This is a genomic window from Ferrovibrio sp., assembly GCF_029255545.1.
In the GTDB taxonomy this organism is placed as follows: Bacteria; Pseudomonadota; Alphaproteobacteria; order Ferrovibrionales; family Ferrovibrionaceae; genus Ferrovibrio.
Genome location: NZ_JANLJJ010000050.1, coordinates 1 through 50,610 on the forward strand (window position 1 = coordinate 1; position 50,610 = coordinate 50,610).

54 protein-coding genes are annotated in these 50,610 nt (G+C 65.4%); 12 read left to right on the top strand and 42 right to left on the bottom strand.

What is annotated here, in order from left to right; genetic code table 11:
* Positions 1 to 407, bottom strand: a 407-nt coding sequence (locus Q1J79_RS10090; RefSeq protein WP_300299814.1) for a helix-turn-helix domain-containing protein, incomplete at its 3' end; no start/stop codon positions are given.
* 191 nt (positions 408 to 598) lie between these two features.
* Between Q1J79_RS10090 and Q1J79_RS10095 the strand changes: the two genes are divergently transcribed.
* A complete protein-coding gene (locus Q1J79_RS10095) occupies positions 599 to 1,180 on the top strand; it encodes a flavodoxin family protein (RefSeq protein WP_300299816.1) in 582 nt (193 codons plus the stop codon).
* A 3-nt stretch (positions 1,181 to 1,183) separates the two neighbouring features.
* Here the strand turns inward: Q1J79_RS10095 and Q1J79_RS10100 are convergent, their stop codons facing one another.
* The 10 genes from Q1J79_RS10100 to purC form a co-directional block, all read right to left on the bottom strand.
* Positions 1,184 to 2,074: a carbon-nitrogen hydrolase family protein gene (locus Q1J79_RS10100; RefSeq protein ID WP_300299818.1), complete on the bottom strand. Its 891-nt coding sequence runs from the start codon at positions 2,072 to 2,074 to the stop codon at positions 1,184 to 1,186.
* A gap of 10 nt (positions 2,075 to 2,084) precedes the next feature.
* On the bottom strand, positions 2,085 to 2,693 hold the full coding sequence (locus Q1J79_RS10105; protein ID WP_300299820.1) for a GNAT family N-acetyltransferase: 609 nt from the start codon (positions 2,691 to 2,693) through the stop codon (positions 2,085 to 2,087).
* Positions 2,690 to 3,100 (bottom strand): ketosteroid isomerase-related protein, encoded by a 411-nt coding sequence (locus Q1J79_RS10110; protein ID WP_300299822.1) that lies wholly within the window; start codon positions 3,098 to 3,100, stop codon positions 2,690 to 2,692. The genes Q1J79_RS10105 and Q1J79_RS10110 overlap by 4 nt, the downstream gene beginning before the upstream one ends.
* A 91-nt stretch (positions 3,101 to 3,191) precedes the next feature.
* A complete protein-coding gene (gene grxD, locus Q1J79_RS10115) occupies positions 3,192 to 3,533 on the bottom strand; it encodes a Grx4 family monothiol glutaredoxin (RefSeq protein ID WP_300299824.1) in 342 nt (113 codons plus the stop codon).
* Positions 3,534 to 3,559: 26 nt separating this feature from the next.
* Positions 3,560 to 3,790 (bottom strand): BolA family protein, encoded by a 231-nt coding sequence (locus tag Q1J79_RS10120; protein WP_300299826.1) that lies wholly within the window; start codon positions 3,788 to 3,790, stop codon positions 3,560 to 3,562.
* Between the two features lie 29 nt (positions 3,791 to 3,819).
* Positions 3,820 to 5,976 carry a phosphoribosylformylglycinamidine synthase subunit PurL gene (gene purL, locus Q1J79_RS10125; RefSeq protein WP_300299917.1) on the bottom strand — a complete coding sequence of 719 codons (2,157 nt, stop codon included), beginning with the start codon at positions 5,974 to 5,976 and terminating at the stop codon, positions 3,820 to 3,822.
* A 38-nt stretch (positions 5,977 to 6,014) separates the two neighbouring features.
* Positions 6,015 to 6,710: a phosphoribosylformylglycinamidine synthase subunit PurQ gene (gene purQ / locus Q1J79_RS10130; protein ID WP_300299828.1), complete on the bottom strand. Its 696-nt coding sequence runs from the start codon at positions 6,708 to 6,710 to the stop codon at positions 6,015 to 6,017.
* Between the two features lie 28 nt (positions 6,711 to 6,738).
* Complete coding sequence (locus Q1J79_RS10135; protein WP_300299830.1) at positions 6,739 to 7,845, bottom strand: hypothetical protein; 1,107 nt, start codon at positions 7,843 to 7,845, stop codon at positions 6,739 to 6,741.
* A 173-nt stretch (positions 7,846 to 8,018) separates the two neighbouring features.
* Positions 8,019 to 8,273, bottom strand: a complete 255-nt coding sequence (gene purS / locus Q1J79_RS10140; protein WP_300299831.1) for a phosphoribosylformylglycinamidine synthase subunit PurS — start codon at positions 8,271 to 8,273, stop codon at positions 8,019 to 8,021.
* Positions 8,274 to 8,356: 83 nt separating this feature from the next.
* The gene (purC, locus tag Q1J79_RS10145; RefSeq protein ID WP_300299832.1) at positions 8,357 to 9,121 is read right to left on the bottom strand and encodes a phosphoribosylaminoimidazolesuccinocarboxamide synthase; all 765 of its coding nucleotides are present in this window, start codon (positions 9,119 to 9,121) and stop codon (positions 8,357 to 8,359) included.
* A gap of 234 nt (positions 9,122 to 9,355) precedes the next feature.
* Here purC and Q1J79_RS10150 point away from each other — a divergent pair, with 234 nt between their 5' ends.
* Positions 9,356 to 9,673: a DUF1476 domain-containing protein gene (locus tag Q1J79_RS10150; protein WP_300299834.1), complete on the top strand. Its 318-nt coding sequence runs from the start codon at positions 9,356 to 9,358 to the stop codon at positions 9,671 to 9,673.
* Between the two features lie 20 nt (positions 9,674 to 9,693).
* On the opposite strand, the gene Q1J79_RS10155 is transcribed toward Q1J79_RS10150, so the two are convergent.
* The 11 genes from Q1J79_RS10155 to Q1J79_RS10205 form a co-directional block, all read right to left on the bottom strand.
* Positions 9,694 to 11,154 carry a multicopper oxidase family protein gene (locus Q1J79_RS10155; RefSeq protein WP_300299836.1) on the bottom strand — a complete coding sequence of 487 codons (1,461 nt, stop codon included), beginning with the start codon at positions 11,152 to 11,154 and terminating at the stop codon, positions 9,694 to 9,696.
* A gap of 52 nt (positions 11,155 to 11,206) precedes the next feature.
* The gene (locus Q1J79_RS10160) at positions 11,207 to 11,761 is read right to left on the bottom strand and encodes an NADPH-dependent FMN reductase (RefSeq protein ID WP_300299838.1); all 555 of its coding nucleotides are present in this window, start codon (positions 11,759 to 11,761) and stop codon (positions 11,207 to 11,209) included.
* Positions 11,758 to 12,657 carry a DMT family transporter gene (locus Q1J79_RS10165; protein WP_300299840.1) on the bottom strand — a complete coding sequence of 300 codons (900 nt, stop codon included), beginning with the start codon at positions 12,655 to 12,657 and terminating at the stop codon, positions 11,758 to 11,760. The genes Q1J79_RS10160 and Q1J79_RS10165 overlap by 4 nt, the downstream gene beginning before the upstream one ends.
* Entirely contained in the window at positions 12,654 to 13,586 is a 933-nt protein-coding gene (locus Q1J79_RS10170; protein ID WP_300299842.1) for a bifunctional helix-turn-helix transcriptional regulator/GNAT family N-acetyltransferase, read from the bottom strand. Before Q1J79_RS10170 ends, Q1J79_RS10165 begins: the two co-directional genes overlap by 4 nt.
* A 52-nt stretch (positions 13,587 to 13,638) precedes the next feature.
* Positions 13,639 to 14,484, bottom strand: a complete 846-nt coding sequence (locus Q1J79_RS10175; protein ID WP_300299844.1) for a serine hydrolase — start codon at positions 14,482 to 14,484, stop codon at positions 13,639 to 13,641.
* Between the two features lie 31 nt (positions 14,485 to 14,515).
* Entirely contained in the window at positions 14,516 to 15,910 is a 1,395-nt protein-coding gene (gene otsA, locus Q1J79_RS10180) for an alpha,alpha-trehalose-phosphate synthase (UDP-forming) (RefSeq protein WP_300299846.1), read from the bottom strand.
* A complete protein-coding gene (locus Q1J79_RS10185) occupies positions 15,895 to 17,703 on the bottom strand; it encodes a glycoside hydrolase family 15 protein (protein ID WP_300299848.1) in 1,809 nt (602 codons plus the stop codon). The genes otsA and Q1J79_RS10185 overlap by 16 nt, the downstream gene beginning before the upstream one ends.
* Positions 17,700 to 18,473: a trehalose-phosphatase gene (gene otsB / locus Q1J79_RS10190; protein WP_300299850.1), complete on the bottom strand. Its 774-nt coding sequence runs from the start codon at positions 18,471 to 18,473 to the stop codon at positions 17,700 to 17,702. Before otsB ends, Q1J79_RS10185 begins: the two co-directional genes overlap by 4 nt.
* A gap of 151 nt (positions 18,474 to 18,624) precedes the next feature.
* Positions 18,625 to 19,473 (bottom strand): alpha/beta fold hydrolase, encoded by an 849-nt coding sequence (locus tag Q1J79_RS10195; RefSeq protein WP_300299852.1) that lies wholly within the window; start codon positions 19,471 to 19,473, stop codon positions 18,625 to 18,627.
* An 11-nt stretch (positions 19,474 to 19,484) separates the two neighbouring features.
* Positions 19,485 to 20,225 (bottom strand): hypothetical protein, encoded by a 741-nt coding sequence (locus tag Q1J79_RS10200; RefSeq protein WP_300299854.1) that lies wholly within the window; start codon positions 20,223 to 20,225, stop codon positions 19,485 to 19,487.
* A gap of 10 nt (positions 20,226 to 20,235) precedes the next feature.
* Positions 20,236 to 21,186: an alpha/beta fold hydrolase gene (locus Q1J79_RS10205; RefSeq protein ID WP_300299856.1), complete on the bottom strand. Its 951-nt coding sequence runs from the start codon at positions 21,184 to 21,186 to the stop codon at positions 20,236 to 20,238.
* A 161-nt stretch (positions 21,187 to 21,347) separates the two neighbouring features.
* On the opposite strand from Q1J79_RS10205, the gene Q1J79_RS10210 reads away from it, so the two are divergent.
* Complete coding sequence (locus tag Q1J79_RS10210) at positions 21,348 to 21,851, top strand: MarR family transcriptional regulator (RefSeq protein WP_300299858.1); 504 nt, start codon at positions 21,348 to 21,350, stop codon at positions 21,849 to 21,851.
* A 36-nt stretch (positions 21,852 to 21,887) separates the two neighbouring features.
* Here Q1J79_RS10210 and Q1J79_RS10215 read toward each other — a convergent pair whose 3' ends face one another.
* A complete protein-coding gene (locus tag Q1J79_RS10215; protein WP_300299860.1) occupies positions 21,888 to 23,219 on the bottom strand; it encodes a tetratricopeptide repeat protein in 1,332 nt (443 codons plus the stop codon).
* Positions 23,220 to 23,440: 221 nt separating this feature from the next.
* Here Q1J79_RS10215 and Q1J79_RS10220 point away from each other — a divergent pair, with 221 nt between their 5' ends.
* From Q1J79_RS10220 to Q1J79_RS10240, 5 genes are all read left to right on the top strand, one after another.
* Positions 23,441 to 24,079, top strand: a complete 639-nt coding sequence (locus Q1J79_RS10220) for a TetR/AcrR family transcriptional regulator (RefSeq protein ID WP_300299862.1) — start codon at positions 23,441 to 23,443, stop codon at positions 24,077 to 24,079.
* Between the two features lie 37 nt (positions 24,080 to 24,116).
* A complete protein-coding gene (locus Q1J79_RS10225; RefSeq protein ID WP_300299864.1) occupies positions 24,117 to 25,823 on the top strand; it encodes an adenylate/guanylate cyclase domain-containing protein in 1,707 nt (568 codons plus the stop codon).
* Positions 25,824 to 25,914: 91 nt separating this feature from the next.
* The gene (locus Q1J79_RS10230) at positions 25,915 to 26,403 is read left to right on the top strand and encodes a DUF1003 domain-containing protein (protein WP_300299866.1); all 489 of its coding nucleotides are present in this window, start codon (positions 25,915 to 25,917) and stop codon (positions 26,401 to 26,403) included.
* Between the two features lie 4 nt (positions 26,404 to 26,407).
* Positions 26,408 to 27,904, top strand: coding sequence for a thymidine phosphorylase family protein (locus tag Q1J79_RS10235; RefSeq protein ID WP_300299868.1), 1,497 nt, complete (start codon positions 26,408 to 26,410; stop codon positions 27,902 to 27,904).
* Positions 27,905 to 27,917: 13 nt separating this feature from the next.
* Positions 27,918 to 29,537: an MBL fold metallo-hydrolase gene (locus Q1J79_RS10240; protein WP_300299870.1), complete on the top strand. Its 1,620-nt coding sequence runs from the start codon at positions 27,918 to 27,920 to the stop codon at positions 29,535 to 29,537.
* Positions 29,538 to 29,559: 22 nt separating this feature from the next.
* Here Q1J79_RS10240 and Q1J79_RS10245 read toward each other — a convergent pair whose 3' ends face one another.
* From Q1J79_RS10245 to Q1J79_RS10290, 10 genes are all read right to left on the bottom strand, one after another.
* The gene (locus tag Q1J79_RS10245) at positions 29,560 to 32,190 is read right to left on the bottom strand and encodes a cation-transporting P-type ATPase (protein WP_300299872.1); all 2,631 of its coding nucleotides are present in this window, start codon (positions 32,188 to 32,190) and stop codon (positions 29,560 to 29,562) included.
* A gap of 84 nt (positions 32,191 to 32,274) precedes the next feature.
* On the bottom strand, positions 32,275 to 32,643 hold the full coding sequence (locus Q1J79_RS10250) for a histidine triad nucleotide-binding protein (RefSeq protein WP_300299874.1): 369 nt from the start codon (positions 32,641 to 32,643) through the stop codon (positions 32,275 to 32,277).
* Positions 32,644 to 32,677: 34 nt separating this feature from the next.
* Positions 32,678 to 33,007, bottom strand: coding sequence for a phosphoribosyl-ATP diphosphatase (locus Q1J79_RS10255; RefSeq protein ID WP_300299876.1), 330 nt, complete (start codon positions 33,005 to 33,007; stop codon positions 32,678 to 32,680).
* A 17-nt stretch (positions 33,008 to 33,024) separates the two neighbouring features.
* Positions 33,025 to 33,786: an imidazole glycerol phosphate synthase subunit HisF gene (gene hisF / locus Q1J79_RS10260; RefSeq protein WP_300299878.1), complete on the bottom strand. Its 762-nt coding sequence runs from the start codon at positions 33,784 to 33,786 to the stop codon at positions 33,025 to 33,027.
* Between the two features lie 89 nt (positions 33,787 to 33,875).
* Positions 33,876 to 35,117, bottom strand: a complete 1,242-nt coding sequence (locus tag Q1J79_RS10265) for a PLP-dependent aminotransferase family protein (protein ID WP_300299880.1) — start codon at positions 35,115 to 35,117, stop codon at positions 33,876 to 33,878.
* Positions 35,118 to 35,228: 111 nt separating this feature from the next.
* A complete protein-coding gene (locus tag Q1J79_RS10270) occupies positions 35,229 to 36,389 on the bottom strand; it encodes an acyl-CoA dehydrogenase family protein (RefSeq protein ID WP_300299882.1) in 1,161 nt (386 codons plus the stop codon).
* A gap of 58 nt (positions 36,390 to 36,447) precedes the next feature.
* Positions 36,448 to 36,993 carry an OsmC family protein gene (locus Q1J79_RS10275; RefSeq protein ID WP_300299884.1) on the bottom strand — a complete coding sequence of 182 codons (546 nt, stop codon included), beginning with the start codon at positions 36,991 to 36,993 and terminating at the stop codon, positions 36,448 to 36,450.
* A gap of 42 nt (positions 36,994 to 37,035) precedes the next feature.
* Positions 37,036 to 37,875 carry an ABC transporter permease gene (locus Q1J79_RS10280; RefSeq protein ID WP_300299886.1) on the bottom strand — a complete coding sequence of 280 codons (840 nt, stop codon included), beginning with the start codon at positions 37,873 to 37,875 and terminating at the stop codon, positions 37,036 to 37,038.
* Complete coding sequence (locus Q1J79_RS10285) at positions 37,872 to 39,113, bottom strand: ABC transporter substrate-binding protein (protein ID WP_300299888.1); 1,242 nt, start codon at positions 39,111 to 39,113, stop codon at positions 37,872 to 37,874. Before Q1J79_RS10285 ends, Q1J79_RS10280 begins: the two co-directional genes overlap by 4 nt.
* A complete protein-coding gene (locus tag Q1J79_RS10290; RefSeq protein WP_300299890.1) occupies positions 39,097 to 39,930 on the bottom strand; it encodes an ABC transporter ATP-binding protein in 834 nt (277 codons plus the stop codon). The genes Q1J79_RS10285 and Q1J79_RS10290 overlap by 17 nt, the downstream gene beginning before the upstream one ends.
* Positions 39,931 to 40,334: 404 nt before the next feature.
* Here Q1J79_RS10290 and Q1J79_RS10295 point away from each other — a divergent pair, with 404 nt between their 5' ends.
* The gene (locus tag Q1J79_RS10295) at positions 40,335 to 40,964 is read left to right on the top strand and encodes a TetR/AcrR family transcriptional regulator (protein WP_300299892.1); all 630 of its coding nucleotides are present in this window, start codon (positions 40,335 to 40,337) and stop codon (positions 40,962 to 40,964) included.
* Here Q1J79_RS10295 and hisA read toward each other — a convergent pair.
* The 9 genes from hisA to Q1J79_RS10340 all read right to left on the bottom strand — a co-directional run bounded on the left by hisA (position 40,961) and on the right by Q1J79_RS10340 (position 48,124).
* Positions 40,961 to 41,698, bottom strand: coding sequence for a 1-(5-phosphoribosyl)-5-[(5-phosphoribosylamino)methylideneamino]imidazole-4-carboxamide isomerase (hisA, locus tag Q1J79_RS10300; protein WP_300299894.1), 738 nt, complete (start codon positions 41,696 to 41,698; stop codon positions 40,961 to 40,963). The two genes, Q1J79_RS10295 and hisA, sit on opposite strands and share 4 nt — an antisense overlap.
* A complete protein-coding gene (locus Q1J79_RS10305) occupies positions 41,695 to 42,273 on the bottom strand; it encodes a GNAT family N-acetyltransferase (RefSeq protein ID WP_300299896.1) in 579 nt (192 codons plus the stop codon). The genes hisA and Q1J79_RS10305 overlap by 4 nt, the downstream gene beginning before the upstream one ends.
* A complete protein-coding gene (gene hisH / locus Q1J79_RS10310) occupies positions 42,270 to 42,926 on the bottom strand; it encodes an imidazole glycerol phosphate synthase subunit HisH (protein WP_300299898.1) in 657 nt (218 codons plus the stop codon). The genes Q1J79_RS10305 and hisH overlap by 4 nt, the downstream gene beginning before the upstream one ends.
* Positions 42,926 to 43,384: a DUF2628 domain-containing protein gene (locus Q1J79_RS10315; RefSeq protein ID WP_300299900.1), complete on the bottom strand. Its 459-nt coding sequence runs from the start codon at positions 43,382 to 43,384 to the stop codon at positions 42,926 to 42,928. Before Q1J79_RS10315 ends, hisH begins: the two co-directional genes overlap by 1 nt.
* Before the next feature lie 12 nt (positions 43,385 to 43,396).
* On the bottom strand, positions 43,397 to 43,990 hold the full coding sequence (gene hisB / locus Q1J79_RS10320) for an imidazoleglycerol-phosphate dehydratase HisB (RefSeq protein ID WP_300299902.1): 594 nt from the start codon (positions 43,988 to 43,990) through the stop codon (positions 43,397 to 43,399).
* A 168-nt stretch (positions 43,991 to 44,158) separates the two neighbouring features.
* A complete protein-coding gene (locus Q1J79_RS10325) occupies positions 44,159 to 44,617 on the bottom strand; it encodes a hypothetical protein (RefSeq protein ID WP_300299903.1) in 459 nt (152 codons plus the stop codon).
* Positions 44,618 to 45,175: 558 nt separating this feature from the next.
* Positions 45,176 to 46,150, bottom strand: a complete 975-nt coding sequence (locus Q1J79_RS10330) for a hypothetical protein (RefSeq protein ID WP_300299905.1) — start codon at positions 46,148 to 46,150, stop codon at positions 45,176 to 45,178.
* Positions 46,151 to 46,154: 4 nt separating this feature from the next.
* The gene (locus Q1J79_RS10335) at positions 46,155 to 47,135 is read right to left on the bottom strand and encodes a zinc-dependent alcohol dehydrogenase family protein (RefSeq protein WP_300299907.1); all 981 of its coding nucleotides are present in this window, start codon (positions 47,133 to 47,135) and stop codon (positions 46,155 to 46,157) included.
* 17 nt (positions 47,136 to 47,152) lie between these two features.
* Entirely contained in the window at positions 47,153 to 48,124 is a 972-nt protein-coding gene (locus Q1J79_RS10340) for a tripartite tricarboxylate transporter substrate binding protein (RefSeq protein WP_300299909.1), read from the bottom strand.
* A gap of 135 nt (positions 48,125 to 48,259) precedes the next feature.
* Between Q1J79_RS10340 and Q1J79_RS10345 the strand changes: the two genes are divergently transcribed.
* Genes Q1J79_RS10345 through Q1J79_RS10355 form a run of 3 tightly spaced genes read left to right on the top strand, consistent with a single transcriptional unit; the run spans position 48,260 to position 50,492 of the window.
* Positions 48,260 to 48,970: a GntR family transcriptional regulator gene (locus tag Q1J79_RS10345; RefSeq protein ID WP_300299911.1), complete on the top strand. Its 711-nt coding sequence runs from the start codon at positions 48,260 to 48,262 to the stop codon at positions 48,968 to 48,970.
* Between the two features lie 60 nt (positions 48,971 to 49,030).
* Positions 49,031 to 49,897 carry a fumarylacetoacetate hydrolase family protein gene (locus Q1J79_RS10350; RefSeq protein ID WP_300299913.1) on the top strand — a complete coding sequence of 289 codons (867 nt, stop codon included), beginning with the start codon at positions 49,031 to 49,033 and terminating at the stop codon, positions 49,895 to 49,897.
* 16 nt (positions 49,898 to 49,913) lie between these two features.
* Positions 49,914 to 50,492 carry an amino acid synthesis family protein gene (locus Q1J79_RS10355; protein WP_300299915.1) on the top strand — a complete coding sequence of 193 codons (579 nt, stop codon included), beginning with the start codon at positions 49,914 to 49,916 and terminating at the stop codon, positions 50,490 to 50,492.
* Positions 50,493 to 50,610: the final 118 nt, after the last annotated feature.

A 50,610-nucleotide genomic window follows, 5' to 3' on the forward strand; every position in this document is an offset into this window, starting at 1 on the left:
GGCGCGTCTTCCCGGCGCCAGCGCAGCGCGACGTCGTGCAGCATGTCGAGCATCGGGTTGAGCTCCTCGCCGCGCGGCGCCAGCGAATAGGTCACCTGCGGCGGAATGGTGGCGCGATAGTCGCGATGCACCAGCCGCGCCTCTTCCAGCATGCGCAGGCGTTCGGTCAGCACCTTGGCCGAGATGCCGCTGATCTCGCGCTTCAGCTCGCCGAAGCGGCGCGGCCCCTGGTTGCGCAGCACATAGAGGATGTAGGTCGTCCACGGCCCCATCAGCAACCGCAGCACGGCATCGACCGGACAGGCGAATTTGGCATCCGGCAGAGTGGCGGCGGGCAACGCGGCGGCAGGGCCGGCTGCCTTCGGCTTGGCGGAGAGGGAGGCGACGGAATCGGGCATGGCAGACATCAGCATAATCCTTGTTGCGGCCAATCCGTGCACCGGAGCGCGTGACGGCGGCTACAGAGTGGTTCAAGAAATGAACTTACTTTTAAGTACCTACTTTACTAAAGAAATCAAGGCCACATATTTGCGATTACCTGAAGTAACTAACTTGCTTTAGGTAATCAATAAATCCTTTGCAGAACAGAGGCTTATCCATGACCAGCATTGCCATCGTCTATCATTCCGGCTACGGCCACACCCAGAAACAGGCAGAAGCCGTGGCAGACGGCGTCGCCCGCGTCGCCGGCGCCAGGGCCCTGCTGATCCCGGTGGCCGAGGCCGAAGCCCGCGTCGCCGAGCTGACTGCCGCCGACGCCATCGTGTTCGGTTCGCCCACCTACATGGGCAGCGTCTCGGGGCCGTTCAAAACCTGGATGGACGGCACCTCGAAAGTCTGGGGCCAGTGGAACGGCAAGCTGGCTGCCGGCTTCACCAACTCGGCCTCGCAGTCGGGCGACAAGCTGAACACGCTGCTGCAGATCTCGGTCTTCGCCGCGCAGCACGGCATGCTCTGGGTCAGCCTCGGCCTGATGCCGGGCAACAACAATTCCAAGGGCAGCGTGAACGACCTCAACCGCCTGGGCAGCTTCCTCGGCGCCATGGCGCAGTCGAATGCCGACCAGGGCCCCGAGCATGGTCCGATCGCCAGCGACCTGGAAACGGCGAAGCATCTGGGCCAGCGCGTGGCCGAAACGGCGAAGGCCTATAAGCCTGCGCGCGAACTGGTGGACGCTTAAGCGTCAGAGCGTTTCCACCGCGACGGCGAGGGACGGCCGCATCTGGCCGTCCCAGTCGCGGCGGGTGAAGACCTGGGCATTGTCGCGCGCGCGGCGCAGCAGGCCGAAATCCAGATCGGCGTAAACCCAGCCGGGTGCGTTCAGCTTGCCTTGCACGATCACGCCATCATCAGGCAGGCCACGGTCGGGCGCGGCGAACACGCCGGCCCAGCCGAGATTCACATCCACCGCCGGCGACCAGGCCGCATTGCCCACGGTTGGCGCCACCGCGACATAGACCTGGTTTTCCAGCGCCCGGGCACGGGCGCCGACCAGCACGCGGTTGGCGCCGGCCAGCGTATCCGTGCAGCTGGGCGCCAGCACCAGATCGGCACCGGCAGCGGCCTGGGCATGGGCGATCAGCGGGAATTCGATGTCGTAGCAGATGTCGATGCCGAAGCGGATCGTTTCGCCGCCGATCCGCGCCTCGAACATCTTCAGGTCCGCGCCGCCGCCGATGATCCAGTCCTCGCGCTCGAAGCGCGTCATCTGGCGTTTATCCTGGAAGCCCATCGCGCCGGCGGGGCTGAAGACATAGGCGCGGTTGACGAAGCCATCGCCCTGTTTCACCGGCAGGCTGGGTCCGACGACGAACACGCCATGCTGCCGCGCCAGAGCCGCATAGGTTTCGACGAAGGCATCGCGATATTGCTGCATCGCCGCGATCTGGCCGGTGAGGTCGCGCTGCACGGCCTCGGGCAGCAGGGAGGCCAGCTCCATGCCGCCATATTCGGGAAACAGCAGCAGCTGCGCGCCGGCCCCGGCTGCCTCGTCCACCCAGCGCGCGGCATTGGCCCGCCAGTCTTCCAGCGAGGCGAATGTCCCGATGGGGTATTGCGCGCAGGAAATCTTCATTCGGCTATCTTCATGCGCGCAGGTCTTTCATCCAGTAGACCATCGGCTTGGCCGTCTGCTGCGTTTCGCCGATGTCGAGCCAGGAAAAGCTGGTCACCAGGTCGGGGCGTTTGACATAACCGCGTTTGCCCCAGAAGGCATCCAGCGGCACGTAATCGGCCGGTTTCATCGGATGATCCCCAGGCCGCTGCACCGCGCAGAAACAGCAGAGCGGATAACCGAAGCTCCGCGCCGCTGCCTCGCGTTCCTCGAAAAACCGCACGCCGATGCCATGGCCGCGATAATCCGACAGCAGCACGGATTCGCCAAAATAAAAAATCTCCGCCGTGTTCATGCCGGCCGCCACGAAGGGTGCGCGCACGGTATCGGTTTCCTCGTCCAGCGCCAGGGCGGTGGAGGCGCCCACGACCGCGTCTCCATCCAGCGCCACGACGATGGTGCCGGTGCGCGCCTGGGCGTAGCGCGCGATATAGCCGCGCTCATAGTCGAGCGAGCCTTCGTAGAGATAAGGCCAGGCGCGGAAGACCACGATACGCAGCCGCGCCAGGTCGTCGAGCCGGGCGCGCATCTGCTCGCCCGTGAACCTGACAACGCGGATCGCGCCGCCGTTGCCATTCATCCGCCGACCTGCCTGAGCCAGTCGTTGAGATTGTAGGTGTTGGAGATGCGCGCCACCTTGCCGTCACGGATCTCGAAGAAGGCGCCGGCCGGCAGGCTGTAGCGCTGGCCTTCGGCCGGCGGCAGCCCCTCGTCGCTTTCCAGGTAAACGCCCAGCACGGTGAACTCGGCCGCCGCGCGCGTACCATCGGCATTCGTCATGACGAACAGGTCGACGATCTTTTCCTCGTAGCAGCGGTTCATGCGCTCGAGGAAGGCGCGGAAGGCCGCCTTGCCAGTCTCGCGCTCACCCTGGTTGATGTCATGCACCACATCGTCGGTGAGCAAGGCGAGGAAACCCTCGACATCCTTGTCGTTGAAGGCGTCGTAATAGCGCTGGATCAGGGTTTCGGCATTGGTGCTGGGCATGGCGCGCTCGGGTCCTGAACAAAGAAAAAAGGCGCGGACAGGTTAACTGTCCACGCCCTTGAATGCCACACCGGAGGGCGGCAGGCGGCGGTTACGCCTCCTGGTAGGCGACGCCCTTCTGCTTCAGGTAATCCTGCAGCTCGCCACTCTGGTACATCTCGCGCACGATGTCGCAGCCGCCGACGAACTCGCCCTTCACGTAAAGCTGCGGGAAGGTCGGCCACTCGGAGAAGTCCTTCAGGTGGGTGCGGATCGCCGGATCGGCCAGGATATCCACGCCCTTGAACTTCAGGCCGAGGCGGGAGAGCACCTGCACGACCGTTGCCGAGAATCCGCACTGAGGGAACACCGGCGTGCCCTTCATGAACAGCACGACATCGTTGCCGGCCAGTTCCTCGCGGATGCGTTCGAAAGTCTGTTCCTTCTCGCTCATGGCGAATGTCCCCTGCGGATTTCGTGTTAAGGCGTTTGCGTGGTGAGGGCCAGCGCATGCAGCTGGCCGCCCATGCGGCCCTTCAGCGCGGCATAGACCATCTGGTGCTGCTGCACCCGGGTCTTGCCGGCGAAAGCGGCCGAAATCACCGTGGCGGCATAATGGTCGCCGTCGCCGCGCAGGTCGTCGATGCGCACCTGGGCGTCGGGCAGGGCCGCCTTGATCATGGTCTCGATTTCGGTGGCATCCATCGCCATCGTCAGCGGTCCTTCTTTTCCGGTCTTTTTTACAGTTCGCCGGCCATGTAGCGCGGCAGCCAGCCCTCATGGGCCGACCGCAGCGCCTGGACCGATATGGCGCCGAGGCCGGCAAAGGTCAATGCATCCCCCCCGGTGAGGCCCAACTTCTGCACCGGCGCCCCGGCGGCCTCCAGGGCGGCGATCACCGCCTCGGCCCTGGCGGCCGGGCAGGTGACCAGATAGCGGGCCTGATCCTCGCCGAAGCCGATCTCGAAGGCATCGCCCGCGGGCAGCGTCACCGCGGCGCCGATCCCGGACGCCATGGCCATTTCGGCCAGGGCGACCGCCAGGCCGCCATCGGCGCAATCGTGCGCCGCCGAGACCATGCCCTCGGTGATCAGCAGGCGCACGGCATCGCCATTGGTCCGTTCAACCTTCAGGTCGACGGGCGGCGGCGGGCCGGCTTCCTGGCCGCAGATGTCGCGCAGGTAAACCGACTGGCCGAGATGGCCGTTGGTCTGGCCGACCAGCAGGATGGCCTCGCCGGGCAGCTTGAAGGCCAGCGTTGCCATCCGGGCCACGTCGTCGAGCACGCCGACGCCGCCGATGGCGGGCGTGGGCAGGATGCCCTTGCCGTTGGTTTCGTTGTAGAGCGACACGTTGCCCGACACGACCGGGTAATCCAGCGCCAGGCAGGCCTCGCGGATGCCATCCACCGCGCCGACGAACTGCCCCATGATCTCGGGCCGCTCGGGGTTGCCGAAATTCATGTTGTCGGTGATGGCCAGCGGACGGGCGCCGACGGCGGTGATGTTGCGCCAGGTTTCGGCCACCGCCTGCTTGCCGCCCTCGACCGGATCGGCGAAGCAGTAGCGCGGCGTGCAGTCCACGCTCATCGCCAGGGCCTTCTTCGGGTGATCCTCGACGCGCACCACGGCCGCGTCGCCACCCGGCACCTGCGCGGTGTCGCCGCGCACGAGATAGTCGTATTGCTCCCAGATCCAGCGGCGCGAGGCCATGTCGGGCGAACCGACCAGCTTGCCAAGCGCCTCGACGAAAGGCAGCGGATGGTTGACGCGGCCCAGCGGTTTCTGCGGCGGCGTCTTGACCCAGGGGCGATCGTATTCCGGCGAAGCCTGGGCCAGCGGATCAATCGGCAGGTCGCCGACCTGCTCGCCGTTGAAGCGCAGCACCATGCGGCCGGTATCGGTGAGATGGCCGATCACGGCGAAATCGAGTTCCCACTTCCTGAAGATCGCCTCGGCCTGCGGCTCCGAGCCCGGCTTGAGGATGATCAGCATGCGCTCCTGGCTTTCGGAGAGCATGAATTCATACGGCGTCATGCCGGTTTCGCGGGCCGGCACCTTGTCGAGGTCGATCTCGATGCCCATGCCGCCTTTTGAGGCCATCTCGAAGGACGACGAGGTCAGCCCTGCCGCGCCCATATCCTGGATCGCGACGATGGTGTCGGTGTCCATCAGCTCGAGGCAGGCTTCGATCAGCAGCTTTTCGGTGAAGGGGTCGCCGACCTGCACGGTGGGGCGCTTTTCTTCACTGTCATCCGTGAATTCGGCCGAGGCCATCGAGGCGCCGTGGATGCCGTCGCGCCCGGTCTTGGAGCCGACATAGACGACGGGATTCCCCAGGCCGGCGGCGGCCGAATAGAAAATCTTGTCGGTTTTCGCCAGACCCACGGTCATGGCGTTGACCAGGATGTTGCCGTTGTAGCTGGGGTGGAAATTCACCTCGCCGCCCACGGTGGGCACGCCGACGCAATTGCCGTAGCCGCCGATGCCATGCACCACGCCCGACACCAGATGGCGGGTCTTGGGATGATCCGGCGCGCCGAAGCGCAGCGCGTTGAGATTGGCGACGGGCCGCGCGCCCATGGTGAAGACGTCGCGCAGGATGCCGCCGACGCCGGTGGCCGCGCCCTGGTAGGGCTCGATGAAGGAGGGATGGTTGTGGCTTTCCATCTTGAAGATGGCGGCCAGGCCGTCGCCGATATCGATCACGCCGGCATTCTCGCCGGGGCCCTGGATCACCCAGGGTGCTTTCGTGGGCAAGGTCTTGAGCCATTTCTTCGATGACTTGTAGGAGCAATGCTCCGACCACATCACCGAGAAGATGCCGAGTTCCACCTGGTTGGGCTCGCGGCCCATGATCTGCAGCACCAGATCGTATTCGTCCCTGGTCAGGCCCATCAGGTCGGCGGGATATTGCACGGCCTTCTTAACGTCACTCACGACAGGCTCTCCGCGATGCTCTCGAACAGGCCCATGCCATCCAGGCCGCCGCAGACGGGATCGGTGGCATCTTCCGGATGCGGCATCAGGCCCAGCACGGTTTTCTTGGCGTTGTAGATGCCGGCGATGTTGCCGACCGATCCATTGAGATTGGTTTCCGGCGAAACCGTGCCGAGCGGATCGGCGTAGCGGAAGGCGATCTGGTCGTTGTCTTCCAGGCGCTTCACGGTATCGGCATCGGCGGTGTAGTTGCCATCGTGATGGGCGACCGGCACGCGGATGGTCTGGCCCTTGCGGTATTTCTTCGTGAACGCGCTGGCCGTGGTCTCGACCCGCAGATTCACGTCCTTGCAGATGAACTTGAGCCCTGCATTGCTGATCAGCACGCCGGGGAGAAGTCCGGCCTCGCAGGCGATCTGGAAGCCATTGCACACCGCCAGAACGCGCACGCCGGCCTCGGCGCGCTTTTTCACCTCGCGCATGATCGGCGAATGCGCCGCCATGGCGCCGCAGCGCAGGTAATCGCCGTAGGAAAAGCCGCCAGGCAGCACGATCAGGTCGATGCCCTCGGGCAAACCGCTGTCGCCATGCCAGACGTCAACCGGCGGCTTGCCGTTGTTGACCTTGGTCAGCGCCATGCGCATGTCGCGCTCGCGATTGGAACCGGGGAAAGTAATCAGCGCAGCTTTCATGGCGATTCCTTACACCTGCCGGCGTTGGTCATTGCGTACCTCTTGCTTGGCTAACCTGATGCACGACGATGGCATCGTCGACCTGCCCCATCTGATAGATCATGTCCCGGCTGGCGGAACTCAGCAGCCGGCGAGCCTGATCCCTGTAGCTGACGCCGACGCTGACCACCAGCAGGTAGCCGTCCGGGGCCGGATGCACTTCGTGGGGGATGAAGCTGAAGGGTTTGAGCGTGCCGGCTTCTGCTACGAAGATAGATTCGTAATAGCTGCCATTCCGTTCGAAATGCCGCCGAAGGGCCTGTTCGGTCGTGGTCCAGTTGGCCTTGACGTCCTGCAGGCTGGGAGCCGGTGCGTATGCGCCCGCGGCAGCCGGGGTGTTTTGCGCCGCCATGACCAAGCCGCGATCCAGGCTGGCCTCGCGAACCACATAGGCCTGTTCGTCACGCGCGATGCCATATCGAATCAGTTTGATCTGCGTGGACAGCCGTCGATTCACATCGAGCGATTCCGCCACGATCTGCACCACGAGATCCAGTCTGCCCGGTTCATCGGTGCGAATGTCGGCCAGCTTCCACTCCAAGACCCGCGTCCGGCCCGGCGTGGCAAACAGAATACTGTCGTAGAAGCCGATCTCGCGCTCGGCGTGGCGCTTCAGCGCCGGCAGGATGCGCTCCCATTCGCCGCGCACCTGCTCCAGCGTCACGGCCGGCGTGCCATCGCCGGCATCCTGCGCGGTGGCGGCCGGGGCGAGGCGAGGCGTCGGGCTGGCAACCCCGTAGACGATCTCGTTGACCGCGGCGCGGCCGACCTCGTCGGAGGTGGGCGTGAGTTCCGGGTTGTAGTATTCGCACTGGCGCCGCTGCGGACCGTCAATCATCTTGCTGGCCATCAGGCCGAGGACGCCGGACATGATCAGGGTTTCGGCATCGCTCACGATTCGGCAGTTCACGCCATGTTCATTGACGCGCAGATACCACGTTTCGCCGGACTGCAGTTCACGCTGCTGCGCCGACTTCGGACTCTTGTCGCCAAACAGGCCGGCGCGGATCATGTCGGCCGTATGGGAGCCAGGCTCCACTTCGCGAATGCTGACCTGGTTGGGGCCGTTCAGGCGGCCGACATCGACCTCGTTCACGCGCACGCCATGGGCAATGATCGGGCGGTAGTCCGGCGCGGTGTAGAAGATGATGCGCGCCTTGCCGGTCGCGACTGGCTGCACGGCGGTCGGCTGCGGCACGGCCGAGCAACCCGCCAGAAGCGGGAGCCCAACGATCGCAACGAGACCCGTGCGCGACATCATCCGTTCGTTCAGCCCACCAGTTCGACCGAGTAATTCTCGATCACCGTGTTGGCCAGCAGCTTCTGCGCCATGTCCTTCACGGCCGCTTCGATCTCGGCCTTCGGCTTTTTCGCGAGCGCGCCAGAAAGCTCCAGCTCGATCAGCTTGCCCTGGCGCACCTCGGCGACGTCGCTGAAACCGAGCGAATGCAGGGCCTGGCCGATGGCCTTGCCCTGGGGATCGAGCACGCCGTTCTTGAGGGAAACATGCACGCGGGCTTTCATGGAGTTCTGTGTCCTTCTCAAAAAGCTGCGGCGGCCTTTAGTAGGGCCGCCGCGGTATTCTCACGGCGCCTGTATCGCGCCTCTTACTGCATGGTGTCCGGACCCTTGATGTCGCGGGGTCCGCCCTCGGGCAGGATGCCGAGCCGCCGCGCCACCTCCTGGTAGGCCTCGGCGACATTGCCGAGATCGCGGCGGAAGCGGTCCTTGTCCATCTTCTCGTTGGTCTTCAGGTCCCACAGGCGCGCCGAATCCGGGCTGATCTCGTCGGCCAGGATGATGCGCATCTCGTCATTCTGCCACCAGCGGCCGAATTCCAGCTTGAAATCGACCAGGCGGATGCCGATGCCGAGGAACAGGCCGGACAGGAAATCGTTGATGCGCAGCGCGAGATGCATGATCTCGTCGATTTCCTGCGGCGTGGCCCAGCCGAAGCAGGTGATATGCTCTTCCGAGACCAGCGGATCGCCCAGCTCGTCGTTCTTGTAATAGAACTCGACGATCGAGCGCGGCAGCGTGGTGCCCTCGGCGACGCCGAGCCGGGTCGCCAGCGAACCGGCGGCGACATTGCGCACCACGGTCTCGAGCGGGATGATCTCGACTTCCTTGATCAGCTGCTCGCGCATGTTGAGGCGGCGCACGAAATGGGTCGGGATGCCGACCTCGCCCAGCCGCGTCATCAGGTATTCGGAAATCCGGTTGTTGAGCACCCCCTTGCCGGTGATGGTGCCCTTTTTCTTGTTGTTGAACGCGGTCGCGTCGTCCTTGAAATACTGTACCAGAGTGCCCGGCTCGGGTCCCTCGAAGAGGACCTTCGCCTTGCCCTCATAGACCTGTCTGCGGCGCGTCATGGCACACCCGTGATCTGTTGGGGGAAGCGGGGGAATTTGCTCGGCCATTGAATAGCGCAAGGGGGAGGCTGCCGCAATCCGCCGGGCGGCAGAATAGCGCGGGAATTTCCCCCGGGCCGGACAGGCGGAAAGGCGGTTTTCCGCGGCAAAATCCCGCAGCCGCCGACACTTGCGGCCCGACCCGCCGCTCTCCTATATAACGGGCACGCCAGACCGCATGATAACGAGGCCCGGATGACCACCTTTGACGACCGCAAGGATGCCTTCGAGAAGAAGCATGCCCATGACGAGGAGCTCGCCTTCAAGGCGACCGCGCGGCGCAACAAGCTGCTTGGCCTCTGGGTCGCCGAACAGCTCGGCCTGAGCGGCGACCAGGCCGAGACCTATGCCAAGGACGTCGTGGCCGCCGATTTCGAGGAAGCCGGCGACGCCGACGTGATCCGCAAGGTGCAGGCCGACCTGAAGGCCAAGAATATCGACATCTCGGACCACCGCCTGCATGCCAAGCTGGCCGAACTGCTGGAAATCGCCAAAAAGCAGATCGCCGGCTAAGCCCCGGTTTTACGGCAGATTCAGCCGATTCTGACGGTCGCCATCATGCCGGCGGCCTGATGCTCCAGGATATGGCAATGGAGCATCCAGTCGCCCGGATTGTCGGCCGTGAAGGCCAACGCGGTCCGGCCTCGCGGTTCCAGCAGCACCGTATCGCGCAGCGGCCGGCCCGGGGCATCCAGCACCCGGAAGGCATGGCCATGCAGATGCATCGGATGCGGCCAGGCGGTCTCGTTGAATACCTCTAAAATATAGCTTTTCCCGAGGCTTAGACTGAAAAGTGGTGCGCCATGCCCGGCATGACCCCCACCCGGGAAGGTGCCGGTATGGGCCTGGCCGTTCAGCGCCCAGGCGACGCGGTGGCGCTGGAAGGCCTCACGCAGGCCAACCTCCCGGCCATCGACCTGCAGGGCGGTCAGGACACCCATGGCGCCGCCTTCCAGCTTCAGGGCCAGACGTTCCGCCCGGGCCAGATCGGGTTCGGCCACCGGATTGGCCGGCAGGGCGGGCGGCGGATCGCCGCGCCACCGGGCGGCGGGTCTGCTCTGAACCGGGCCGTCCTGATAAGCCAGATCGAACAGGCGATAGGCCTCGCCGCGCGGATTGGTATCCGTCACGGCATGGCGCTGCCCGGCTGCGGCCGCGGCATCGAGGATCAGGTCGGCGCGCATGCCGGGACCAAGCGATAGCGCTTCGCCAGTTTCCAGCCGGCGTGGCGCCACAGGATGCCCATCAAGCGCCATCAGCCAGGGCACGTGACCGGCAAAACGCAGATTGAAAATGCGGGCATTGGCGGCATTCAGCAGCCGCAGGCGCAAACGTTCGCCCGGTGTGACGGCGAAGGCCTCGGCCAGCCGGCCATTGAGCAAGGCGGTGTTGCCGAGCCGGCCGGCATGGGAGAGATCCATCGGATGGCGAAAATCCCCGGTGACCTGCGCCTGGTTATCGAGCCGCAGGTCGCTCAGCACCCAGGCGACATCGCGGTCGACCGGCGGTGGCGATGCCTCATCGACGATCAACAGGCCATAGAGGCCGCGCCCGATCTGCTCGGCGCTGGCCCAGTGCGGGTGATACCAGTAGGTGCCGGCATCGCGACAATCGAACTCGTAGACGAAACTTTCGCCGGGTCGCACCGGCGGCTGGGTCAGACCCGGCACGCCATCCATCGCGTTGGGCAGGCGGATGCCATGCCAGTGAAGGCTGCTGTCCTGCGGCAGATCATTGCGCAGCACGGCGCGCAGCCGTTCGCCCTGCTTCACCCGCAGCAGCGGACCGGGAAAACCGCCATTGTATCCCCATAACACGGTATCCGGCTGGCCCGGCACCACCGGCAGGCTGACCGGCGCGGCAGTCAGACCATAAGCCGTCAGACCATAAGCCGTCAGGCCATGGGCCGCGGCCGTTGAACGGCGCGGCAGCAGGATGCTGCCGACCATGGCGGCGGCGGAAGCGGACAGGAAGGTCCGGCGCGTGACATCCATAACATGCAATCTAGCATGGCGGCGGCGCTGGACGATGGCTGCGATGGACGATTCAGGAGACGGCGGCCACCGCTTCCCGGCTGGCGGCAACCGCCGCCGCGAAGGCGACAAGGGCGGCGCGGATATCCGCTTCTGCGACGGGGCCGGCCAGAATGTCGTCCATCTCCGCCGGCGGCCGCCCCAGCAGCGGCACGGTTGCGGTTGCCTCTGGCACCAGACGCGCCGACATCGTCACCAGGATCTCGGCCAGCGCCCCGCGGCTGATCTCGCTGCGTGGCGAGGCATGCAGCAAGGCCGTCGGTTTGTCGACCAGCTCGCTGCTGCCCACCACCCAGTCCAGCGCATTCTTGATGCCGCCCGGCACGCCATGGGCATATTCCGGGCAGGCGATCAGCAGGCCGTCGCAATCCTGCAGCCGGCGGCGGAAATCCCGCACCAGGGCCGGCGCCGGTTCGCCATCGTCGTCGGGATTGAAGATCGGCAGATGGCCAAGCTTGTCATACAGCGTGATGGCCATGCCCGCCGGAGCAAGCCGCTGCGCCGCGCGCAGCAGGGCGGTGTTGGTGGAGGCGGCGCGCAGGCTGCCTGAAATCGCCAGTATCTTCATTGACCGACTTGTCGTCCTGCCGGGGCATCGGGCCGGGTGGCCAGCCAGAGACCTAGCAGCAACACGGCCAGGCCCGCCAGTAAAGGCAGCGTGAGCGGTTCGGCCAGGAACAGCGCGCCGAACAGGCCGGCTGCCACCGGGCTTAAGCCCAGGAAAATCGTCACCCGGGTGGGCGAGGCATGGCGCAGGGCCCAGAGCCAGACGGCGTAGAAAATGCCGCTGGACACGCCGATGAACAGCACGGCGACCCAGCCTTGCGCGCTGTAGCCGGCCCAGCCGGCGAACAGGCCCTCGGGGATGCTGAGCAGCAGCAGGAAAGCCACGCTGGCCAGCATGGCGAAGGCGCCAATGGGCAGGGTCGGATAGCGCTGCAGATAGGGCCGGTACAACACGGAGCAGATGGCGCCGCAGAGCGCGGCCAGCAGCACGGCGGCTTCGCCGAGGAACCCCGTTCCGCCGGCTGGATCAAGCAACCGCTCGCCCAGTGCCAGCGCCACGCCCAGGATGGTGAGCAGCACGCCGATGCTTTTGTTCAAGGTGAGTTTTTCGCGACCGAGCAGAGCGGCGACGATCATGGTGAGCAGCGGAAAGCTGGCGAACAGCAGGGCGGCGCGCGCGGCGGGAATCAGCGACAGGCCGAAATTCAGCAATGCAATGAGCAATCCGAATTGAATGATGCCCAGTCCGGCGATGGGCAGGATGTCACGCCGGGCGAAGCGTATCGGCTGCCTCTGCCACCACAAGACCGGCAGCAGGCAGAGCGCGCCGATGGCATAGCGGAACATCGCCAGGGTGGCCGGGCCGCTTTCCGCCACCACGAAGCGCGTCGCCACCATGGCGGCGCCGACCTGGATGCCGACGCTGGCGGCCGCCAGGATAGGCCAATAAGGCTTCACAACTTGAGGTCCCAGGTCTCGCCGATCAGGTCCACGCCAAAGCTGCGATGCTTTTCGCTGGCCACCAGCTTGAAGCCGGCTTTTTCATAGATGCCGCGGGCGGCCGTCAGGATGCTGTTGGTCCACAGCGTGATCTTTTTATAGCCCGCCTTGCGGGCGAAGCCGATGCATTCCGCCACCAGCGCCTTGCCGACACCCAGGCCACGCGCCTTCGGATCGATGATCAGCAGCCGCAGCTTGGCGACGGTTTTGTTTTTCTTCACCAGGAAGACCGAACCAACCGGTTCGCCATCCATCTCGGCGATCCAGACGCGTTCGCAGGCTGGGTCGAAATCCTTCATGATCCCGGCCGCGATATCGGCCACCAGCACCTCGAAGCTGTTGTCCCAGCCATATTCCTGCGCATAGAGCCGGCCATGGGCCTGCACCACCCAGCCCAGATCGCCCGGCTGCAGATCACGCAGACGATAGGCGGCTTTCGCGGCCGGTCTGTCGCCCAGCAGGGTTTCGATCGTCGTCATGGCGCCGGTGAGGCGCGCGCGCTCGGCCGGCGACAGCCGCGCCAGCAATGGTTCCAGCACGCGATGGGAAGCGGCTTCCAGCGGCGCCATGGTCCGGCGGCCCTTGGCGGTGAGCTGCAGCAGGCTCTGCCGCGCGTCTTCCTTCGTCGGCTTGCGCGTCACCAGCCCCTGTTTGGCAAAGCGGGCGAGCAGGCGGCTGAGATAACCGGCATCGAGACTCAGGTCGCGCACCAGGTCGCTGGCGGTGACGCGGTCGCGATGGGCCAGTTCGTAGAGCACGCGGGTCTCGGCCAGCGAGAAGGGGGCATAGAGCTTGCCGTCTTCCAGAACGCCGATCTTGTGCGTGTAGAAGCGGTTGAACTGCCGCATGCGTTCGACCTGCGGCGCGAGAGCGTATTTTATGGCCATGGCGCTTCCCCGGCGGATACCGGCGCCAGTGTCGGCAGAATGGTTGACTGAGTCAAGTATATCGGAAAACCGCCGCCTCCAGCGCGGCCATGTCGGCGCCGGCCAAAAACCCGGCCGCCGTGACGCCTTCGGCCGGACGGTGATAGACGGCGACCACGCTGCCTGGGCCGCCGCCGCTATGGCCCTCCACATGCAGGCCGGCTGCGGTTTCGCCGCACATCAGGCCCAGACCGTAGCCCGGCGCCAGCCAGGGCCGGTCGGTGACCGGGCCGCCCAGCCAATGCGGCTGTCGCATCGTCTGCAGCAGATCGGATGGCAGCAGGTCGCCGGTCAGCAGGCCATGCAGCAACCGCACGGCAGCCTGCAGCGGCCCGATCAGCAGGCCGTGATAGACCCAGCCTGGATGATAACCCTCGACGCTGCCCGGCAGGCCGGCGAGATCGGCGCGGTCCTGCGCCAGCCGCACGCCATCGATGCCCAATGGCCTGAACGCCAGCCGATCCAGCGCCATGCCCAGCGGCTCGCCCGCGGCATGGGCGACGATCTGCGCCAGATGCCAGTAGCCGATATTGGAATAGGCCCAGCCTTCGCCCGGCGGATAACGCAGGCGCGCGGCCTCGCATCGCAGCAGCAGATCCGCGGCCGGCCATGGGTCGTCACCGCGCTCCACCGCCGCTTGATATTCGGCCAGGCCACCGTAATCGGGCAGGCCGGACCGATGCTGCAACAGATGCCGCAAGGTATAGGGCGTATCGGGCTGGGCATCGTCGAGATGCAGCAGGCCATCGCGTACGAGCGCCAGCGCGGCAACGGCAATTGCGGTCTTGCTGAAACTCCACCACGGGACGACAGGTGATGCCGTCGGGGCGGAAGCGGTACTGACCAGAAGCATGTTCATGCCGTCAGCATAACCGGCGCGACCGGCGCCGTCAGGCCCTGAGCTGGCTGAGGAAACGCTCACGCCAGTGGGTGATGGTGTTGGCGCGCAGCACCGCCATCATCGATTCCCAGCGCGAACGGCGTTCATCCCGCGGCATGGTCAGCGCCCGGTCGAGCGCCTCGGCCAGCGCCTCGCTGTCATAGGGATTGACGATCAGCGCGCCCTGCATCTCGCGCGCCGCGCCGGCAAAGCGCGACAGCACCAGCACGCCGGGATCGTCGGGATCCTGCGAGGCGACATATTCCTTGGCCACCAGGTTCATGCCGTCGCGCAGCGGCGTAACGAAACCGACCCTGGCATGGCGGTAGAATCCGGCCAGGGTTTCGCGCGAGAAGGCCTTGTTGAGATACCGCACCGGCACCCAGTCGAATTCGGCGAATTTGCCGTTGATGCGCCCGGTCAGGCCGTCGAGCTCGTTGCGCAGCTTGCGATATTGTGCCACCTCGCCGCGCGAGATCGGCGCGATCTGCATGAAGGTGACCTTGCCGCGATGCTCGGGCCTGGCGCCAAGCAGGTGGTGGAAAGCCTCGAAGCGCTGCGGGATGCCCTTGGAATAATCCAGCCGGTCGACGCCGATCACCAGGCTGCGCCCGACCAGGCTTTCGGTCAGCCGGCGGGTTTCGGCGCTGCCGGCGCCGGCAACCGCCATCCGGACGAATTCCTCGGTGTCGATGCCGATCGGGAAGGCGCCGATGCGCAGGGAACGGCCATAGGCGGTGATGTGGCCATCGGCGCCGTCCAAGTCGCCGCTCACCGTGCCGCCCGCCTCATGCAGGATGTATTCGCTCAGCGCCCGCACATCGCCGATGGTCTGGAAGCCGATCAGGTCATAGGCGCAGAGGTCGCGCACCAGCCGTTCATGGCCCGGCAGGGCGGCCAGCACTTCCGGCGCGGGGAAGGGGATATGCAGGAAAAAGCCGATGCGGTTCTGCACGCCACGCCGGCGCAACTCAGCCGCCAGCGGGATGAAGTGATAATCGTGGATCCAGATCACGTCGTCGGGCCTGAGCAGCGGCACCAGCTGCTCGGCGAAACGGGCATTGACGGCGAGATAACCTTCCCAGCTGGCGCGGTTGAAATTGATCAGGCCAAGCCGGTAATGGCAAAGCGGCCACAGGGTGGCATTGGCGAATTCGAGATAGAACTGGCGATGCTCCTCGGGCGTCAGGTCCAGCACGGCATATTCAACGCGGCCCTGGCGGGCATGGCGCGGCGCCAGCCGATCGGGGGCCGTGGCCTGCTCGTTGACCTCACCACTCCAGCCGAACCACAGGCCGCCCTGGCTCTGCAGCGCCTCGCGCAGGGCCACGGCCAGGCCACCGGCCCGGCTCAGGCGTTCGCGCGGCATCGCCACGCGGTTGGAGACCACTACGAGCCGCGCCAAAACGCCTCCTCCCATGTCTTTGACAACCGCATGGCGCAGACGATCAAGCCAACCATCGAATAGGTCTGCGGGAAATTTCCCCATAGCTCGCCCGTGGTCGTGTCGATGTCCTCTGACAGCAGGCCAAGATGGTTGCGGGCTGCCAGCAGGCCTTCGAAAATCTCCCGTGCCTCCTCGCGACGGCCCACCGCGGCCAGGGCATCGACATACCAGAAGGTACAGATCGAGAAGGCATTGTGCGGCGCCCCGAAATCGTCGGGCGCCACATAGCGCATCAGATGGTTGCCGCGCCTGAGCCCCCGGCCGATGGCGTCCAGCGTGCCGAGGAAACGCGGATCGTCGGCCGCGACGAAACCGATTTCCTGCAGCAGCAGCAGCGACGCATCGAGGTCGGTGCCATTGAAACTCTCGACGAAGCTGTTCAGTTCCGGATTCCAGGCATGCTCGAGAATGGCCTTGCGGATGGTTTCGGCATGGTCGCGCCAGTAGCCCGCCCGCTCGTCCAGCCCGAGCACGCCGGCGATCCTGGCCAGCCGGCGGCAGGCCGCCCAGCACATCGCCGCCGAATGGGTATGCACCCGGGCGCGGCCACGGAATTCCCACAGCCCGGCATCGGGCGTGAGCGCCAGCGCCGCCGCCTTCTCGCCCAGGCGTTCAAGCTGTTCGAACAGCGCGACATCGCCGCGGCGCGGCAGGCGGCGATCGAAGAACATCTGCGCCACCGCCAGCACGATGGAGCCGTAGGTGTCATTCTGGCGCTGGGCGAAGGCGGCATTGCCGATCCGCACCGGCCCCATACCGCGATATCCCTGCAGGCCCGGTACGCTGCGTTCTTCCAGGCTGCCGGAGGGGTTCAGGCCATAGACCGGTTGCAGCTCGGCATCGGGATTGAGCGCCACCACGGTGGTGATGTAGCGGAGGAAATCCTCCATCGTTTTGGTCGCGCCCAGGCGGTTCAGCGCCTGCACGGTGAAATAGGCATCGCGCAGCCAGCAGAAGCGGTAATCCCAGTTGCGCGGCGTGTTGGCCGCCTCGGGGATCGAAGTGGTCAGCGCGGCGAGGATGCCGCCGGTTTCCTCGGCGGCGCATAACTTGAGCGTGATGGCGGCACGGATCACCGCATCCTGCCATTCGAACGGCACGGAGAGATAACGCACCCATTCGACCCAGTATTCGATGGTGCGTTCCTGGAATTCACGCGCCATGTGGGTGATCGAGGCGGTGAAGCTTTCATCGGGCCCGAAGATCAGCGTGACCGGGCTGGTCAGCACGAACTCGCTTTCCGCGTCGATGAAGGCGATCGGCGCATCGGTGGTGAGCCGCAATGCCGCGCCCGGCGCGGTGAAGCGGATATGGTTGCTGCCCAGGGTGCGGCTGGGCTGGGTGGCGGCATGATCGAATAACGGCCGCACCCGCAGGCGCACCACCGGCGTGCCGCTGATCGGCTCGATGCGGCGGATCAGCATGGCCGGACGGTAGACGCGGTCATGCTGCTTGAAGCGTGGACAGAAATCGGTGATGCGGATGCCGCCGCCATGTTCATCGGTCAGGCTTGTGACCAGCACCGCGGTGTTTTCGATGTAATGCTGCTCGCTCTGCTTCAGGCCGCGCAGCTCGACGGCCAGAACGCCCTCATTGGCGAATTTGGGCTGCAGCAGGTCGCAGAAGACCGGATCGCCATCCAGCCGCGGCGCGCAATGCCATACGATGCGGGCATCGCGGTCGATCAGGGCCGCCACCACGCAATTGCCAATCACGCCGAGATCGAGATTGCGGTTCTGCGTCCTGCTCATCGCGCGCGCTCCGCAAAGGCAGCCAGCCAGCCCCGCACGGCATGAGCATCGGCAAAGCCGTGGCGCGACGGCCAGCTGCGGCTGAGCGGCCCGACCGGCAGGGCAAAACCACCGGCCCGCTCCACGGCGCGGAACCCGTCCTCGTCGGTGCGGTCATCGCCGATGAAAACCGGGCGACGGCCGACGAAAGGCTGCTGCTGCAGGAACAGCTCCACCGCCGTGCCTTTCGACTGGCCGGCATCCTTGATTTCCCAGACCTGCCGGCCCGGCATCAGCATCAGGCCATCGCGGCCTTCCAGAGCAGCCGCCAGCCGCGCGCCCAGGTCAGGCCCCAGTTCCGGCGCATGGCGGTAATGCACCGCGAGGGCATGGCTCTTGCGTTCGACCAGGATACCCGGATGCAGGGCGGCGAGCTGCGCGGCAATGTCATGCAGATCATCGGGCAGCGGCCGGACAGCCACCGGGCGGATCATTGCCTGCGGCGTTGGCCGCCATTCGCTGCCATGCTGGCCCGCGGCCGGCAGCCGCAGCGGATCGAACAGGCGGTCGACGCTGTCCAGCGCACGGCCGGAAACCAGCGCCAGCGCGCCGTCGAGGGCGGCGGCGGCAAGGCGCAGGTGATCGCGCAAAGCGGCCGGCACCACGACAGCCTCGGGCGTTTCCGCGATATCGAGCAGCGTGCCGTCGATATCGAGAAACAGCGCCCAGTCGGATTGCGGCAGCGGCGGCATGGCCGGCGCAGCCCTGCCGGTGGAAACAGGAGTGATCATCAAAACGGCTCGCCCCGCCGGAAAACCGGGTGATGGGAAAAAATATTTCTCGGATTACTGAGAATATTTAAGAGCCGAACGCCGGATTACAACCCCGGTTCCACGCTTTGGCACGCACGGGGCGGATCATCAGGAGAACATCCGCGCATGATCAGGCCATTTGCCGCTCCGTCATCCTCGCGACCGTGTGTAGGAAATCGATCAGATAAGAATTGACCCGGTCCGGCTGCGTGACCGGCGCCATGTGGGCCGCCCCGGCCAGATTTACATGGCGCGCGGCCGGCAGCAGACGGCGCAGTTCGGCAATCACGCCACGCGCCGCCAGCGTGGTTTCGCTGCCGCAAAGCAGCAGCACCGGCATGGCCAGGGATTTCAGATCGTCGCCAGCGGTTTCGCGTGCCCGCAACAGTTCGCGGAACTCGCTCGCCACCGTGCTCATGCAGCCCGTGACATAGACCTGCATATGCTCGGGCATCGCCCGCAGGGCGCCGGGCCCAACCCAGTAATCGAGGAAGGCGATGGCGGCAGCGTGCGTATCGCCGTTTTCCACCAGTTCGATATGGCGTTGCGCCACCAATGCGATTTCACGCCAGGCATCGCGTTGGCTGCTGTCGCGCAGCAGACCGAAAGCCACCGGCTCATACAGGGCCAGCGATGCGACGCGCCGTGGCTGGCGGCGCGCCAGTTCCAGTGCCATGGCGCCCCCATAGGAATGCCCGACCAGATGCACCGGGCCGTCCATCCGCTCAAGCAGAGCGGTCAGCAGGGCGACTTCCTCCTCCAGCGTGGGCCTACCGTGATCGGGCATGGGCGTTTCACCATGGCCGATCAGGTCGGGTGCCACAACATGCCGGCCGGGGCCAAGCGCCACGATCAGCGGTCGCCACTGCCGGTGCGAGGCAGCGCCGGAATGCAGCAGCATCAGACGGGGCGCACCGGCTCCATCACAGCCATTGTCGAACCAGGACAGGCGGCCCACGGCCGTTTCCAGCATCGGCATCGCAGCAGCTCCTAGATCTTCAGGCCGGGGATCAGCGCCGGAACCCGGCGGCGATAATCGCGATAACGGCCACCGAAAGTTGCGATCAGATCGCGTTCTTCATAGATGATGCCGACCACGATATAGGCGCTCATGCCAATGGCGAAGAGCAGATGCCCCACCGACATCTGCGGCGTGGCCCAGAAGATCACCAGCCAGCCGGTATAGATCGGATGTCGCATGTAGCGATAAAGCCAGGACGTACGGAATTCGTCATGCGGCACCGGCAGGCCGCGCCACTGGCGGAAAGGCTGCGACAGGCCGAAGAGCTCGAAATGGTCGATCATGAAGGTGGCGGCGACCAGCAGCAGCCAGCCGAAGCCATAGAGCATCCAGATCAGCGTGGCGGCGAAACTGTCCTGCACCTGCCAGATCATGGCCGGCAGCGGCTGCCAAAACGCGATCAGCACCGTCACCATGATTGACGTTGCCACCAGATAGACGGCGCGCTGCAGATACACCGGCACCGTCGCCGACATCCACCGCTTGAAGCCGGGCCGTGCCATCACGCTGTGCTGCAGGCCGAAGAATACGATCAGGCCGAAATCGATAGCGCCGGCGAACCAGGGCGATGACGCGGGCCAGAGCGAGGCGTCGACATGAATGGGCAGCCCCAGACCGGCACTGAGCGGGGCGGCGATGAATAGCGCCAGGGCCAGCGCAGCGAGACCAAAACCGAGATAGGCGAACAGGGCGAACAACATTCCGGGCATGATCGGACTCCTAGGATGTGAGCAGAGACGAAAGGAAAGCGAGATAGTCGGCAGCGACAGCTTCCGGCATCTCGATCATCGGCAGATGGCCGCAGGGCAGCAGCAGCAGCGAGGCCCGCGCCAAGCGATCGGCAAACAACGTGGCGCCCGAGACATGCCAGATGCGGTCATGTTCGCCCCAGACAATGCGGGTTGGCACCGTCATGCCGCTCACGCTGAGTTCCAACGACGCGGTTTCGCGGGCAAAAGCGTCGAAGACACTGCGATGGAAGTCCGCTTTGCCGAGCGCGCGTTCGGCGAATGCGCGCCTGACCGGCGCGGGGATGGACGGCGGATGCGCCATCAGCCAGCCCAGGTACGCGGGATAGTCCTGCGTGCTGCGGATAAACAGCGGATTGTCGCCACCCGCCTGCAGATGCCGCAGCAGGTCGCTCGGCATGGCCGACAGGACCCCGCTCGGGCCGGGGAGCCAAAGGCTGCGCACACGGTCGGGATGCGCGGCGGCATAAAGCGCCGCGACGCGTGCGCCCATGGAATTGCCGCCAAGATGCAACCTACGCAGCCCGAGCGCGTCGATGATGGCCGCCAGGGCCGCTACCTGTCCCTGCAGCCCAATATCATGGGCAGGCCAGCGCGGACTATCGCCGAAACCTGGCAGATCAATGGCGATCACGCGATGGCGGGGCATGAGGAAGCGCGCGATGCGGTTCCAGTTGTCCTTCTCGCCGCTGCTGCCATGGACCAGCAGGATCGGCGCGGCATCGGTCATCGGGCCGCCATCGAGGTAGGCCACGGCATGGCCCCGGACGAGAATCGTTTTCGCGGCGAGTCCAGCGCGTTTACGTTCGACGGCTACGACAAGGTCGCGCAGCGTGGCCGCCGGCGCCAGGAACCAGGCGGCAGCGCCGGCCAGCGACAGTGAGATCAGACAACAGAGCAGGATGAACATGATGCGGTGCATGGGGTGGATCGCCTTTGAACGGCGGCCAATATATCAATCTTATTGATAATATCAATAGTATTGATATATCAAACGCCCGGCGCCGGATCAGGCTGCTAGCCCTCTGGAATCATTGGTGTATGCTGCGCAGACGCATCCGCCCCGGTTTCTGGACTCCGCCCATGACGGTCGCCAAAAAATCCCCCACTCCGCGCATCCCGGTCCCGCGCAGGGATATCCTCGATTCGCTCCGCGGATCGGTCGACGAGACCATTTCGCTGTTTTATCTGGGCTACCGAGCCGGCGTGGCCGGACCGGGCCGCGTGCTCAACAAGCTGGGCTTCGGGCGGCCGCACCACCGCATTCTCTATGTGGTGGCGCGTCAACCCGGCATTGCCATCGGCAGCCTGATCGAGATGCTGGCCGTATCCCGTCAGGCCCTGCACAGGCCGCTGCGCGATCTGGTCGCACAGGGATATGTCGCGCAGAAAGCGGCGCCGACCAACCGCCGGCTCGCTTTGCTGACGCTGACGCCCAAGGGCGCGGCACTGGAGAGCAAGCTGACAGACCTGCAATATCAGGCCTTCGCCAAGGCGTTTGCCGCGACCGGGCCGGAAGCCGAGCAGCACTGGAAGGCCGTGATGCGTGCACTGGCCGACCAGGTGCGTCCCGCTTTTACGGTATAGGTGGCGCCGGCCCCTGCCGGTATTCACGCATTGCGGTCACGCCGCCGCGCGGCCGGCCGCCGCCAGCATGCGGTAGCGTTGGGCGATCGGACTGGCTGGTTTGGCATGCAGGCGTTCCGCGCTTAAAGCCTGCACCAGGCCCAGATCGCCGTCGCGTTTCGCCGCCTCGATCAGCGTCAGGTCCAGCAGGTCGCGCTGGGCATGGCTGCCGCCGAAACGGCTGGCGATGTAACGCAACGGCCGCAGGCGCAGAACCGTGTCGGCGTAATGCCCGGCCTGGAATGACAGCAGCGCCTGGGCCAGCGGCAGCCCAACCTGCATCGCCATCGCGGCGTTATTGCCACGCTTTTCGCCAGCAGCGCGTTGCAGAGTCGCCATCTGCTGTTCGATCAGATCCTGGCGGCCGGCGCCAATGAAGCCGATCAGCGCATGCACGTCGTTGAAGCTGTAGATGCCGTCCCGCACCATGCCGGACCAGGCCGCGGCCAGTTCGCCCCAGCGCGCCGCGCCCGGATCGATGCCGCGCAGATGCAGGCGCCACAGCATGGCCGAGGCGTCGATCAGGTCGAGCACCACGGTGGATTGGCCGCTGCGCACATGTTGGTCGTAGAGCGCCAGCACCTCGTCATGCTCGTCGCGATCCAGATGAAACAGCGCGAGATGCCACCAGTTATGCACGGCCATCATGTTGTCTTCGGCCCAGTGCGGGATACGCTCACGCGACCAGCGGATGCCATCTTCCACGCGGCCCTGCATTTCCATCACGTGCGCCACGGCATGATGCGCCCAGGCATCACGCGGCTCCAGCGCGCAGGCCTGGCGGCCGGCTGCCTCGGCGCGGACATAGTCGCCGCTTTCCTCCAGCCCGAAGGCCAGCATACCCTGCACCGCATGCCAGCCCGGCCGCCGGGCATCCCAGCCCGGCAGCACGCGCAGCACGCGGTCGCGCAGGTTGCGGGACTGGCCACGGTAGAAGTCGAGCAGATGACCCATCTGCAGCGCCAGCAGGTCGTGCGGATGATCAATCAGGATGTCGTCGAAGCGCTCGGCCGCGTCGTCGAAGCAGCCGGCCGCCAGGGCATCGGCCGCCACCACATGCAGCTTCTCGCGCTCGGTGCGGGCATGCCGGCGGGCCAGCGCGATGCTCTCCCGCGCCGGGGCCAGGCCGGCGGCCTCGGTGCCGCTGAGAAACAGATGCGCCCGCAGGGCATGCGCCATGGCGAAATCGGGCTGGCCGGCGATCACCGTCTCGATCGCCGCCACGGGATTGCCGCGGTAGCAATGGAACTGGGCCAGCGCCTCTTCATAGCCTTCCAGGGCGGCAGACGTGGCGCCGCTGCAGGTCTGGCCGTGAGAATCCTTCATCATCTGTCCGTCTCCGATGAGTCTCTAAAACTGACCAGTCGGTATAAATAAGATTCTTTCTGGCCGTCAAGGTATATATCGCAGATCAATCTGCAACCTAGAGAATGAGGTATTATGTTGATTATCATGGTATTTTTATGATTTCACACTGGTAAGCGGATTACCCTTCACTGTCTTGTGAAACCGACTAGACGGTCTATATTGAGGACTTTAGAGGAGTTCCAATGGCCCGCGACGGCACGGCGACCCGCACAGCGATCATGGATGCCGCCCAGGCGCTGATCCTGGAAACCGGCTTTTCCGCCGCCTCGGTGGATGCGGTGATCGCCCGCGCCGGCATCACCAAGGGCACCTTCTTCTATCACTTCAAGACCAAGGCCGACCTGGCCCTGGCCCTGGTGCAGCGCGACGCCGCCCACGACGCCGCCCTGCTGGAAGCCAATATGGCCCGCGCCGAGGCGTTAAGCCGCGATCCGCTGCAGCAGATCCTGATCTGCATGGGGCTTTATGAGGAAGAGCTGGACAAGCTGACCGCGCCCTATCCCGGCTGCCTCTATGCCACCTTCATCTACGAGGCCCAGCTGTTCGACGACCAGACGCTGGCCGTCGCGCGCGCGGTGTTCAGCAGCTGGACCACGCGCATCCTGGGCAAGCTGGAAGCGGTGATGAAGCTCTACCGCCCGCGCCTGCCGGTCGACCTGAAAACCCTGGCCGAGATGAGCCTGGTGCAGGCCGAGGGCGCCTATATCCTCTCCAAGGTGCAGCGCGACCCCAAGGCGGTGGCGGCTCAGTTCCGGCATTACCGCAATTATCTCGAGCTGCTGTTCGCCCCGCTCGATAGCGGAGCCGTGAAGCCGGCTTAAGCTGGACGGCGGCACGACGCCTGCTTAGGCTGCGGCCATGGCGGGTGGCGGACGTTTCGAGGATATCTACAGCCGGACCAAACTGGCATCCGGCCTGCTGCTGTTCAGCTTCCTGAGCACGCACCTGATCAATCATGCGCTGGGCATCGTGTCGCTGCAGGCGATGGAGGCCGGCGCGGCCGTCTTCGCCTTCATCTGGCGCAGCTGGCCCGGCAGCATCCTGCTATACGGCGCCGCGCTGCTGCATCCGCTGCTGGCGCTCTATAACTGGCTGCGGCGTGGCCATTACCGCGGCATCCCCTGGCAGGGCTGGGTGCAGGTCTCGCTCGGCCTGCTGGTGCCGCCGCTGGTCGTCGATCACGTGATCGGCACCCGCGCCCTGAACGCGGCCTTCGACCTGAACGACTCTTACGCCTATGTGCTGATGGTGCTGTTCGTGCAGGAGCCGCTGATCGGCCTGCGCCAGAACGCCCTGATCCTGGTCGCCTGGGGCCATGGCTGCATCGGCGTCTATTACTGGCTGCGGCTGAAACCCGCCTTCGAGCGCGCCTGGCCGTTTCTCTATGCCATTGCCCTGCTGCTGCCCATGGCGGCGATCCTCGGCTTCCTCTCCGGCGGCCGGTCGGTGATGCTGCTGATGCAGCAGCCCGGCTGGCTCGACGATTTCCGCGCCGCGCTGAACTGGCCCGGCCCCATCGCGCAGGATTTTGGCTACCGCGCCATCGAGGTTGGCTATGGCGTGATGATCCTGCTGCTGGCCAGCGCGCTGATCGGCCGCGGCCTGTCGTTCCTGCTGCAGCGCCGCCGCGGCAGCATCACGATCAGTTATCCCGATGGCCGACGTTTCCGCGGCCAGGCTGGCGCCCTGAGCGTGCTGGAAGCCAGTCGCGCCATCGGCTATCCGCATGCTTCGGTCTGCGGCGGCCAGGGCCGCTGCTCGACCTGCCGGGTGCGGGTCAGCGGCTTGGGCGCCGCCCTGCTGCCGGCGCCGGATACCGCCGAGCAGAAAGTGCTGGACCGCATCGCCGCGCCGCCGGGCGTGCGACTGGCCTGCCAGATCCGGCCCGAAGCCGATATCGCGATCATGCCGCTGCTGCCCGCCGGCGTGCCGGCGAAGGTGGTCTATGGCGCGGCCAGCCATGCCCAGGGCGCCGAGCGCCGCATCGCCATCCTGTTCGCCGACCTGCGTGGCTTCACCAAACTCTCCGAAAGCAAGCTGCCCTACGATGTGGTCTTCGTGCTGAACCAGTATTTCAAGGCGATGGGCGAAGCCGTGGAAGGCGCCGGCGGCCGCCTCGACAAATTCATCGGCGATGGCGTGATGGCCCTGTTCGGCATCGAGGAAGGCCCCGAGGAAGGCTGCCGCCGCGCGCTGGACGCGGCGCAGCGCATGGCGGCGGGCCTGAGCCGGCTGAACGAGGCGCTAAAAATGGATCTCGACCAGATGCTCAGGCTTGGCATCGGCATCCATTGCGGCCCCGCCATCGTCGGCGAGATGGGCCATGGCAGCGCCATGCATCTCACCGCCGTGGGCGATGCGGTCAATACCGCCAGCCGGCTGGAAAGCGCCACGAAAGACTTCGGCGCCGAACTGGTGATCTCGGCCGAGGTGGCCGAGCGCGCCGGCCCGGATGCGCTCGCGGCGCTGGCCTGGCAGCGCGAGACGGTGAGCCTGCGCGGCAAATCCGAGCCGCTGGCCGTGCTGGTGGCGCAGAAGATCGCGGCAGTACAGCCGGCGGAATAAGGCCGGCTTGACCTTCATCAATCGCGACGGCTGACCCGCCGGCTAGATTGCCGTTAAAATGCCGCGTCCGCCGCCTGTATCGGAGTCTGCCATGCCCAGCACCGTCATTCTGACCGACCGCGACCGCGACCTGCTGCGCCAGCTGCGCCGCCACCGCGCCAGCCACCGGCATGCCCCGCCCGGCGAGGAACGCAGCCTTGGCCAGGTCATCGCCGATGCCGTGGCCCGGGCGGTCGGCTCCTGGCGTTTCATCCTGATCCAGAGCGCGCTGCTGGTGGCCTGGATCATCGGCAACGCGTTCAACGGCAGCAATGCCTGGGATCCGTTCCCGTTCATCCTGCTCAATCTGCTACTCTCGTTCCAGGCGGCCTATACCGCGCCGGTCATCATGATGAGCCAGAACCGCCTGTCGGAAATCGACCGCCGCCATGCCGAGGATGACTACAAGGTCAACGTGAAGGCCGAGCTGGAGATCGAATTGCTGCACCAGAAGATCGACCTGCTGCGCGAGCAGGAAATCCTCGCGCTGACCAAGGCGGTCAATGCCCTGGCCGACAAGATCGACGGCAAGGGCGTATGAAGCGATGCTGAAACTCAAGCGCGTGGCGATCGACACCCATCGCGAAAGCATCGCCTATCTCAGCCGCGCCTGCCCGCTGTATCGCGCCGAGGAATTCCAGGCCCTGGGCAAGATCGAGGTGAAGGCCGGCGGACATTGCATCCCCGCCACGCTGAACATCGTCGACGATGCCGGCCTGCTGGCGCCAAACGAACTGGGGCTTTCGGAAGAGGCCTTCCGCCTGTTCGGCCGCGCCGAGGGCACCGGGATCAGCATCGAACATCCGCGCCCGGTGGAAAGCCTGGAATTCGTGCGCACCAAGATCCAGGGCCGCGTGCTGAGCGAGGCCGACTACCATGCGGTGATCCGCGACATCGCCGCGCAACGCTATTCCAAGATGGAAATCGCCGCCTTCCTGGTCGGCTGCGCCAGCTTCATGACGCCGGGCGAGGTGCTGAGCCTGACCCGGGCGATGGCCAATGTGGGCCACCGCCTGGAATGGAACCACAAGATGGTGGTCGACAAGCATTGCATCGGCGGCATTCCCGGCAACCGCACCTCGATGATCGTGGTGCCGATCGTGATGGCGCATGGCCTGACTATCCCGAAAACCTCGTCGCGCGCCATCACCTCACCGGCCGGCACCGCCGATACCATGGAGGTGCTGGCGCGGGTGGATATCGGCACCGACGAAATGCGCGCCATCGTCGAGAAGATCGGCGGCTGCCTGGTCTGGGGCGGGCGGGTCAACCTCTCGCCCGCCGACGACGTGCTGATCACCGTGGAACGCCCGCTGCGCATCGATACCCGCGAGCAGATGGTGGCCTCGATCCTGTCCAAGAAACTCACCGCCGGATCGCGCTACCTGGTGCTCGACATCCCGGTTGGCCCCACGGCCAAGGTCCGCAGCCAGGAAGACGCCGTGCGGCTGCGCAAGCTGTTCCAGTATGTCGCCGGCGAACTGGACCTGCCGATCGAGGTGGTGATCACCGACGGCCGGGAGCCGATCGGCAATGGCATCGGCCCGATGCTGGAAGCGCGCGACGTGATGGCGGTGCTGCGCAACGAGAAGGACGCGCCGCAGGACCTGCGCGAGCGCGCGATCCTGCTGGCCGGCGTGCTGATCGAAGGCGATGCCGGGATCACCGGTGGCCAGGGCCTGCGCCGCGCCCGTGAGCTGCTCGATTCCGGCGCCGCGCTGAAAGCCATGGAACGCATCATCGAAGCCCAGGGACCGAGTGGCCTTGCCGTCACGCCGAGCCCGACCGGCTATGAGGTGCTGGCGCCCAAGGACGGCGTGGTGATGAGCATCGACTGCCTGCGCATCGCGCGTATCGCCCGCATGGCCGGCGCGCCGGCCTTCAAGGGCGCCGGCGTCGACCTGCTGAAGAAAACCGGCGACGCCGCGCGCAAGGGCGAACCGCTGTATCGCATCCATGCCGCCCTGCCGACCGATCTGGGTTTCGCCGCCGACCTCGCCGCGCAGGACAGCGGCTTCCTCGTCAACGGAACGCCGGCCTAGAAAGAAGAGCGTCATGTCTGCCACATTGAGTTTCCATGGCGCCGCCGGCGTCGTCACCGGCTCCTGCTATCGCCTGCAGCTGGGCAACCGCAGCATCCTGGTCGATTGCGGCATGTTCCAGGGCGACAAGACCCTGAAGGAGCTGAATTACGGCGCCTGGCCGTTTGATCCCCGCCATATCGACGCCGTGCTGCTGACCCATGCCCATATCGACCATAGCGGCCTGATCCCCAAGCTGGTGAAGGCGGGCTTCACCGGCCCCGTGCTGACCACCGAGGGCAGCGCCGACCTGCTGCAGTACATGCTGCCCGATTCCGGCGGCATCCAGGAAATGGAGGTCGAGCGGCTGAACCGCCGCAACCAGCGGCGCGGCCGCGGCATCGTGCAGCCGATCTATACCGAGCAGGATGCCGTCGCCAGCCTGAAGTTGATCGCCGCCCGCGATTACGAAACCTGGTTCGAGGTGATCCCCGGCATCGAGGCGCGGCTGTGGAATGCCGGCCATATCCTGGGGGCCGCCTCGATCGAGCTGAAAGTGGCTAATGGCGAGCACGAGCCGTTGCGGCTGCTGTTTTCCGGCGATATCGGGCCGGAACACAAGGCGCTGCAGCAAAGCGCCGAGGCACCGAGCGACCTGGATGTGGTGGTGATGGAATCCACCTATGGCGGCCGGCCCCGGCCGAAGCTGGACCCGCAGCAGCGGCGCGCCGTGCTGGCCGGCGAAGTGAACGAGGCGCTGAAGGCCGGCGGCAACCTGGTGATTCCGGCTTTTGCCGTGGAACGCACCCAGGAATTGCTGGCCGACCTGATCAAGCTGATGGCCGATGGCGATATGCAGCGCGTGCCGATCTTCGTCGACTCGCCGCTGGCGCTCCACATCACCGAGGTGTTCGCCCGGCATTTCCATCACGAGAAGGACATGCAGGCCGCCACGATGGCATCCAATGGCGGCAACCTGCATTTCACCCGCAGCGTGCAGGAAAGCATGCAGATCGAGCAGGTGACCGGCGGCGCCATCATCATCGCGGCCTCCGGCATGTGCGAGGCCGGGCGCATCCGCCATCACCTGAAGAACAACCTGTGGCGGCCAAATGCCACCGTGCTGCTGATCGGCTACATGGCGCCGGGCACGCTGGGCGCGCTGCTGGAGCAGGGCGAGAAGGCCGTGCGCATCCAGGGCGACGAGCTGGAGGTGCGGGCGCGTATTCGCAAGCTGGAAATCTATTCCGGCCATGCCGACCATGACGAATTGCTGGACTGGCTGAAGGACCGCCTGCCGATCCGCCGCGGCCTGATGCTGACCCATGGCGAGCCGGATTCCGTGGGCGCCCTGCGCGCCGCCATCGCATTGTGGGACAAAAGCAAGCTGCCGCTGGGCCAGCTGCCGCAGGTCTACGCGCCGCGGCTGGACGAGCTCTATGCCCTGAACCATCCGCATCCCAAACTGCTGAAGACCCCGCAGGTGCAGAAACGGCTGGATCGCTATGCCGAGGCCGAGGCGCTGTCGGGCCATGACTGGCATAACGACTATGCCCGCCTGATGCTGCAGGTGCAGGCCGAGCTGCGCGGGGCGAAATCGGATGTGGAGCGCCGCCGGCTGCTGAAAAAACTGCAACGCGTGCTGGGGCGCTAGGAGAAAGGCTTGCGCGCGGCGATCAGGCCGCCGCCTCGTCCTTGCGCATCGCCTTGTAGATTTCCATGGCCGCCACCAGCATGAGCGCCGGCAAGGCCAGCAGCGCACCATGCAGCAGCGATACGTCTTCCAGCCGCAGCATCGGGCCGATGCCGGGCAGCGAGGCAGCGGCGAACTGCAGGCCCTGGGCGGCCAGCACGCCGAGAATCAGCAGCCAGTTGGCCGAGAGCGGCACGCGGAACAGCGAGCGCCGCTCCGAGCGGCAATTCAGCACATGGGCGTTCTCGAACCACACGATCAGCCAGAGCGTGAGGCCCTGGGCGGCCACCAGCGACATGTTCATGCCATGCAGCGCCCAGGCATAGAAGACGAAACTGGCGATGCCGATCACCGCGCCGGAGAGCAGCACCTGCTCGATCATGCGACGGTCGAAGATCGGGCTGTGCCTGGGCCGTGGCCGGCGCTGCAGCAGGCCGGGTTCGGGCTTTTCGAAAGCCAGCGCCACATCCTGAATGCCGTTGGTGACAAGGTTGAGCCACAAAAGCTGCACGGCCGAGAGCGGCGGCGGCAGGCCGCTCAGGCTGGCCAGCAGCATGAGCAGGATCTCGGCGGCGCCGGTGGAGATGCAGAGCAGTATCACCTTGCGCAGGTTGTCGTAGGCGGCGCGGCCTTCCTCGATGCCGGCAACGATGGAGGCGAAATTGTCGTCGACCAGGATCAGGTCGGACGCCTCGCGCGCCACGTCGGTGCCGCCGCGACCCATGGCAACGCCGATATCGGCGGCTTTCAGCGCGGCGGCGTCGTTGATGCCGTCGCCGGTCACCGCCACCACATGGCCCTGGCGGCGCAGGCTTTCGACGATGGCGAGTTTCTGCAGCGGCTCGGTGCGGGCGAAAACCAGCGCCTGCGCCACCGCCGCATCGAAGGCGGCGAGGTCATGGTCCAGGGCTTTCAACTGCGCGCCGGTGATCAGCTGCGCTTCGCCGGCGGGGCCCTCGGCGGCGAGGTCGAGCTGGCGCGCGATGGCCAATGCCGTGAGCGGATGGTCGCCGGTGACCATGGCGACGCGGATGCCGGCAGCCCGGGCGGCACGCACCGCATGGCGGGCTTCCTGGCGCAGCGGGTCGATCAGCCCGGCGAAGCCGAGCAGGATCAGGCCGTCGAGCGATTCCGCTTCCGGTTCGGTGACCGGGCCGGCCGCCACGGCGATGACGCGGTAGCCGTCGGCGGCCAGAGCCTGCACGGCGCGCTCGGCGGCGCTGCGACGCTCCGGCTCCCAGTCCGCGGCGCCGCAGAGCTCAAGCAGGGTTTCCGGCGCGCCTTTCACATAGGCGACCAGCATGTCGCCTTCGCCATGGAAATCGGCGGCATAACGCCGGGCCGGCTCATAGGCGATGCGGCCGCGGTGATCCACCGCCTCCATCGCCGCGTTATAGTCGAAGCGCAGCGCCAGCCGCAGGAAAGCCAGGTCGACGGCATCGCCGATCTCGTCGCCAGTATGGTCCACCGCGCCGCCATGGGATTCGGAACAGCGCGCGGCAGACAGCGCCAGCTGGCGCACCCGGGAATCCTGCGGCGCCACGCGGCCATCGTTTTCGCTGACATCGGGCAGCCAGACGGTTTCCACCGTGAGGCGGTTGATGGTGAGCGTGCCGGTCTTGTCGGTGGCGATCATGGTGCAGGCGCCGAGGCCTTCGACGGCGGGCAGGTGGCGCACCACCACGTTCCGCTGCCCCATGCGATGCACGCTGATGGAGAGCGCCACCGTCATCGCCACCGGCAGGCCCTCGGGGATGGCGGAGACCGCCAGCGCCACGGCGAGCAGGAAGATATCGGCCAGACCGGCGCCGCGCAGGATTTCCAGCCCGGCAATCAGCGCGATCAGCCCCAGGGCGGCAAAAGCGATCTGGCGGGTGAACACCTCCATGCGGCGCACCAGCGGCGGCGCCGCCCCGGCCACCTGCATGGCCAAGGCCAGGCGGCCGATCTCGCTGTGTCGCCCGGTGGCGGCAACCACGGCGCGGCCGCGGCCACTCTGCACCATGCTGCCGGCGAACAGCATGCCGGCGCGATCGCCCAAAGGCGCATCGGCGGCGCAGACATGATCGGCCTGCTTGGCCACGGCGAGGGATTCGCCGGTCAGCAGGCTTTCATCGGCCTCCAGCGCTTCTGCCTCCAGCAGGCGCAGGTCGGCTGGAATCTTCAGGCCGCTTTCCAGTTGCACGATATCGCCGGGCACCAGCAGTTCGGTGTCGAGCGAGACCAGCGCGCCGTCGCGCCAGACCGGGATATGGCCACGCACCAGGGATTTCAGCGCGCGGGCCCGCGTCTCGGCCTGCCATTCCTGCCAGAAGCCGATGCTGCCGTTGAGCAGCAGCACGATGGCGATGAAGCCGGCATCCGCCAGATGGCCAAGCGCCAGGCTCAGGGCTGCCGCCGCCAGCAACAGATAGATGAAGGGCGAGCGGAACTGGTGCACGGCCACGCCCAGCATGGAGCGGACATGCGCCTCGGGCAGACGGTTCGGGCCATATTGCCGCAGCCTGGCCGTGGCTTCGACCGCCGACAGGCCCTCGGGCGCCGCCTGCAGCCGGATCAGGGCCTCGGAGACGGGCAGGCTGTGGATCGGCTGGTTATGGGAATGCTCGGCCATGCCTGCATCCTGCCATGCCGGGCGGCCGGATGCATCTGATCGAAATCAAGCGGCCGGGCACGACCAGCCGTTTTGCCGGCCGGCTTATTCGCCGTCTTTCTTCAGCATGCGGCCAAGCCTGCGGCCGCCGAAGATATGGACATGCAGATGCGGCACTTCCTGGTTGGCATTGACGCCGCAATTGCTGAGCAGGCGGTAGCCACCCTCATCGGCGCCAACCAGCCGCGCGGTATCGCCGATCGCCTTCACGTAATCGGCCTGCTCTTCCGCGCTGGCCTTGGCCGCGAAATCGTCGAAGCCGACATAGGCGCCCTTGGGGATCACCAGCACATGGATGGGGGACAGCGGATTGATGTCGTGGAAGGCCAGGCTGTGCGCGCTCTCATGCACCTTCTTGCACGGAATCTCGCCGCGCAGGATTTTCGCGAACACGTTATTCGGATCGTAAGCCATGGTCTGTGCTGTCCTTCCCTGAACCGGCGCTGCCTCAGGTGAGCTGGCGCGCCTTCTTCTCCTCGATGCCCGACTGGCCTTCGCGGCGGCGCAGCTCGGCGCGCACATCCTCGATGGTGATGCCGCATTCGGCCCACAGCACCAGCAGGTGGAACACCAGGTCGGCGCTTTCCGAAACCATTTCCTCGCGGGTTTCCGACACCGCCGCAATCGCCAGCTCAACCGCTTCCTCGCCCATCTTCTGGGCGATCTTGGCGCGGCCCTTGGCGAACAGCTTGGCGGTATGCGACACCGCCGGATCGCCGCCCTTGCGGCTGAGGATCACGTCATAGAGGCGTTCGAGCGTGTCGCGGTTCTCGCCCATCGCGTCGGTTCCCTTCCCTAGAGCCGGACCGGAATCCCGGCGGCGGCCATGCGTTGTTTGGCTTCGGCAATGCTATGCCGGCCGAAATGGAAAATCGAGGCCGCCAGCACGGCCGAGGCATGGCCCTGCACGACGCCATCGACAAAGTGATCCAGGTTGCCTACGCCGCCCGAGGCCACCACCGGGATGCTGACCGCATCGGCCACGGCGCGGGTGAGGTCGAGATCAAAGCCTTTTTCGGTGCCGTCGCGATCCATCGAGGTGAGCAGGATCTCGCCGGCGCCATAGGCCGCCATGCGCTTCGCCCAGTCCACCGCGTCCAGCCCGGTGGCGTTGCGGCCGCCATGGGTGAAGACCTCCCACTTGCCGGGTGCCACATTGCGCGCGTCGATCGCCACCACCACGCACTGGCTGCCGAATTTCTCGGCCGCCTCGCGCACGAATTCGGGGCGGTTGACGGCGGCGGTGTTGATCGAGGTCTTGTCGGCGCCGGCCAGCAGCAGCTTGCGCACGTCTTCCACCACGCGCACGCCGCCACCCACGGTGAGCGGCATGAAGCAGCGCTCCGCCGTGCGCGCCACCACGTCATAGAGCGTGTCGCGGGCGTCCGACGAGGCGGTGATGTCGAGGAAGGTCAGCTCATCGGCGCCGGCGGCGTCATACACGGCCGCCTGCTCGACCGGGTCGCCGGCATCGCGCAGGTTGACGAAATTGACGCCCTTGACGACGCGGCCGTCCTTCACGTCGAGACAGGGTATGACACGGACTTTCAGGGTCATGATCCGGGATCCAGTTTCCGGTCCCGGTCATAGCGGATCGCTGCCGCCGGCGAAAGCGGTTTTACCGGCAAAACGCGCCTTTTGGGCGTTTACGCGGCCCGGTTGGCGCGCAACTTGTTCTGCAGCAGCGCCGCCAGCCGCTCGATGCCTTCGCGGATGCGGGCCGGCTCGCCCAGCGAGAAACTGAGCCGCGCGGTGTTGCGCTTCGGCTCGGTGGCATAAAAGGCCGAACCGGGCACGAAGGCGACCTGGATGTCCTTCACGGCTTCGGCCAGCAGCTCGGTACCGTCGATGCTGTCGGGGAATTCCAGCCAGATGAACATGCCGCCGTCGGGGCGGGTGAAGCGCACCTCCTTGGGCAGGCAGCGCTCCAGCGCCTCGAGCATCACGTCCCGACGTTCCTTGTAGGCCTTGCGCAGCTTCTCGACCTGGCTGGCATGGGAGGAACCGGCGATATCGAAGGCGATCATCTGGTTGATCGTGCTGCAATGCAGGTCGGAAGCCTGCTTGAGCAGCACCAGCGTGTTGATCAGCGCCGGATCGGCGCAGATCCAGCCGATGCGGAGCGCCGGGGTCAGCACCTTCGACAAGCTGCCGACATAGATCACCAGGCGCCTGCCGTCGCCATCCGGGCCGGCGAGATACTGCTGCTCAAGGGCCGCGAAGCTGGGGATGCGCGCATTCTCGTAGCGCAGCTCCTCGTAAGGCGAATCTTCCAGGATCGCCACGTTGTAGCGATGCGCCAGAGCGAGGATCGCCTGGCGGCGCGCCAGCGAGGTGGTGATGCCGGCCGGATTGCAGAAATCCGGCGTGAGATAAAAGAATTTCGGCTTCTGCCTGAAGGCGGCTTCCAGCGCGTCCAGCGTGACGCCTTCATCATCCATCGGCACCGAGATGAATGTCGGGCGATAGGTACCGAACACCTGGATGGCGCCGAGATAGCTGGGCGAGGACATCACCACGCCGTCGCCCGGGTTGATCAGGGCGCGGGCAATGAAATCGAGCGCCTGCTGCGCGCCCGAGGTGATCAGGATCTGCTCCGGGCCGGCTTCGATGCCGTGTTTCCCAAGGTAGCCGGTGATCCAGTCGCGCAAAGGCGGATAGCCTTCGCTGATCGAATACTGGAAGGCCTCGCCCGCCATGGCCGGGTTCTGCAGCACGGCCTGGTAGGCCTTGCCGATGGCATCCAGCGGGAACAGCGCCGGATCGGGGATGCCGCCGGCAAACGAGATGATTTCCGGCCGGCTGATCAGCTTCAGCAATTCGCGGATTTCGGAGGCGCGCAGTTCGCTGACGCCCTGGGACAGGCCGGGGAAGGACGGATCGGACATGGTAACAGCCTTGGGCAATGGGCTCGGGGTTTCCTCAAATCTGCCCTTACCATAGCCGAGGCAGCCGGCGGCGGGAAAGCGCCGGGACAGCCCATCCGAAGACCCGGCGGCCTATTTGGCGTCCAGGTCGGCCAGCATCTTGCGCAGCTGCTTGGTCGCCGGGGTGACAATGGCGACAAAGTAGGATTCCCTTAAGCGCCGCTGGGCCGGGGCGCCGACGATATAGCCCGAGGCGCCGGCATGCAGCATGGCGGCCTGGGCCGCCTTCAGCGACCACTCGCCGGCGGCCAGCCGGGCCTCGATCACCGCCCGCCAGTAGGCCGGATCGGTCTCGAACGGCGTGACGGCCAGGTCATGCACGGTCGCCCGCATGGCGGCCAGGGCATCCTCGAACATGGCCGGCTGCTCGGGCAGGTATCTGTTGATATGGCCCAGGCCCTTTTCGGTGCCGCGCATGAGGTTGATGCAGCCCTGGATCAGGCCAAAGGCCATGCCGGCCTGCAGCAGGATGAAGCCGGCGCGGATGCGCTTGATGAAACCGTCCACCGGCTCGGCCAGCACCATGCTGTCGGGGATGAAGGCCTTGCGGAAATTCACCGCCATGGTGCGGGTGCCTTCCAGCGCCAGGAAATGCGTCGACTGGCGCAGCACGATATCCTCGCGGCTGCAGTCGATCACCGCCATCACGCGATGCTGCGGCGCATCGGCCAGTTCGAACACGGCGCCGAACAGATGGTCGTCGCCCAGGTTGGACACCCAGGGCAGGCCGCCCGAGACCTCGTAGCCGCCCTTCACGCGGCGGCCCCTCAGTTTCAGGTTCTCGATGCCGAAAAAGCTTTTCATCGGGTTCGACAACCCGGTGCCGCCAAGCAGCTGGCCCTGCGCCACCTTGCCCAGCAGGGCCTCGCGCGGCGCGGCATTCTGGCTTTGCGCCAGATACCAGCCCAGCGCATCCTGGCACCAGATGCAGAAGGCGGTGGACAGGCAATGCTCGCCAGCCAGGGTCATCGCCTCGATGGCGGTGACCAGGTCGGGCTTGGCGCCGACATGCGCGGCGAAAGCGCCAGCCTGGCCAAAGCTGCGCATCGCCACTTCGGGATAGATGCCTTCATGGTCGATCTTGTGCACCTGCGGCGCCAGATCGGCGGCGATGATCGGCCGCAGGCGGGCGAACAGATCGTCGCGGCCCATGGGAAGAGCGGCGGGAGCCATGCCCGCCGCCGTGTGGGGCAGCGGTTCCGACAGGGGGGCGGAAGCGAGGGCGGCGGACATGGTGGTCTCCTTAAGCTGCGACGATCATCTCAAACGCGACAGACGAGGCGGCCGGGCCTCAGCCCAGCACGACATCCACGCCGACCGGCTTCATGAAGGTGTTTGCCACCGGCGACCATTTCTTCACATGCTGGACCAGCGCATCGAGTTCGGCCTTGGGCGCGTCGGCGTCGAGATCGACCTTGATGCGCACGGCATCGAAGCCGACCGGCTTGGGCGAGGTGTCGCCGGTGCCCCAGACGGCGGTGATGTTGATATCCGCCTCCAGCTCAAGCTCAAGCTTGCGGATGGTGATGTTGCGCGCCACGGCATTGGCATGGATGCCAACGGCGATGCAGGAGCCGAGCGCCGCCAGCGAGGCTTCGGAGGGATTCGGCGCGGTGTCATCACCGAGCAGGCCCGGCGGCTCGTCGACGATATAGGGCGGCAGGTTGCGGATGTAGTTGAGATGCCGGAAGCGGCCTTCGGCCACGGTCTTGCATTTCAGCGTCTTGATCGCCTTCGGGTTTTCCTTGCCCTTGGCGATCAGGTCGAGCAGACCGTCCTTGTCGATCGGGGCGAGACAACCGGTGATGGCGGTAGCGGGTACGGGATTGGCGCTCATTATCAGACTCCTTTCAGATGTTTTGGTCTCTTGGCGCGTCGTTCATCCTTCCCTGCTCCAGCCGTAACGCTTGATCAGGGTCAGACAGATCCAGTCGAGCAGGAAGCCGACGATGCCGATCACCACCACGATGGCGGCGAGGCGGTCGTATTCCAGGGTGTCGCGGGCATCGTTGATGGCGTAGCCGAGCCCGCTGGTGACACCGAGATATTCCGCCGGCACCAGCACCACCCAGGCGGTGCCAAGCGCCAGCCTGATGCCGGTGAGCACGTCCTGCGCCGCGGCCGGCAGGATGATCTGCAGCAGCATCTGCCAGGAACGCGCGCCGAGATTGCGCGCCACCTTGAACCAGGCGGGATCGATCTTGCGGATGCCGTTGGCGGTGGCAAACGTGATCGGCCAGACGGCGGCGGCGAAGATCAGGAAGACAATGGCGCCTTCCCAGCTTGAAAAGCTAAGCACCGCGATCGGCATCCACGACAGCGGGCTGATCATGCGCAGGAACTGGAAGGGCAGATGGGTCAGGTTGCGCAGCGCCGCAATGCGGCCGATGGCGATGCCGACCGGCACGCCGATGGCAATCGCCCAGGCCAGGCCACCCAGGATGCGCAGCAGGCTGGGCTGCATGATCGACCACAGGCTGCCGCCAGAGATCAGCTTCCACAGGCTTTTAAAGGCTGGCCCCGGCGCGAAGCCGGCGAAATTCGCCGTCGCCGGATTGCTGGCGATCACCCAGCCGCCCAGCCACCACAGGCCAAGCAGCAGGCCGACGCCCAGCGTCGCATTGCCGAGCGGGATCAGCCGGGGCAGCAGATGCGTGTGCAGGGCCGGCCGCAGCCGTGGCCGGCTTTTGGCCGCAGGCATGTCGAGCACCAGGCTCACAGCGCAATCACCTCTTCGCGGCTGAACGGATCGGCGCCGGTTGGCACGGTCGGGTCCTTGCGCCAGTCGGGGAATTTGGCCAGCGCCGTGCGGATGAAGCGGTCGTCGACCAGATCCTTGGCGACGAAATCCGGATCGAGGCCCTTCAGGAAAGTGGTGTCGCCCGAGACCACGGTCTCGTTCATCGCCTTGACGATCAGTTTCGTGGCCGAGGCATAAGGGAAGCCGTTGAAGTCGATGCGGCCGTTCTTCCAGTCGGGATGCTTGATCGCCGGCGGCGTGGCATAGGTGCCGGTGTCATAGAGCGTCATGGCGCGCTCGACCACATCCTGCGGCACCGGCAGGTATTCCATGCCGTCGCGCGACAGCAGCCTGGCGACTTCCTTTTTGTTGGCGCTGGCATAGACCTGCGCCTTCACCACCGCATTGACCACCTTCTGGGTCCACTCGGCGCGTTCCCTGGTGTCGGCCTCGTGCATGCAGACCACGCAGCAGGGATGGTTCTTCCACATGTCGCCGGTGAAGCGCAGCATCCTGGCGCCGGCCTTCAGCTCGCCCAGCGCATTGAACGGCTCGGCCACGATATAGGCGTCGATCTTCTTGGCCGCCAGGGCCGGCGGCATGTCGGGCGGCGCCATGACCTGCAGGTTGCACTCATCGGCGGCAACCGTTTCGCCCTGGCTCTTGATCACGGCCTTCACGCCATTGGCGCGCATCGCCATCTGCAGCACGATGTTGTGCATGGAATACCAGTAGGGCACGGCAATCTGCTTGCCCTTCAGGTCGGCGAAGGTATTGATGCCGGAATCCTTGCCGACCACGATGGCCGAGCCGTTGGTATGCGCCCAGGCCATGATCTTGACCGGAAACTTGTTGTTGTAGCGCATCCAGACCGGGATCGGCTTGAGCAGGTGTACCAGGTTGAATTTCTGCGCCGCGAAGCTTTCCACCAGTGACGACCAGGAGCGGATCAGGGTCGGTTTCTCGGCGACCAGGCCTTCTTCCTTGAAGAAGCCCATGCCATGGGCGACCAGCAAGGCGGTGGCATCGGTGATCGGCAGATAGCCGATGCGCACCACGTCATCCTTCGGCTGCGCAAAGGACAGGCCGGGCTTCAGCGCGCCCATCATGGCGAGGCCGCCGGCAGCCATCAGGTCGAGATAACCACGCCGGGTGAGGCCGCCCGTGGAGACAGCGCCATGGTCGATCAGGTTGCCGTTGTCACACTGCTCGCACATAGCTCACCTCTTTGCGGGTCGTCTGGGGGATATCGGTATCGTTTTCGCCGCGCGGCAGGTGTTCGCCGGTGCAGCCTTCGAAGAGTTTCAGCAGGCGGTCGCGCTCGGCCAGCACGGCCGCATCGCCGCGCTGGCGCTCTTCGGCAAGGTCGATGCGGGTGGCGGTGGCGATGCGGCCCGGATTGGCGTTCATGATCAATGCGCAATCGGCCATCAGCACGGCTTCGTCGATATCGTGGGTCACCAGCACCAGGGTGATCTGGCGTTCGCGGCAGATGCGGCGCACGTCGCGCTGCAGGGAAGCGCGGGTGAAGGCATCGAGCGCCGAGAAGGGTTCATCCAGCAGCAGCACATCGGGCTGCGTGGCCAGGGAGCGCGCCAGCGCGACGCGCTGCTGCTGACCGCCGGACAGCTGCAATGCAGGCGTGTCGTAATGCTCGCCCAGCTGCACCAGATTGAGCAGCTCCTGCACGGCGGCGCGGCGCTCGGCCGGTTTCACGCCGGCGAATTTCAGGCCAAGGGCGGCATTCTCGCCGACGCTCATCCATGGATAGAGCGAGGGCGACTGGAACATCATGTTCCATTTCGGCGACGGCCCGCGCACGATCTCGCCGTCGATCAGAACCTGGCCCTCGGCCGGCTTCAGCAGCCCGGCGATGATATGCAGCAGGGTGGACTTGCCGCAGCCCGAGCGGCCGATCAGCGCCACCGCCTCGCAGGGCTGGATCTCGGCATCGATGCCGCGCAAGGCGGGCTGGCCCCGGCGATACTGGTGGCCGATACCCTGGATCTGGATATGGGCGCCGGGCTTATACATCGGTGCCGGCTCCGCGGGCGGCGGCAGGAAGGACGGACGAGCGAGTACAGCCATGCGACGAGGACCCCCATAAACACGCTTTATAGTGTGAATATGATAAGTATGCGTCATTTGAACTGTTAATCCAATAGAACAACATTCTTGATTGTCCTTTCTGGATCACCCGTCACAAGAATGATCGGTCTATCTAGAGCAAGCTTGATGCCAAGTCATATTTTCCAATGGCTTATGGGATTTTGGAGCAGCCTGGGCGCCGAGTCTGATTGCAAAGCAAGCAGTCGCCCCGGGCAGAGGGCGGAATCTTGGGCAATTCCACAGTGACGACCGCGTGTATACGGTGGAATAAAGTCGCCCTATAAATCCAGCTAGACAGACCGATCCGTTCAGAGTCTTCTCAGGCCATCATGCAGCCCCAGCCGACCACCGCCGCCCCTGCGACCACCCCTGCCGCCGACACCGACGGCAATGCCCAGCCGACCGAGCGGCTGCTGAGCACCGCCAAGCTGCTGTTCTGCCGCGATGGCATCCATGCCACCGGCATCGACCGCATCATCGCGGAATCCGGCGTAGCGCGCATGACGCTGTATAACCGCTTCGGCTCGAAAGAAGGCCTGCTCTATGCCGTGCTGGAGCGCGAGGGCGAGGAATGGCGCGACTGGTTCTTCTCCGCCGTGGAAGCCGCCGGCGGCACGCCGGCGCAAAAACTGAAAGCCGTGTTCCCGGTTTTGCGCAGCTGGTTCGAGCGCGAGGATTATTTCGGCTGCGCCTTCATCAATGCCGTGGCCGAGCATGACAAGAGCGAGACGCGGCTGCGCGGCCTGACGCTGCAGCACAAGGGCGCGGTGCTGGCGTTTTTCGGCCGCCTGGCGCGCGAGGCCGGCATCGCCGCGCCCGAGGCGCTGGCGCACCAGATCGGCCTGCTGATGGATGGCGCCATCGTCGCCGCCATGGTGACGCAGCAGCCGGCGATGGCCGATCACGCCGCCGCAGCCGCCAGCGCGATCCTCGACGCGGCTTTGCCAGCCGCGGCTTAGGCGGCTTCCTTCAGGACGGCGGCCGGATCGATGCGGCCGTCATAAAGCGCGCGGCCCAGAATGGCGCCGTCGATTGCCGCGCCGTTGGCAGCTTCTTTCTTGAGCGCGATCACATCCTCGATGCCGGCCAGGCCACCCGAGGCGATCACCGGGATCGGCACGGCGCGCGCCATCGCCGCGGTGGCGGCGACATTCACGCCTTTCAGCAGGCCGTCGCGGTCGATATCGGTATAGACGATGGCGGCCACGCCGGCATCGACGAATTTCCTCGCCAGGTCGATGGCATCCAGGTCGCTGGCCTCGGCCCAGCCTTCCACCGCGACGCGGCCCGAACGCGCATCGATGCCAACCACGACGCGGCCGGGCCAACGTCGCGCCGCCGCCTTCACCAGATCTGGATTGCGCACGGCAACCGTGCCGAGGATCACGCGGGTGATACCGGCATTAAGCCAGCGTTCGATCGTGGCCTCATCGCGGATGCCGCCGCCGAGCTGGATCGGCAGGGTGACGGCCTTGCGGATCGCCTGCACGGCTTCCGCATTGGCCGGCTTGCCGGCGAAGGCGCCATCGAGATCGACCAGATGCAGATACTGGAACCCGGCATCCTGCCACTGTTTCGCCTGCGCCGCCGGATCATGGTTGAACACGGTGACGCGATCCATGTCGCCCTGCTGCAGGCGCACGCATTCGCCGTTCTTCAGGTCGATGGCGGGATAGAGATTGAGCGCACTCATTCGCTGACCAGGGTTTTGGAATAGAAATAGCCGTCGACATAGGCGCCATCGACATAGGCATACCGCGGCTTGGTGCCCCAGCGTTTATAGCCCGACTGCTCACAGAGCTGGATCGCCGCCGTCTGGCTGGCGCGGAAATCGAGGTCGATCTGCTGGAAGCCGGCTTTGCGCGCGGTATCTTCCACCACTTTCACCAGGCCGCGCGCCAAGCCATGGCCGCGCGCCCAGGGCGCGATGAAGAAGGTGGTGAGCGTGGCCGAATGTGCCTGCGCCTCGTTGTTCGGCGGCGGCCGCAGCAGCTGCGCCGAGCCGACGATGGCGCCATCCAGCCGGGCGACGAACAGATCGCGCTGCGGCATCAGCAGCACGCCACGCCAGTAGCTTTCCAGCACGCGGCGCGGCGGCACCTTGAGCCAGCCAAAGCCGTTGCCATCGATGATCGCCTTCTCGGCCGCCTCGCACAGCTCGTCAATCTCGTCATCGCCCAGCGCGAGGACCTTCTCGACCACCGCATTGGGCCTGATCTGCTGCAGTCTGGTCGCCATGGCGCGCTCCTCCTCCGGCTTACCGCTCATGGCCGCCACCGCAGGAAGTTGGCGAGCAGCCGCAGGCCGGTAGCCTGGCTTTTCTCGGGATGGAACTGCGTGCCCACCATGTTGTCGCGGCCGATCGCGGCGACCACCGGCCCGCCATAATCGGCCTCGGCCAGCACCACGGTCGGGTTATCCGGGCGCAGGTGATAGCTGTGGACGAAATAGGCGTGATCGCCTGACCTGATGCCGGCCAGCACCGGATGCTGCGGCTGCAGCAGGCGCAGCTGGTTCCAGCCCATATGCGGCACTTTCAGCGCGGCATCCCCGGAAACGACAACCGGCTTCAGCAATTCAACGGCGCCGTCGATCCAGCCCAGGCCCTTATGCTCGCCATGCTCGCGGCCGACGGTGGCCATCAGCTGCATGCCGACGCAGATGCCCAGGAAAGGCTTGCCGCCTTTGATCACCTGTTCGTTCAGCGTCTCGATCATGCCGGACAGGCTGTTCAGGCCCCGGTAGCAGTCGGCAAAGGCGCCGACGCCGGGCAGCACGATGGCATCGGCGGCGGCCACCGTTTTGGTGTCTGCCGTGACGGCCAGATCCAGCGCGATGCCGTTTTCATCGGCGGCCCGCTGGATGGCCTTGGCGGCGGAGCGCAGATTGCCCGACCCATAATCGATCAATGCCAGCTTCATCACACGAGCCTCGGAAATGCGTCGGTCTGCTGCGGCAGCAGGATGCGGACCGGCGATGCGGATGCGCCGGCGCCGGCCGGTGGTGCGGCCACGGCATGGCCGCGGATATAGCGTTCCTCGGCTTCCGCCGCATCCCCGGCGCGCAGCACGCCCATAAGGCGCCAGCCACGACGCTCCAGCGTCCAGCGCCGGTAATCCGCCGCCATGGCCCCGATCAGGAAACTTAAGCCCAGGGCCAGCACGCTGGCCGCGGGTTCGGCAATGTCGCCCAGTTCCAGCGCCAGGCCCCAGATGCTGCTGAGCAGCAGATAGCCGATCAGGCCAAGCCAGAGGCGATGGCGCAGCAGCCAGAGCGGCGGAAAGATCGCAGCCCACCAGGAAAATCCGCTGGCCACGGCCACGACCTGCGGATCGCCGCCGGCTTTGCCGGGGCGCTCATGCAAGGTGAAGAAACGCATGATTGCCCCGCTTTACAGCGTGCCTTTGGTCGACGGCACTGCATGCGGACTGCGCGGGTCGACCGTGAATGCGGCGCGCAGGGCGCGGGCGAGGCCCTTGTAGCAGGTCTCGACGATATGGTGGTTGTTATCGCCGTACAGGTTCTCGACATGCAGGGTGATGCCGGCATTCTGCGCGAAGGCCTGGAACCATTCCTTGAACAGCTCGGTATCCATGTCGCCCAACTTGGGCCGGGTGAAATTCACCTTCCAGATCAGATACGGACGGTTCGACACGTCGAGCGCGACGCGGGTCAGCGTTTCGTCCATCGGGATCAGCGCGTCGCCATAGCGCTGGATGCCGGCGCGCTCACCCAGGGCCTTGGCCACGGCCTGGCCGATGGCGATGCCGGTATCCTCGGTGAGGTGGTGGAAATCGATATGGATGTCGCCCCTGGCCTGGACCTCGAGGTCGATCAGGCTGTGGCGCGAGAGCTGCTCCAGCATATGGTCGAGGAAGCCGACCCCGGTGGCAATCTTGTAGACGCCGGTGCCATCAAGATCGAGCTTGACCGCGATCTCGGTTTCCTTGGTTTTCCGGGCAATGCTGGCCTGACGTGCGGCCATGGGGCACTCTCCTTGCACTGATACGGCAACTGCGGCAACGCGGGCCTGCCGGGCGGATCAGGCCCGGAAACGGGCCAGGATGCGCGGACGGGCGCGGTATAGCAGGAACCGGCCGATCAGGCTAGGCGGCTTTGCCCCGGACAGGGCCTGTCCATCCGTCCGATCCGGTCAGACCGGAACCGTCTCGGGCGGGCGCAGGTCCAGGGGCGGTTCCGGCGCGATGTGGCGGGCGGCCATCTCGGCCAGGGCGGACCGGTAATACGACAGCCGCGTGGCCAGGGCGGTCACCTCGTAAAGCGGGGTGCCGCGCAGGCGGCGTTCGGCCCCGTCGAGATCCTGCAGCAGCGGACGCAGCAGGCCGAGCTTGATCACCGGCGACAGTTCAGCCAGGCAGACCATCGGCAACCCGGCGATCATCCGGTTGAACAGCCTGGTCAGGCGCTCGCCGCGGCTTTCCGCCGGCAGGCCGGTGGCGGTACGGCTGTCGCCGCGCAACACGGCCAGCGCCTGCTGCAGGTTCTCCAGCGTCACCAGCCACTGGCCGGTGCGGCCGGGATTATCGATCAGGTCGAGTGGCAGCGGTGTTGCCTGCAGCAGGAGCAGGACGCGTCGGAGACGATCTGCCATGTCTGCGGCCTCAACCGTCATGCCGACTCTCGCCAGACTGCTGCGGAGCAGGAGCGGGGCGCGAGACAGGGCGGACGATTGTGTCGGAAAAATTTCCTTGATTCACCGTCTTCATTAACCGTTTGGCTCGGTTGCAGGTCGGCACCAGGCGATGCCGGTTGCTACTCCAAATACGAGCAAAAAATCCTTTGTTTACAGACCGTCGGACTCGCTTAACGAGTCCAGACTAACGGCATTACTCTTTTTTGGCGAGTGCAAATCCAAAAAAATACCGCTTTTCTGATAGGTCGTCGAGTACATTTGTATGCAGTGGAAAGAATTAAACTAGAACTCGATAAAAATCAATTCTCGCCGTATTTACCATGTTTTAGATGCCGCGACGGGGGAATGCGCCATATCCCCGCAATGACCGGGAAACAGGGCCGGTGTGGCCGGCCACAGACTCACGCCCCGAGCCCCGGCCAGCGGCCATCGGGGCTCGGTCAGACCCGGGCTTTAGACGCGGAATCGCTGCAGCAGGCCGGCCAGGGCATCGGACTGGTTGGCCCGAGCCCCGGTCTAACGGCTGGCGGCGTCACGGAAAGCCTGTGGCGCCTGCGGTCCCCATTGTGAGTGCAGCCCGGTGCTTTTGGGATGTCGGCGGAACTCGTGGCTGTCGTTCAGCACGTCGGTATCGGTCCAGTGTTCATGGACACGGCCCCAGGGGTCTCTCCAGTAATCGAAAATCTGGCTGCCTAGGGTGTGGCGACCCAGGCCCCAGAGATGCAGGTCGCCATATTTGCGCATCATCGCGTCATGGCCTACGGCCAGATCATCGATATCCTGTACCTCGAACGACACATGATTGAGGCCGGAATTCGCGTGGCGGCCGAACATCATGACATGATGATCGACATAGTCTTCTCCGGCATCAACACGGTTGAAGCTGGCCAGCAGAAGATTTGGATCATCCTCGGCATGCACATCGTCGGATGGCACGATGCCCAGATGCCGCCGCGCCCAGGCCACCGATTTCTCGATCTCCGGCGTGCTGATCACGGCGTGGCCGATGCGCTTCACACGGCATGGGCGATGCTCGACGCGCAGCAGATGCCCGGTTCTGGCCTGCTTGTTGTAGCCGAAATTCAGCGTTACCGGCTCGACGGCAAGAGCCGCAACAGCCTCGACGCCCCAGACCACTTCGATGCCCATGCCGTTATGCTCGGTGAGCCGCACGCGCTTGCCGCCACCCGGCTCGTCTATGTCTTCCACTGCCGAGGCGCCATCGCCATCGCGGGACAGCTTGTGTAAATCCTCCAGCGAACGAGCCCAGAAGGCGATGCGCAGAACCGCCGGATCGCCTTTCTCGGTGATGTGAATATGATGTGCCGGGTCAGTCCCGCGCATATAAAGCGCATTGGCGGTGCGTTCAGCGCGCTCAAGGCCAAATGTGGTCAGATAGTCTTCCTGCAGGTCCAGATCGGGCGAACGCAGCCTGATCCAGGCGATGTCCCTGATGCGGATGATCGGCTCGACCATTGATGCCCTCGTCATGTCGTCACGGTTTCAGCAGGATCTTGCCCAGCACGACGCTTTGCTCGATGCGACGATGCGCCTCGGCGACTTCCGTCAGCGGTAGGGTCAGGCCAATGGCGGGCCGGATCGCGCCGCCAGCCAGCAACCCGATGACATCGGTCATGAATCGGCGCCGCCGTGGCGGATCGCCGTCATAGCTGTGCATCGAGAAGCAGCGCAGCGTCAGGCTTTTCGCCAGCAGGGCCCGCATCTCGGCAAACACATTCGCCTCCGGCACGCCAGCCATGGCATTGTAGGATACCACGCAGCCCCAGGACGCCAGCATTTTCAGGCAATCGATCAGCCCGGGGCCGCCGACATGATCGAGCACGAGATCGACGCCGCGGCCCTCGGTGATGTCCAGCACGCGCTGCAATGGAGATTCGGTCCTGTAGTTGATGACGTGATGAGCGCCCTGCTGGCGGGCGAAGTCTGCCTTGGCCGGGGAGCTGACGCTGCCGATCACAACCATGCCGGCATGGCGGGCCAGTTGAACGGCGGCATTGCCGACTCCGCCGGCGGCGCCGGCAATGAAGATGCTGGCCGGTTTGCGTGGGCCCGCGCTTTCCTGCAGCATGGCCCAGGCAACCTGGTAATTGGGCAGACACGCGGCGGCATCGAGATCAGTTTCGGCCGGTAGCCGATAAGGCACCGCGGCCGGCACGACGAGATATTCCGTGTAGCAGCCGCCACGCTGCTTGAGATCACGGGCGGTGACCAGCACCTTGTCGCCGACTGCAAAGCCCTCAACGCCCGCGCCAATCTTAGCGATCACACCGCTCATGTCGCTACCCGGACTGGCCGGCAGAGATGGCATCCATTTATAGACGCCGGTGCGGATCAGCACGTCGGGCCAGCCGACGCCGATGGCCGCTGCCCGCACCAGCACTTCGCCCGGGCCAGGGACTGGAACCGGTACCTCGACCGTTTCCAGCACCTCCGGCCCACCGGTCCGGTGGATCATGACTGTTTTCACGCGCCTTATTCCTGCTGCGGGATGCTGGCCTTCTTGATCACGTCGGTCCAGCGCGCGGCTTCCTTGGTCACCATGGCCTTCATCGCCTCTGGCGTGCTGCCCTGCACCTCGCCGCCCACCAATTCCCCAAGGCGGGTTTTCACGTCGGGCCGCGCCAGCGACTGCTGCACGGCGGCATTCAACCGGGCCACGATCTCCTTCGGCGTGCCCTTGGGCGCGAACAGGCCGGCCCAGGTGCGCACGTCAAAACCGGGGATGCCGCTTTCAGCTACGGTGGGTACATCCGGCATGCCGCGGAACCGCGTCGGCGAACTGACGGCAAGGGCCTTCAGCTTGCCGGCTCTAAGCTGCGGCGCCACCGTCACCGCTGTGGCGATGATGATCGGCAGCTCGCCGCTGAGCAGGCCGGTGAAAGCGGCGGCCTCGCCGCGATAAGGGATATGGTTCCACTGGATGCCAGCCATCGAGGCGAGCAGCTCGCCAGTCAGGTGATGCGTCGAGCCAACCCCGGCCGAGCCGTAATCCAGCTTGCCCGGCTGGCTCTTGGCCTGCGCGATCAGGCCCTTGATATCGTTGGCCGGAAAATCCGGCCGGGCAGCAATGGCGAAGGCGTAATAGACCACGGTCGAGATCATCTCGAAGCTGTCGACCGGGTGAAAGGGCAGGTTCTTGTACAGGCCGGCCGACACGGCATGACCGCCGGTGGGCAGGCCTATGGTGTAGCCGTCCGGTGCTGCCTGTGCCACCACGCGGGAAGCCGTGTTGCCGCCAGCGCCGGTGCGTTGCTCCACGATCACCGGCTGTTTCAGGATTTCCGACATCGGCTGGGCCAGGATGCGTGAAATCGCATCCGCCGTGCCGCCAGCCGCGAAACCGTGAATCAAGGTGATTGGACGCGACGGATAATCGGCCGCCAGGGTCGGGCCGGCCAGCAGGACGGTACCGATCAGCGCATAGGCAAGTTCACGCAGTTTCATGTGTTTCTCTCCCTTTGTTTTTCTCGCGGCCCGGTGCCTGGGTCGCCATTAATGTTTGCATTAAGACTCATTTTATGCATAAAGTCTATAAGAATGCATTTTCACCCTGCAGTGGTCCCGACATAGACTGAACCGATGGAACCCACCGTCACCGTCCCGCGTCCCGATGCCGAAACCACCTTGGTGGAGAAGGCCTACGCCGTGCTGCGCCGGGCCATCCTGCGTGGCGAGACCCTGCCCGGTGAAAAATTGAAGATCGACGTGCTGCAAAAGGAGCACGCGATTTCCAGTTCGCCGCTGCGCGAGGCGCTGAACCGCCTGACCGCCGAAGGCCTGGTGACGGCCGAAGGCAACCGTGGCTTCCGCGTGGCGCCGATTTCGCTGGAGGATCTGCAGGACATCGTGGCAATGCGGGTCATGCTCGAGCGCGAGGCGGTCGAGGCGTCGATTGCCCAGGGTAACGACGAATGGGAAGCCCGCATCGTCGCCGCCTTTTACCGGCTCGAGCGCGAGGAAAAGCGCATCGTCGGCGACGGCGCACCGCTGTCGGAGGAATGGAGCGAGCGCCATCGCGACTTTCACATGGCACTGCTGTCGGGTACCGGGTCGCGTCGGCTGATTAATCTTTGCGCCAGCCTGTTCGATCAGGCCGAACGCTATCGCCGTCTGTCCGCCATCTATCGCAAGCGGCCGCGCAACAAGACCTTCGAGCACAAGCGGCTGATGGAGGCAGTGCTGGCGCGCGACGCTGCACTGGCCACGGCGCTACTGCGCGAGCATGTCGAGAAGACGGCGCAGAATGTCGCCAATGCCATGAAGGCGCAGGCCGAGGCCGCCGTCGACTGATCCATCCTGAACGCCCTTTTGGGCTTCCTGTCCATCACATCATTCTGGGAGTACGCGTCGATGAAACTGGCATCCTTCACCTATCAGGGGCGCGAATCCTGGGGTGCCGTGCAGGGCGACAAGATCGTTGATCTCGGCCGGCATTTCGCCGGCAGGTATCCCGGCCTGGCCGATTTCATCGCCAGCGGCGACTTCGCCGAGCGCGACCGCATCGTGCAGGGCCTGAACGCCGACATCCCGTTATCGGACATCACCTATCTGCCGGTGATTCCGCGGCCGGAGAAAATTGTCTGCCTGGTGCGTAACTACATGGACCATCATCAGGAGGTGCTGGCTGCTGGCATGCAGCGTGAGCTGTCGGAATTCCCGCCGATCTTCCTGCGCGTCTGGCGTTCGCAGGTGGCGCATGGCCTGCCGATCATCCGCCCGAAGGTGTCGGAACAGCTCGACTGGGAAGGCGAGATGGCGCTGATCATCGGCAAGGGCGGCCGCCACATCGCGCCGGCCGATGCCTACAGCCATATCGCCGGCTATGCCTGCTACAACGATGCCAGCATCCGCGAATGGCAGTTCCATGCCAAACAGATCGCAGCGGGCAAGAATTTCGTCGGCACCGGCGCTTTCGGCCCCTGGATGGTCACGGCGGACGAAATCCCCGACCCGGAGAATCTGAAGCTCGAGCTACGCCTGAATGGCAAGATCGAACAATCATCGAATACCAGCAACCTGATCTTCAAGATTCCGACCATCATCAATTACTGCTCCACCATATTCGATCTGGTGCCCGGCGACGTGATCGTCACCGGCACGCCAGCCGGAGTGGGCTGGAGCCGCAAACCCCCGCATTTCATGAAACATGGCGACGTGGTGGAGGTGGAGATCGAGAAGATCGGCATCCTGCGCAATCCCGTCGTCAACGAAGCCTGAACGCCGGAGTCCTGCCATGTGGAAGGTGCGGAAATACGTTACCTCTGTCGAAGAGGTACTGCATGAACGCGGGCCCGACCTGGCCGTGCCCCTGCGTATTGGCACGGCGGCCGTGGTGGTGAACAATCCCTATGCCGGTCGCTACGAGTCCGACCTGATGCCCGGCATGGCGGCGCTGAACGAACTCGGCCGCGAGGTCGCGCGCCGGTTGCTGAAAGCGCTGGAGGCCAAACCGGCCGAGATCGAGGCTTATGGCAAGGGTGCCATTGTCGGCGCCGATGGCGAAATGGAGCACGGCGCCATGTGGCATCCCTCGGGTGGCTGGGGCATGCGGCAAGTACTGGGCGATACCAAGGCCATCGTGCCGGCTGGCAAGATGATCGGCACGGTCGGGGCGCGGTTGATGATGCCGCTTGGTCATGTCAACGCCGCCTATGTGCGCTCGCATTTCAACACCATCGGACTCAGCATTGACGATGCGCCGCGATCCGACGAGATCGTCTTCGCACTGGCCATGGCAACCGGCGGCCGGCCGCATGCGCGTCTCGGCGGCTTGGCTGTGAGCGAGATCAAGGGCGTGGATGGTCTGCGCTGATCGGCTTTAGACGCGGAATCGCTGCAGCAGGCCGGCCAGGGCATCGGACTGGTTGGCCAGCGTCTGCGCCGATGCATTGGTCTGCTCGACCAGGGCGCCGTTGCGCTGGGTCATCTCG

What these genes read in the sequence shown, in the direction of transcription:
- Q1J79_RS10195 (WP_300299852.1), bottom strand. Translation starts at nt 19,473, where the DNA reads ATGCCGATGCTGGAAACGGCCGTGGGCCGCCTGTCCTGGTTCGACAAT.
- Q1J79_RS10325 (WP_300299903.1), bottom strand. Translation starts at nt 44,617, where the DNA reads ATGGCAGATCGTCTCCGACGCGTCCTGCTCCTGCTGCAGGCAACACCG.
- Q1J79_RS10215 (WP_300299860.1), bottom strand. Translation starts at nt 23,219, where the DNA reads ATGATGAAGGATTCTCACGGCCAGACCTGCAGCGGCGCCACGTCTGCC.
- Q1J79_RS10220 (WP_300299862.1), top strand. Translation starts at nt 23,441, where the DNA reads ATGGCCCGCGACGGCACGGCGACCCGCACAGCGATCATGGATGCCGCC.
- grxD (WP_300299824.1), bottom strand. Translation starts at nt 3,533, where the DNA reads ATGAGCGAGAAGGAACAGACTTTCGAACGCATCCGCGAGGAACTGGCC.
- Q1J79_RS10355 (WP_300299915.1), top strand. Translation starts at nt 49,914, where the DNA reads ATGTGGAAGGTGCGGAAATACGTTACCTCTGTCGAAGAGGTACTGCAT.
- purS (WP_300299831.1), bottom strand. Translation starts at nt 8,273, where the DNA reads ATGAAAGCCCGCGTGCATGTTTCCCTCAAGAACGGCGTGCTCGATCCC.
- Q1J79_RS10245 (WP_300299872.1), bottom strand. Translation starts at nt 32,190, where the DNA reads ATGGCCGAGCATTCCCATAACCAGCCGATCCACAGCCTGCCCGTCTCC.
- purC (WP_300299832.1), bottom strand. Translation starts at nt 9,121, where the DNA reads ATGACGCGCCGCAGACAGGTCTATGAGGGCAAGGCGAAGGTCCTCTTC.
- Q1J79_RS10315 (WP_300299900.1), bottom strand. Translation starts at nt 43,384, where the DNA reads ATGCGTTTCTTCACCTTGCATGAGCGCCCCGGCAAAGCCGGCGGCGAT.
- purQ (WP_300299828.1), bottom strand. Translation starts at nt 6,710, where the DNA reads ATGAAAGCTGCGCTGATTACTTTCCCCGGTTCCAATCGCGAGCGCGAC.
- Q1J79_RS10205 (WP_300299856.1), bottom strand. Translation starts at nt 21,186, where the DNA reads ATGCACCGCATCATGTTCATCCTGCTCTGTTGTCTGATCTCACTGTCG.
- Q1J79_RS10270 (WP_300299882.1), bottom strand. Translation starts at nt 36,389, where the DNA reads ATGTCCGCCGCCCTCGCTTCCGCCCCCCTGTCGGAACCGCTGCCCCAC.
- hisA (WP_300299894.1), bottom strand. Translation starts at nt 41,698, where the DNA reads ATGAGTGCGCTCAATCTCTATCCCGCCATCGACCTGAAGAACGGCGAA.
- purL (WP_300299917.1), bottom strand. Translation starts at nt 5,976, where the DNA reads ATGGGCCTGACCAGGGACGAATACGATCTGGTGCTGCAGATCATGGGC.
- Q1J79_RS10290 (WP_300299890.1), bottom strand. Translation starts at nt 39,930, where the DNA reads ATGTATAAGCCCGGCGCCCATATCCAGATCCAGGGTATCGGCCACCAG.
- Q1J79_RS10285 (WP_300299888.1), bottom strand. Translation starts at nt 39,113, where the DNA reads ATGTGCGAGCAGTGTGACAACGGCAACCTGATCGACCATGGCGCTGTC.
- Q1J79_RS10095 (WP_300299816.1), top strand. Translation starts at nt 599, where the DNA reads ATGACCAGCATTGCCATCGTCTATCATTCCGGCTACGGCCACACCCAG.
- Q1J79_RS10105 (WP_300299820.1), bottom strand. Translation starts at nt 2,693, where the DNA reads ATGAATGGCAACGGCGGCGCGATCCGCGTTGTCAGGTTCACGGGCGAG.
- Q1J79_RS10295 (WP_300299892.1), top strand. Translation starts at nt 40,335, where the DNA reads ATGCAGCCCCAGCCGACCACCGCCGCCCCTGCGACCACCCCTGCCGCC.
- Q1J79_RS10340 (WP_300299909.1), bottom strand. Translation starts at nt 48,124, where the DNA reads ATGAAACTGCGTGAACTTGCCTATGCGCTGATCGGTACCGTCCTGCTG.
- Q1J79_RS10235 (WP_300299868.1), top strand. Translation starts at nt 26,408, where the DNA reads ATGCTGAAACTCAAGCGCGTGGCGATCGACACCCATCGCGAAAGCATC.
- Q1J79_RS10335 (WP_300299907.1), bottom strand. Translation starts at nt 47,135, where the DNA reads ATGATCCACCGGACCGGTGGGCCGGAGGTGCTGGAAACGGTCGAGGTA.
- hisB (WP_300299902.1), bottom strand. Translation starts at nt 43,990, where the DNA reads ATGGCCGCACGTCAGGCCAGCATTGCCCGGAAAACCAAGGAAACCGAG.
- Q1J79_RS10265 (WP_300299880.1), bottom strand. Translation starts at nt 35,117, where the DNA reads ATGTCCGATCCGTCCTTCCCCGGCCTGTCCCAGGGCGTCAGCGAACTG.
- Q1J79_RS10345 (WP_300299911.1), top strand. Translation starts at nt 48,260, where the DNA reads ATGGAACCCACCGTCACCGTCCCGCGTCCCGATGCCGAAACCACCTTG.
- Q1J79_RS10160 (WP_300299838.1), bottom strand. Translation starts at nt 11,761, where the DNA reads ATGAAGATACTGGCGATTTCAGGCAGCCTGCGCGCCGCCTCCACCAAC.
- Q1J79_RS10150 (WP_300299834.1), top strand. Translation starts at nt 9,356, where the DNA reads ATGACCACCTTTGACGACCGCAAGGATGCCTTCGAGAAGAAGCATGCC.
- Q1J79_RS10170 (WP_300299842.1), bottom strand. Translation starts at nt 13,586, where the DNA reads ATGGCCATAAAATACGCTCTCGCGCCGCAGGTCGAACGCATGCGGCAG.
- Q1J79_RS10175 (WP_300299844.1), bottom strand. Translation starts at nt 14,484, where the DNA reads ATGAACATGCTTCTGGTCAGTACCGCTTCCGCCCCGACGGCATCACCT.
- Q1J79_RS10330 (WP_300299905.1), bottom strand. Translation starts at nt 46,150, where the DNA reads ATGACGAGGGCATCAATGGTCGAGCCGATCATCCGCATCAGGGACATC.
- Q1J79_RS10210 (WP_300299858.1), top strand. Translation starts at nt 21,348, where the DNA reads ATGACGGTCGCCAAAAAATCCCCCACTCCGCGCATCCCGGTCCCGCGC.
- Q1J79_RS10155 (WP_300299836.1), bottom strand. Translation starts at nt 11,154, where the DNA reads ATGGATGTCACGCGCCGGACCTTCCTGTCCGCTTCCGCCGCCGCCATG.
- Q1J79_RS10275 (WP_300299884.1), bottom strand. Translation starts at nt 36,993, where the DNA reads ATGAGCGCCAATCCCGTACCCGCTACCGCCATCACCGGTTGTCTCGCC.
- Q1J79_RS10230 (WP_300299866.1), top strand. Translation starts at nt 25,915, where the DNA reads ATGCCCAGCACCGTCATTCTGACCGACCGCGACCGCGACCTGCTGCGC.
- Q1J79_RS10255 (WP_300299876.1), bottom strand. Translation starts at nt 33,007, where the DNA reads ATGGGCGAGAACCGCGACACGCTCGAACGCCTCTATGACGTGATCCTC.
- hisH (WP_300299898.1), bottom strand. Translation starts at nt 42,926, where the DNA reads ATGAAGCTGGCATTGATCGATTATGGGTCGGGCAATCTGCGCTCCGCC.
- otsB (WP_300299850.1), bottom strand. Translation starts at nt 18,473, where the DNA reads ATGATCACTCCTGTTTCCACCGGCAGGGCTGCGCCGGCCATGCCGCCG.
- Q1J79_RS10225 (WP_300299864.1), top strand. Translation starts at nt 24,117, where the DNA reads ATGGCGGGTGGCGGACGTTTCGAGGATATCTACAGCCGGACCAAACTG.
- Q1J79_RS10100 (WP_300299818.1), bottom strand. Translation starts at nt 2,074, where the DNA reads ATGAAGATTTCCTGCGCGCAATACCCCATCGGGACATTCGCCTCGCTG.
- Q1J79_RS10110 (WP_300299822.1), bottom strand. Translation starts at nt 3,100, where the DNA reads ATGCCCAGCACCAATGCCGAAACCCTGATCCAGCGCTATTACGACGCC.
- Q1J79_RS10185 (WP_300299848.1), bottom strand. Translation starts at nt 17,703, where the DNA reads ATGAGCAGGACGCAGAACCGCAATCTCGATCTCGGCGTGATTGGCAAT.
- Q1J79_RS10240 (WP_300299870.1), top strand. Translation starts at nt 27,918, where the DNA reads ATGTCTGCCACATTGAGTTTCCATGGCGCCGCCGGCGTCGTCACCGGC.
- Q1J79_RS10250 (WP_300299874.1), bottom strand. Translation starts at nt 32,643, where the DNA reads ATGGCTTACGATCCGAATAACGTGTTCGCGAAAATCCTGCGCGGCGAG.
- Q1J79_RS10200 (WP_300299854.1), bottom strand. Translation starts at nt 20,225, where the DNA reads ATGCCCGGAATGTTGTTCGCCCTGTTCGCCTATCTCGGTTTTGGTCTC.
- hisF (WP_300299878.1), bottom strand. Translation starts at nt 33,786, where the DNA reads ATGACCCTGAAAGTCCGTGTCATACCCTGTCTCGACGTGAAGGACGGC.
- Q1J79_RS10120 (WP_300299826.1), bottom strand. Translation starts at nt 3,790, where the DNA reads ATGGCGATGGATGCCACCGAAATCGAGACCATGATCAAGGCGGCCCTG.
- Q1J79_RS10305 (WP_300299896.1), bottom strand. Translation starts at nt 42,273, where the DNA reads ATGAGCGGTAAGCCGGAGGAGGAGCGCGCCATGGCGACCAGACTGCAG.
- Q1J79_RS10350 (WP_300299913.1), top strand. Translation starts at nt 49,031, where the DNA reads ATGAAACTGGCATCCTTCACCTATCAGGGGCGCGAATCCTGGGGTGCC.